The organism is Methylobacterium sp. CCH7-A2, assembly GCF_001557075.1.
Lineage (GTDB): Bacteria > Pseudomonadota > Alphaproteobacteria > Rhizobiales > Beijerinckiaceae > Allobosea > Allobosea massiliensis.
Window position 1 is genome coordinate 1 of the sequence record NZ_LSKN01000069.1, and the last position, 55,422, is coordinate 55,422.

Genomic DNA, 55,422 nt, shown 5'->3' on the forward strand with positions numbered 1-55,422 from the left:
ATCGATATTTCAAATACATAAGTGTTCGCAGTTTTATCCTGAATGGCGCGCCATTATCTCCCAGTCTGTTGACCGTGATATGATCCGGTCCGGCCTGGCTCTCCGGTCAGCCGGACGCACAAACTTCCCAGTCCATGTCTTCCGCTGTGCTGTCTGTCGTCTCAGGCGGCTGGCGGCTCGTCGCCGATGCGGCCGTGCCGGACATGGACATGGGAGCCCGTGCCGCCGCCCCAGAGCTGGCCGAGTTGGGCGACGATATGCCCGCCGAAGGCCTCGTACGGAATACGGATCGATGTGAGCCAGGGCGCCAGCCAGGCATTGATCGCGTTGCCGTCGACCCCCACCATCCGGCAGTCGCCGGGCACCGCGACACCGGCCTCCCTCGCGAGGCGATAGGCGCCGTAGGCGATCAGGTCGCTGACGCAGAACAGGCCCTGCGGCCAGCCGCCCTCCGCGACCAGCGCCCGCGCGGCGGCATAGCCGATTTCGATATGGTTCAGCCCCTGGGCACTGGCGCGGCGGATCTCCTGCGGCGCGAGCCCGCGCTGCTCGAGCCGGGCGATGAAACCGGCCGCGCGCTCGCCGGTGCTGGAGGCGTTCTGCGCCGCCATCAGCACGGCCGGGCGCGCGACGCCACGATCGAGCAGATGGTCGGCGGCCTCCGCCCCCGCGGCGCGGTCGTCGATGCCGACGAAGGCGCCGCCGCCGAGCGGGCTGCGACGGGCGACGAAGACCATGGGGTCGCCGCGCCGCAGCGTGGCCTCGAGGCCCCGGCTCGCGACGGCGCTGACCATGACATAGCCCGCGACGAACTGGCTGCGCATGGCGGCGAGATATTCGTCCTGCAGCTCCGCCCGGTCATGGGTGTCGCAGAGGATGGTGACGTAGCCGGCGTCGCGCAGCGCGGCCTCGGTCGAGACCGCGATCGCCGCCATGGCCGGGTTGTCGAGATTGGGCGCGAGCAGGGCGACGACGCGGCTCGCCCGCTGCTTCAGCGCGCGGCCTACGGGGTTGGGGCGATAGCCGAGCCTCGCCACCGCCTGTTCGACGCGGGCCACCGTCTCGGCCGAGGCGCGGCCGCGCTTGCCGTTGACGATGCGTGAGACCGTCGCGACCGAGACGCCCGCCGCGCGGGCGACGGTGGCGAGCGAGGCGAGGGGCGTTTCGGCGCGGGCGGGTCTGGTCGTCATGGGTCCGTGGCAGGGACGCCGGTTCGGGCGGCGTCTTGAATCCATCATGCAGATTTCTCGCGTTGACAAGCAAGGCAAACGTTTGCCTTAATTTGGGCAGAGCGCCCGAGAGGCGCCGCCAACGATCAGGGATGGACGCACATGCAGAGCAAACACTGGTTGTCCGCGCTCGCGCTCGGCGCGAGCCTCATCGCCGGCGCCGCCCAGGCGCAGACCACGGTGCGCATCGCCTGGTATTCCGACGGCAATGAGGGCGAGGTCGTTTCCGACCTGCTGAAGCGCTTCGAGGCGCAGAACAAGGACATCAAGGTCGTCCTCGACCAGGTGCCCTACAAGGCGATCACCGAGAACCTGCCCGTCCAGCTCGCCTCCGGCCAGGGTCCCGACATCGCCCGCGTTGTCGATCTCGGCGGCATCGCCCGTTATGCGCTGGATCTGCGGCCCTATCTCAAGGACGCCGCCTACTGGGACAAGAATTTCGGGCCGTTCCTGCCCTGGATGCGGCCGGCCGGCGACGACAAGGCCATCACCGGCTTCATGACGCAGCTCACCGTCACCGGGCCGCTCGTCAACAAGACGCTGTTCGAGCAGGCCGGCATCGCCATGCCCGGCGCCAAGGCGAGCTGGGACGACTGGGCCAAGGCCGCCAAGGCGGTCGCGACCAAGGTGCAGGCGCCGTTCCCGATCGCGATGGATCGCTCCGGCCACCGCTTCTTCGGTCTCGCCATCTCCGAGGGCGCGCAGGTCTTCGACGCCAAGGGCGAGCCGGCGGTGATCGACGACGGCTTCAAGCGCGCGGCGCAGCGCGTGCTCGACTGGCACAAGGACGGCGTCATGGCCAAGGAGCTCTGGGGCTCGGTCTCCGGCGCGGCCTATCGCGGCGCCAATGACGAATTCAAGAACGCCCAGGTCGTGATGTATGTCTCGGGCTCCTGGCAGATCGCGCAGTTCGACAAGACCGTCGGCAACGCCTTCGACTGGGTGGCGGCGCCCTCGCCCTGCGGCGCGGCCGCCTGCACCGGCATGCCGGGCGGCGCCGGCCTCGTCGCGATCAAGGCGACGAAGAGCCCCGAGGCCGTCGCCAAGGTGATGGAGTATCTCGCCAGCGAGCCCGTCCTGAGCGAGTTCTATGCCCGCTCGCTGTTCGTGCCGGGCCATCTCGGCATTGCCGCCAAGGGCCTCGACTACAAGGACGCCAGCGCCCAGGCCAAGGCCGCGCTGAAGGTCTTCTCCGACCAGGTCGCGAACCTCTCGCCCGTCGCCTACAAGCTGCAGGGCTACGTCAACAACCGCATCATCTTCAATGCGGCGATCAGCCGGGTGGGCCAGGCGATCTCGGGCGAGACCAGCCTCGACGAGGCCTATAAGCGCATCGCCTCGGACGTCGAGCAGCAGATCGCCGAGCGCAACAAGAAGTAAGCCCGCATGGCCTCCGCCGATACGGCGGCGCCTCGCGGCGCCGCACGCCTCTTCGCCGTGCCGCTGTCCCTGCTGATGCGGCTCGTCGACTGGCCGATGAGCGCGCTGCAGCGTCTCATCGGCGAGCGGCGGATGGCCTATGTCTTCCTCCTGCCGAATATCGGCTTCTTCGGCCTGTTCGTCTTCCTGCCGCTGATCATCAACGTCGTTTTCTCGGTGACCGGCGGCACGGAGCTGTTTCCCTCGCAGCGGCCCTATGTCGGGGCGCAGCAATACGCCTATCTGTTCGACTGCGGCTCCTTCCTCGATCCCGGTTCCTGCCGCGAGGACCATTTCTGGCGCGGCGTCGCCAACACGGCCCGTTTCACCGTCTTCCAGGTGACGGCGATGGTGCTGTTCTCGCTGGTGACGGCGGTGGTGCTGAACATGAAGATCAAGGCGCGCGGCTTCTTTCGCGCCGTCTATTTCTTCCCGGTTCTGCTCTCGCCCGTCGTCGTGGCGCTGACCTGGAAATGGATCCTGCAGCGCGACGGCCTCCTGAATGCGGGCATCACCTCGCTCGGCGGCGAGCGCATCCTGTTCCTGGTCGATCCGAGCTGGGCGATGTTCTGGGTCGTCTTCGTCTCGGTCTGGGCCCATATGGGCTTCTACACGCTGATCCTGCTCGCCGGTCTCCAGGCCATCCCCGCCGATCTCTACGAGGCGGCCGAGATGGACGCGACGCCGCGCTGGCGCGTGTTCTGGCGCATCACGCTGCCGCTGCTCTGGCCCAACATGATCGTCGTGATCGTGCTGGCGCTGATCAAAGGCGTGCAGACCTTCGACGAGGTCTTCGTCCTCACCGGCGGCGGGCCCGGCACCGCGACGTTGATGGTGGTCCACTACATCTACGAGACGGCCTTCTCCAACCAGGTCCAGAATTTCGGGCTGGCCGCGGCGGCCTCCGTCGTGCTCGGGGTCGTTCTCTTCGCGCTGACGTTGGCCCAGCTCGCCGCGAGCCGCCGCAGAGGTGAGGCATGAGCCTCGTGACCCGCCTCGCCACGGCGCGCCGCAAGCCCGGCCGCTGGCACTGGACCGATGTCGCGGCCTACGCCTATCTCGCGCTCGGCGTGGTGCTGATGTTCGGGCCCGTGGTCTGGCTCGCCCTGTCCTCGTTCAAGACGCAGGCCGGGCTGCTCGAATTCCCGCCCTCGCTGCTGCCGATGTCGCAGAAGGAGGTCGCGGTCCCCGGCCACCCCCAGCCGCTGCCGCTGTTCGAGGTGACGATGCCGGACGGCACGACGCGGGTGCTGGCGCAGGTGCGGCGCATCGGCATCCAGGCGCAGATGGTCGACCCCGCCAACCCGGCGGAGGTGATCCGCGTGCCGATCGACAGGCGCACGCCGGTGCGGGCGTTCAAGCTCGCGACCGAGAACTACACCGAGCCGCTCGATCGCTTCGCCTTCACGCGATTCCTGTGGAACTCCGTCTTCGTCACGGTGGTGGCGACGATCATCACGCTGATCATCAACTCGATGGCGGCCTATGCGCTGTCGATCTACGAATTCCGCGGCAAGAATACCGTGATGCTGATGGTGATCGGCACGCTGATGATTCCGATCACGATCATCCTCGTCCCGGTCTATCTGGTCATCACCGAACTCGGGCTGGTGAACTCGCTCTGGGCGGTGATCCTGCCGGGCGCGGCGACGCCGACCGGCGTCTTCCTGCTGCGGCAATACATGCTGACGCTCCCGCGCGACCTGATCGAGGCCGCGCGCATGGACAAGGCCTCCGAGTGGCAGATCTACTGGCGCATCGTCATGCCGCTGGCGATGCCGGCACTCGCCGTGCTGGCGATCTTCTCGGTGATGTGGCGCTGGAACGAGTTCCTCTGGCCGCTCGCGGTTCTGACCAAGACCGAATCCTACACGCTGCAGATCGGCCTCAACGCCTTCCAGGGCGAGCTGCAGACGCAGTGGCACTACCTGCTCGCGATGACCGTGGTGACGCTGCTGCCTGTCGCGCTGGTATTCGTCTTCCTGCAGCGGTTCATCACCACCGGCATCGCCAATACGGGAATGAAGTAGTCATGGCCGGCCTGACCCTTTCCGGCGTGCGCAAATCCTTCGGCGCCACGCATGTGCTGCACGGCATCGACCTCACCGTCAGCGACGGCGAATTCGTCGTCTTCGTCGGGCCTTCGGGCTGCGGCAAATCCACCCTGCTGCGCGTCATCGCGGGGCTGGAGGAGGTCACGGCCGGCTCCGTCATGATCGACGGCGTCGACGTCACCGGCCTGCCGGCCTCCGAGCGCGGGCTCGCCATGGTGTTCCAGTCCTATGCGCTCTACCCGCATATGAGCGTCTACAAGAACATGGCCTTCGCGCTGGAGAATATGGGCCTGCCGCGCGGCGAGATCGACCAGCGCGTGCGGCGCGCGGCGGCGATGCTGCGGCTGACCGACTATCTCGAGCGCAAGCCGCGTGCGCTCTCGGGCGGGCAGCGCCAGCGCGTCGCGATCGGCCGTGCGATCGTGCGCGACCCCAAGATCTTCCTGTTCGACGAGCCGCTCTCCAATCTCGATGCCGAGCTGCTCGTCGCGACCCGCAAGGAGCTCGCGGCGCTGCATGCCGAGATCGGCGGGACGATGATCTACGTCACCCACGACCAGGTCGAGGCGATGACGCTGGCCGACCGCATCGTCGTGCTGCAGGGCGGCCGGATCGAGCAGGTCGGCACGCCGCTCGAGCTCTACAACCGGCCGGACAACCTCTTCGTCGCGGGCTTCATCGGCTCGCCGCGGATGAACCTCCTGCCCGGTGTCGTGGCGCGGGTGGGCGTCGTTCGTCTCGGCGAACATGGCCACGAGATCGCCTGCGAAACGGGGGCGGTCCCTCCGGGCGCGGCCGCGACGCTGGGCATCCGGCCCGAGCATGTGCGGCTCGCGTCGGGCGAGGGTCTGCCGCTGTCGATCGAACTGGTCGAGCGTCTCGGCGGCGAAAGCTATCTCTATGGCGCCTCGCCCGGCCTGCCGCAGATCACCCTCAAGCTGGAGGGCCAGAGCGCCCATCAGCGCGGCGAGACCGTCCAGCTCGCGCTGCCCGCGGCCCAGATCCACCTCTTCGACGAGGCGGGCCGGGCGGTTCGCCGTTGAATCGACTGTCTTGGAAACACACCGTCACCCCGGACAAGCCGCACAGCGGCGCCGATCCGGGATCCATTCCGGAGCGCGTGCAGGTGAGGTTCCGGAATGGGTCCCGGGTCTCCCTCCGGTCGCCCGGGACGACGGCGCGGATTTAATTTCTGATTCGGAGACCATCCCATGAAAGCCCTCACGCAAGGCCGTTATCTCGGCCGCGACGGCGAAGCTGCCCTGTTCGATGTTGGCCTCGGGGCGACGCTGGCCGTCCGCATCCTGGAGGGCGATATCGGCCGCGTGACGCTGAAGCCGCGCGATGGCTACCGGCTGGACCGGGGCTGGTCGATCGCGCCCGGCGGGCTGGAGCCGCCCTATGAGGGGCGCCCGCGCGACAGCCTCGAAGGCTTCGCTTGCCCGCAGGCGAGTCTCGTCAAAACCGATGGAAAGGTCGTGCTGTCGACGGCGGGGCTGTCGGCCGAGGTGACGCTCTCGCCCTTCGGCATCGCCTGGTTCCGCGCCGGGGAAGACAAGCCTTTCCTGCAGGACCGCACGACCCAGGCCTATCTGATGTCGCCGCGCACCGGCGCGCTCGCGCATTACATGGCGCGCGACTACACCGAGCGGCATTACGGGCTGGGCGACAAGGCCGGCCCGCTCGACCGGACGGGGCGGCGTTTCGCGATCGACGCGGTCGATCCCTGCGGCTTCGATGCCGAGCTATCCGACCCGCTCTACAAGATGCTGCCCTTCTTCATCGTCGACGGGCCTGTGGGCGCGCATGGCGTCTTCTACGACAACCTCTCGACCGGCAGCGTCGATTTCGGCTGTACGCTCGACAATTACCACGGCCTGTTCCGCTCCTGGAAAGGCGATGACGGCGATCTCGACTACTATGTGATGGCCGGGCCGATGGTGCCGGACGTGGTCAAGCGCTTCTCCTGGCTGACCGGCGGGCAGGCCTTCGCGCCGCTCTGGTCCTATGGCTTCGGCGTGACCTCGATGGCGATCGCGGATGCACCCGATGCCGATGCCCGCATCAGCGACTTCATCGGCAAGCTCGAGACGCATCGCATCCCCTGCGACTCGTTCCATTTCGGCTCGGGCTACACGCAGATCGGCCATCGCCGCTACGCCTTCAACTGGAATCGCGACAAGTTCCCGGATCCCAAGGCGACGATGACCCGGCTGAACGAGGCGGGCATCTTCACCGTCGCCAATCTCAAGCCCTGCCTGCTCGACGACCATCCGCGCCTGCAGGAGGCGCTCGCCGGCGACTTCCTCGTGCGGGACGGCGACAGTGGCGAGCCGGCCGTGGCGCAGTTCTGGGACGGGTTGGGCTTCCATCTCGACTACACCAACCCCAGGGGCCGGGCCTGGTGGCGCAACGGGATCGAGACGGCGCTGCTCGACTACGGTTTCTCCGTCGTCTGGAACGACAACAACGAATACGAGATCTGGGACGAGGACGCGCTCTGCGACGGCGACGGGCGTCCCTTCCGGCAGGCGCTGGCGCGCCCCGCCCAGGCGCTGCTGATGACCAAGCTCTCGCATGAGACCCAGGCTGCGCGGGCGCCCGGCAAGCGGCAATATGCGATCACCCGCGGCGGCTGCGCCGGCATCTCGCGCTATGCCCAGACCTGGTCCGGCGACAACGAGACCGCCTGGAAGACGCTGCGCTACAACCTGACGCAAGGCCTCAACATGAGCCTGTCGGGCATGTTCTCGATCGGCCACGACGTCGGCGGCTTCCATGGGCCCACGCCGGGGCCGGAGCTCTTCGTGCGCTTCAACGAATTCTGCGCGCTGTGGCCGCGCATGGTGATGAACTCCTGGAACGACGACGGCGTGGTCAACCTGCCCTGGATGTATCCGGAGATGGTGCCGCAGGTGCGTCAGGCGCTCGCGCTGCGTTACCGGCTGATGCCTTATCTCTACACCCAGATGTGGCGCGCCAGCCGTGACGGCATCCCGGCCGTGCGGCCGCTGCTTTGGGATTTCCCGCAGGATGCGACCGCCGTGCGGACCGACGACGCTTTCATGCTCGGGCCGGACGTGCTGGTCGCGCCGGTGCTGGAAGAAGGCGCGACGCAGCGCATCGTCTATCTGCCGGCTCATCCGGGCGGCTGGTATGATGGGCATGATGGCCGGCATTTCGCAGGCGGCAAGCTGGCGACCGTCGCGGCGCCGCTCGGACGGCTGCCGGTCTTCCTGCGGGCGGGCGCGCTGATCCCGCTGGGCGATGCCACGGGGATCAGCGCAGAGCGCGAGGTCCTGACCTGCGGGCTGGTCGAGGGCGCGACCGGCGAGCTCTACGAGGACGACGGGGAGACGGCCGACTGGCGCGGCGACGGCACGCCGACGATCCGCTTACGCGTCCGCAACGGCGAACTTGCCATCGAGACGGGATCGTCGGGCGGCGGCGCGGTTGATCGCATCGGCATCCGCTCGGTCGAGGAGGGCGGCCTGCTCTGAGCGCAGCGCCGTCCATCGCTTCAGCCAAGGTCGAGAAAGGACCAGCGCGTCTCACGCGCCGCCATGTCGATGAAGGCGCGCACCTTGGCCGAGAGCAGCCGCGCCGAGGGATAGACGATCTGGATCGGCGAGGGCGGACGCTCATGGTCCGGCAGGAGCACGCGCAGCCGCCCCTCCCGGATCGCCGGTGCCGCCTGATAGGCCAGAACCAGCGTCAGCCCGCCGCCGTCGATGGCATGCTGAACCGCCGTTTCGGCGGCGTTTGTCACGAAACGCGGTGAGAAGGCGATGCGCTGCCGCTGGCCCTGCCGCTCGAACACCCATTCGGGCACTGCGTTGAAGCCGGCGAAATGGATGCAGCGATGGGCCGAGATCTCGTCCGGCCGGATCGGCTCGCCATGCGCCGCCAGATAGGACGGTGCGGCCACCAGCACGCGCCGCGTCGCTCCGACACGCCTGGCCTTGAGGCTGGAATCGCCGAGATCGCCAATGCGGACGGCCAGATCGATCCCGTCCTCCACGAGATTGACGATGCGGTCGCCGAGCCGCAACTCCCCCTGCACCGCGGGATGGCGCGAGAGGTAGGCCGAGAGCAGCGGGCCGACATGGGCGCGCCCGAAGGCGAGCGGCGCGGCGACGACGAGGCGGCCCGACGGCTCGGCCCGCGTCGCGAGCAATGACGCATCCGCCTCGTCGAGATCAGCCAAGACGCGCCGCGCCAGCGGCAGATAGCGCTCGCCCTCGTCGGTGAGGGTGACGGCGCGGGTGTTGCGCTGGAGGAGGCGGCTGCCGAGCCGGTCCTCGAGCGCAGCGACGAGCCGCGTGACGGCGGACGGAGACAGGCCCAGACCTCGGGCAGCCGGGGCAAAGCCTTTGGCCTCGGCGACCTTGACGAAAGCCTGCAATGTCGCGAAGCGGTCCATCAATTGCTCCGCCTGGCGCAATAATGAAGTGCAGATTGACCATATTATCCGCTCAGCGCGCAATTGTCATTTTCTCGCCGTGGCCGCCGATCGCGTGGGGGCCAGGGAGGGTGTCATGGATCAAGACAGGATTTCGAGCGACGTCGCCTTTACTCCTGCCGTCAAGGCGGTGCAGCAGCGCAAGGGCTCGCGCGGCGGTTATCGTCGAATGGAAGAGCGCGGCGGCTTCAAGACGACGGTCACGCCGGAGCTGGCCGCCTTCATCGCCGGGCGCGACAGCTTCTTCCTGGCGACAGCCAGCGCCGATGGCCAGCCTTATATCCAGCATCGCGGTGGGGCGGCCGGGTTTCTGCGCGTTCTCGACGAGCGGACGCTCGGCTTCGCGGATTTCCGCGGCAACCGGCAATATGTCAGCCAGGGCAATCTCTCCGAGAACCCCAAGGCCCATATCTTCCTGATCGATCATGCGCGCCGGCAGCGGATCAAGATCTGGGGCACGGCGCGGGTGGTCGAGGACGATCCCGCCCTGCTCGAAAGGCTGCGGCCCGAAGGCTATGCGGGCACGCCGGAGCAGGCGGTGCTGTTCACGATCGCGGCCTGGGACGCCAATTGTCCGCAACACATTCCGCAGCTGATTCCCGCCAAAGACGTCGCGGCGGCGCTGGCGGAACGCGACAGGCGAATCCTGCTGCTGGAGGCGGAGCTGGCGAAGGCGCGGACCTTGGCCTGATCGTCGCTGCGGCTGCGCGGGGAACGATGCCGCGGCCGCCGCGTTGAACCGCTCATGGCCGAGATGGGCAAGACAGGACCATTGCACGCCCTCGTCACGTCGTTGTCCCTGCGCGACGAGATCGATCTCGAAGAGGCGGCGCTGCTCGACGGGCTGAGTTTCCGGCGCCGCCAGCTGCGCAAGGGCGAGGAACTCGTCGCGCAGCACTCGCGACCGACCGAGAGCTGCGTGGTTCTGAGCGGCGTCACAGCGCGCGAGGTGCTGCTCGATGACGGCAAGCGCCAGATCACCGCGCTCCACATCCCCGGCGACTTCGTCGATCTCCATGCCTTTCTGCTGAAGGTGATGGACCACAGCGTCGTCGCTCTCACCGATTGCGAGGCGGCTTATGTGCCGCATCGCGATCTGCTGCGGGTGATGGAGCGATCGCCTCATCTCGGCCGGCTGCTCTGGCTGTCCACCGTCGTCGACGGGGCCATTCAGCGCGCCTGGATCACCTCTGCGGGGCGGCGCTCGGCGACGGCCCATTTCGGCCATCTGATCTGCGAGCTTTATCTGCGGCTGGAGGCCGTCGGGCTCGCCAGCGAAGGCCGCTTCGAGTTTCCGGTTCCGCAGAACGAACTGGCCGACGCGCTCGGCTTCTCGCTCGTCCACGTCAACCGCACGCTGCAGGATCTGCGGGCGACCGGCCTTGTGTCTTGGAAGGGCAGCGCCGTCAGCATCCTCGATTTCGACGGGCTGGCGCGGATGTCCCAGTTCGACCCGACCTATCTCAACCTGATCAGGATGCCGCGCTGACGGAACCGATGCCCCTGCCCGGAGATTGCTGCCAGATGCCCCGCTACTATATCGACAGCTCCGATGGCAGCTTCTCCCATATCGACCAGGACGGCGTCGAGCTGACGGGGGACGAAGCGGCGCGTTATCTCGCCCTCGATGCCCTGCCCGACATGGTCCGCGAGGTTCTGCCCGACGGCGATCAGCGCGAATTCGCTGTCCGCGTGCGCGACGCGGGCGGGCGGGTCATCTACAGCGCGAGCCTTACCCTGACGGGCGCCTGGCGTGATGGTGGCGACGAGGAAGACGGGCGGACGTCCGAGCTGTGAGACGGCTGATGGGGGAGAGCCGGCAGCGGCAGATCTGGCGTCCCGGAAGGGATTCGAACCCCTGACCTACGGTTTAGGAAACCGTTGCTCTATCCTGCTGAGCTACCGGGACGCGCGTCGATCCGTGTAGCATAATCGGCATGACGGTGAAGCCTCTTCTTGCCGCTTTCCTGCTCCTGCCCGCGCTCGCGGCCGCCGCCGAGCCGGCGGATGGCTGTGCGGAGCTGTCGCCCGACAGCCCGGTGGTGCGGCTCGCCGGTGTGGACGAGGCCGGCGATCCGGTGCTGGCGGATGGGCGCCGGCTGCGGCTCGTCGGCCTGGCGCCGCGGCAGGACGATGCGGAGGCGCAGCGCTTCGCCGCGGGCGTGCTGCGTCGGCGCGGAGCCGATTTCGCTCTCGTGCTGTTGGGCGAAGCGGATCGCTGGGGGCGCCTGCCCGCACGGCTCTTTGAAAGCGGCGCGGAGCCGGCGCGCGGACTGGCCGAGGCGCTCGTCGCGGAGGGCGCCGCGATGGCGTTGCCGGAGGCGCGCCCGGCCCGCTGTACGCCGCCGCCGGCGCTCGCCGCGGGAGCGCGTCGCCGTCAGGCCGCCGCCAACGCGAAACCCCCGCCGGCTGTGCCTGCTGCGTCCTCGGCCGAAATCGCGCTGGACAGCCATGATCTCGCCGCGCTCCGGGCGCATGAGGGGCGTCTGGTCCTGCTGACCGGGCGCGTCGCCTCCGTGGCGGAGCGTGGTCAGCGAACCTATGTCAATTTCTCGCGCCGGCGTGGGGAGGCCGCCTCGATCGTGCTGTCGAAGTCGCTTTGGCGCGAGCTGAAGGACGCAGGCTGGACCGCGAGCGGGCTCGGCGGTAAACGCTTGCGCGCGCGCGGCGTCCTCTCGGGGCGGGACGGCCTGCTGCTCGACGTGGCGTCCCCGCTCGCTCTGGACCTGATCGACTGACGCATGCGGGCCTTCTGGCGACAGGATCGGTGGCCGAGGGCCAGGATGGCCGCGCTGGCGTTGCCGGCGTTGCTGCTGCTCGGCTGCGCGGGCGACCAGAGCGTGCTGCTGCCGCCGCAGCAGGCCTCCGACGGCGAGATCGCGCCGCGGGTCAGCACGATCCAGCGCGCCTCGGAAAGCGAGCATCAGCGTCTTCTGGCGGCCTTCGGCGGCGAATATCGCGCGCCGCGCGCCCGCGCCCTGCTCGACGAGGTGGTGCAGCGTCTGTCCAAGGCCGGCGAGGGCCGGATCGGCACCTATGAGATCACCATTCTGAATTCGCCGGCGGTGAATGCCTTCGCACTGCCGAACGGCCGGCTCTACGTCACCCGCGGCCTGCTGGCGCTGGCCAACGACACCTCCGAGATCGCCTCCGTGCTCGCCCATGAGATCGGCCACGTCACCGCCCAGCATGCGGTCGAGCGGGCGGAGCGCGAGCTGGAATCGGCGCTGGTCAGCCAGGTCGTGTCTCAGGTGCTGAACGATCCGCAGCAGGGCGCTGCGGTCAAGGCCGTGTCGAAACTCTCGCTCGCCAAGTTCTCGCGCCAGCAGGAGCTCGACGCCGACCAGATCAGCGTCCGGACCATCGCGCGAGCCGGCTACGACCCCTATGGCGCCGGTCGCTTCCTGGCGGCGCTGGGGCGCAACACCGCGTTTCGCAACAGCGGCCAGAACCAGACCGCCGACGACAAGCGGCTCGACATGCTCTCCAGCCACCCGCAGACGCCTGAGCGGATCGCTGCCGTCACAGCCTCGGCCCGGCAGATCGGCGCGCCGGGCCTCGGCGAGCGTGATGCCGGACGCTGGCTCGCCGCGATCGACGGCATCGCCTATGGCGACGAATCGCGGGACGGCGTCGTGCGGGGCCGGCGCTACGTCAACAGTGCGCTGCGGATCGGCTTCACCGCGCCGGAGGGCTTCAGCCTCGAGGCGGCGCGCGACATGGTGATCGGGCTGAGCGCCAACGGGGCGCAGGCGCTGCGCTTCGACTCGGTGACGCTCAAGCCCGATCAGACACTGGAATCCTATGTCGCCGCCGGCTGGATCGAGGGTGTCGAGACGAGCGCGATCGAGCCGCTTGAGATCGCCGGCCAGCCGGGTGTCATCGCGGTCGGCAAGGGCACGGACTGGATTTTCCGCCTCGCCGCCGTGCAGGCGGGCAATCGCGTCTATCGATTTATCCTCGCGGCAAAAGGCGGCGCCGATCCGGAGCGGCCGATGCGGGCGCTGTTGTCGGGCTTCCGGGTGCTGAGTCCGGAGGAGGCGCAGGCGGTGCGGCCGGTGACGGTGCGGATCGTGACGGCTGCCGCCGGCGATACACCGGCGACCATGGCAGCGCGCATGCCGGAGCAGGAGCGGGCGCAGGAGCTCTTCATGGTGCTGAACGGTATCGAGCGGGGCGGCGCCCTCGTCCCGGGCCAGCGCTACAAGATCGTCGCTGAGTAGCGGGGCGACGCTCTTTCACGAAGGCGCGATGCGCGGTGTCGGGCCGTGACCTGCGGGCGCGAGCGGCTAAGCTGGCGCGATCGGCGGCGGGGCGGGTGGCCCTCGTCGCAGCGGGAGATGGCCATGGCGCTCGATCGTCGCATCGTCGAACTCTATGACGAATACACCCACAAGCCGCTCGACCGTCGGGTCTTCTTCAACCGGCTGATGGTGCTGGCCGGGTCCGCTACGGCGGCCGAGGCGGCGCTCGCTGTGCTCGAGCCGAATTACGCCCAGGCCCAGCAGATCGCGCCCGACGATGGCCGCCTGACGAGCGAGCGGCTGGAGACGAGCGTCGATGGTGTCGCCCTCAGGGGCTATCTCGTCGCGCCCAAGGCGGCCGGCCGCCGCGGTGGCGTGCTGGTCATCCACGAGAATCGCGGCCTCAACCCGCATATAGAGGATGTGACGCGGCGGATGGCGCTGGCGGGTTTCACGGCGCTCGGCCTCGATTTCCTGACGCCGCTGGGCGGGACGCCGAAGGATCCCGACGAAGCGCGTGCGCTGTTTCCCAAGCTCGCTGCCGACGACGTGCTGCGCCAGGGCCGGGCGGCGCTGAAGCTCCTCGCCGCCCGGCCGGATGCGACGGGCAAGACCGGGGCGGTCGGCTTCTGCTGGGGCGGCGGGGTGGTGAACGACCTCGCCGTCTCGGTGCCGGAGCTGGCGGCGGGCGTCGTGTTCTATGGCCGCTCGCCCGACCTCGCGAAGGTGCCGCAGATCAAGGCGCGGCTTTTGATCCAGCATGCGGCGCGCGACACGCGCCTCGTCCAGCAACTGCCGGACTATGAGGCGGCGCTCAAGGCCGCCGGCATCCGCCATGAGGTGATCGTCTATCCCGACGTCGACCACGCCTTTCACAACGATACCAGCGCCGAGCGCTACAATGCCGCGGCGGCGAAACAGGCCTGGGACAAGGCGGTCGCCTTCCTGGCGGCGGAGACGGGGGCGGCGTAACGGCTCCGGACCGCTCCGGAACGTTGTAGCGAAGGGTTCCTGACATGAAAAAACCCGGCGGTCGCCCGCCGGGTTCGTCTGGTCTCGCGAAGGAGAGGGCCCGATCAGGCGGCCTCTTCCTGCAGGTCGTCGTTGTCACCCTCGACATCGCCCTCGGCGGCTTCCACCACCTCGCCCTTGGCCGGGCGGCGGGGCGACTTGGCGAGCTGCGCCTCGATCTTCTTCAGCGCCTCGGTCTCGGTGACGTCATCGACCACCGCGATCTCGCGGGTCATGCGGTCGACGGCGGCCTCGTAGAGCTGGCGCTCCGAGTAGGACTGCTCCGGCTGCGCCTCGGAGCGATAGAGGTCGCGCACGACCTCGGCGATGGCGACGAGATCGCCCGAGTTGATCTTCGCCTCATATTCCTGGGCGCGGCGCGACCACATGGTGCGCTTGACGCGGGCGCGGCCGGTCAGCGTGGTGAGCGCCTTGGTGACGCTCTCGGCATCGGCGAGCTTGCGCAGGCCGACGCTGGCGGCCTTGGCGGTGGGGACGCGCAGCGTCATCTTGTCCTTGGCGAAGCTGACGACGAACAATTCCAGCTTGAAGCCCGCGACTTCCTGCTCCTCGATCGCCGTGATCTGGCCGACGCCATGAGACGGATAGACGACGAACTCGCCCGTCTTGAAACCCTGGCGCACGACAGCTTTCTTCACCGTGGACATGCCGTTAAGACTCCTGACCGGACCGCTGGACGCGGGCTCGCGATGCTCAATCTCCGGCCGACCGACCGGAAACACTCTGCCTGGGACGCAGGCTTTCGCCCTCGCCCCACGCTCCCTCAGCCGGTCGTTTCTGATATGCCGCCGAGACAAAGACAGGGGAAGCTCCGGCAACGACGCCGGCGGCTCTCATCATCTCTGGCTGGGGGCGCCCCGTTTGTGAAAAACCTCGCAGGGGCATGCGGAACGAATGCGACTGGTGCTATGATGTAGCATAAAAAACACGCCGAATCAAAGGTAAACGCAAGCTCGGCGCAAGCCCCGCCCGAACAGCGGCTCTGTGGTTAACGCCGCGGTCGAGGTCCGGAGCGCGGTCCGCGTCAGTCGCCCTCGCCGGGATTCGGCGAGAACTGCTCGAGCTTGCCGGCGACGCCGTCGAAGGCCTTGGCGTCGGGCGGGGCGTCTTTCTTCTGGGTGATGTTGGGCCAGCTCGCCGCGTATTTCGCGTTCAGTTGCAGCCAGCTCTCGAGGCCGGGCTCGGTGTCCGGCTTGATCGCCTCGGCCGGGCATTCCGGCTCGCAGACGCCGCAATCGATGCACTCGTCGGGATGGATGACGAGCATGTTCTCGCCTTCATAGAAGCAGTCGACCGGGCAAACCTCGACGCAGTCCATGTACTTGCACTTGATGCAATTCTCGGTGACCACATAGGTCATGTCGCAGGTCCTTCCCGTCTCCCAGCGCCGCCCATAAAGCGCTCAAACCCGTCCGGTTCAAGACCGTTTGGGTCGTCCCGAGAGCAGGACCCTCTCTTTTGTCCCGTCCCGCCACGGCGCACCCCGCCGAGCTTCCGCGGGGATCGTTTGTGTACAAATGAATTTCGTTTTAGCTGCCGCCCTCGTCCTCGGCAAGAGGCGGATCGCCGCGCCCGCCCTCGTCGAGGCGTTCATAAAGCAGTTTTGCCCTTTCATACGCCTCGCGCCGCTCGCCAAGGCCGATAACCCGCACCACGGCGGTAGCGTGCGGCAAGGCCAGGGTGAGGACGTCGCCGAGCTTCAGCCCCTGGGCCGGGTTGAGGATCCGGCGACCGTCGAGGCGGACATGGCCCTCCTCGACGAGACGCACCGCGGCGGGGCGCGTCCGGGCGAAGCGCGCGAACCAGAGCCATTTGTCGAGCCTTTGGCGGTCCTCGCGCATCGCGTCTCAGGGGCGGCCCGGCATTGCGTCAGCCCTTGCGGCCTTCCATCTGGGCCTTGAGAGCCGCCAGCTTGGCGAAGGGCGAATCCGGATCGGGCTCGCGATCGGCCGGCCGCGGGCGCGGCGGCTGCTGGAAGCGCTCGCCGCCGCGGTCGTCGCGGCGCTGGCCGCCGCCACCGGGGCGTCCGTCGCGCTTGAAATCGGGCCGAGGGCCACGGCCTTGCTCCGGCCGGCCGCCACCCTCCGGGCGCGGGCCGTCAGGCCGCTGTCCGCGCCGGTCGTCGCGCCGATCCTGCCGCCGGTCGTCGCGACGCGGCTCACGCTCCGGACGGGGCGTCGCGGCTGCGGCATCGCCGGAGGCGGCCTGGGCGGGGACGGGTGCCTCGCCCTCGCGGCGCGGACCGCCGGGGCGCGGGCCGCGGTTGGGCCGGTCGCCGCGGCGTCCGCCGGGCTGGCGCTCGCCGGGGGCGCCCTCGCGGGCACCGCGCGCGGGCTCGGGGCGCCGGCCGCCCTGGTGGCGGTGCGGGCGCCAGACCTCGATCATCTCGGGTTCGGCCGGAGCCGCCGGGGCGGCGGCGGGCGCCTCTGCGGCAGGCTCGGCGACCGGTTCCGCCGCCGTCGCGGGCAGGGCCGAGAGCAGATCGGCCGGCACGGGCTCTGGGGCCGGCTCCAGCTCCTGCGCCGTCAGGATCGGGGCGTCGGGCGTCTCGGCAGCCGGCGCGTCCGAGGCGACGACGTCCGCCGCCGCCTGGTCCAGGTCGGTGGCTGTCGCAGGGGCCTGCGCCTCGACCGTCTCGCCGGAGGCGACAGCCTCACCGGCTTCGACGGGCGCTTCGGCCACGGTCTCGGCAGCCGCGGGCTTCACGGGGGCCGCGGCGAGCGGCACGGTGATGGCGGGACCCGGCCGCTTGACCGAGACATAGCCGAGCGAGCGCAGGATCGAGGCGAAATCCTCGCCCGCGCAGCCGACGAGGGAGGTCATCGCGCCGGTGACGACGAAGCCGTCCTGATCGGCCGAGCCCGCAGGCGGGGTGCCCTGCGTGACGCCGGGGCGGTAGGCGATGGCAGGACGGATCAGGTCCGCCAGGCGCTCCAGAATGTCGACGCGCACGGCCCGCTCACCGCAGACGCGGTAGCCGGCGGCGCGGTAGAGCCCCTTCGGCACCGCCTTGTCGACCGGGAAGGAGGTCCGGCCCGAGGCGGCGAGATGGGCGATGTCGTCCAGCCCCGACAATTCGGGGCCGCCATGCTTGAGCGCCCAGAGCTGGGCGGCCAGCGCGCGGGGCGCAGGCTTGAGCAGGGCCGGGAGATAGAGGTGGAAGGCGCCGAAGCGGATGCCGAGCTGGCGCAGCGCGGCGCGCCCCTCCTGGTCGAGCGCCTTCATCTCCTCGCCGACCTTGGCGCGCTCGAGCACGCCGAGCGCCTCGGCCGCCTGATAGGCGATGCCGCGGGCGATGCCGGTGAGGGTCGAGGCCTCCTCCAGCAGCGGCAGCGCGCCGAGCAGGCGGGTGATGTGGTTCTTCAGCCAGAGCTGCAGCCGCGCCTCGACCTGCTCGCGGGCCGGACCCGTGAGATGTTCCTCGACGAGCAGGCGCAGCCGCGGCTCGATCGCCTTCTCGCCGGCGACGAGACGGGCGACCGGCTCGCCGACCCAGCGCAGCAGCCCGTCATGCGAGAGCACAAAGGCGTCGTCCGCGGCGAGGACGACGCGCGCGGCGCGTGCCTCGATCTCGCTCGCCAGCGCCTTCAGGGCGGCCAGGTTCAAGGCCTTCGCCTCCGGCCCGCCGGCCTTCGGGTCCGCCGTAAAGCGGAAGCCCTGCAGCATTCCGACGTGCTGGCCCTCGACGAGCACGTCGCCCGTCGTGGTGACCTCAGCCTCCAACATCGCATTCTCCCGCAAACGGCGCAGCAGCACGCTGGTGCGCCGGTCGACAAATCGGCTGGCCAGACGCTCGTGCAGAGCGTCCGAGAGCTTGTCCTCTACAAGACGCGCCACCCCCTGCCAATGCTCAGGATCGGGCAACCAGTCGGGGCGGTTCGCGACGAAGGTCCAGGTGCGGACCTGGGCGATGCGTGCGGAGAGCGTGTCGATCTCGCCATCGGTGCGGTCGAGAGCCGCCAGCTGGGTGCGATACCAGTCGATATCGAGTCGGCCATGGCGCATCAGGCGCAGATAGAGGGTGGTCGCGAGGTCGGCATGCTGCTGCGGTGCGATCTTGCGATAATCGGGCAGCCCGCAGACTTCCCAGAGCCTCTCGACCGCCGGCCTGCCTTGCGCCAGCGCCTTGATGTCGGGATCGCGCGCGAGGATCTCCAGCGTGTTCATGTCCTCGGCGATCAGAGCGCGCGTCAGCCCGGCCTCGCCCGGCTGAAGGTTCAGGCTGTCGAGAAGCTGGGCGACCGAGCGGAAGTCGAGATCCGTGTTGCGCCATTGCAGCTGCCGCATCGGCTCGAAGCGATGATTCTCGATCGCCTCGACGAGATCGGCCTCGAAAGCCGGGCAGCGACCCGAGGTGCCGAAGGTGCCGTCCCGCAGATGGCGCCCGGCCCGGCCGGCGATCTGGCCGAACTCGGCGGGGTGCAGCTTCCGAAAGTGGTGGCCGTCATATTTCTTGTCGGCGGCGAAGGCGATGTGGTCGACATCGAGGTTGAGCCCCATGCCGATCGCGTCGGTGGCGACGAGATAGTCGACGTCGCCCGACTGGTAGATCTCGACCTGCGCGTTGCGGGTGCGCGGGCTGAGCGCGCCGAGCACCACCGCCGCGCCGCCCTTCTGCCGGCGGATCAGCTCGGCGATGGCATAGACCTCCTCGACCGAGAAGGCGACGATGGCCGAGCGCGGCGGCAGCCTTGTGATCTTGCGGTCGCCGGCGAACATCAGCTGCGAGAGCCGCGGACGCGTCACCACGTTGACGCCGGGGATGAGCTGCTCGATCACCGGCTTCATCGTCCCGGCGCCGATCAGCATGGTCTCGGCGCGGCCGCGGCGGTTCAAGAGCCGGTCGGTGAAGACATGGCCGCGGTCGAGATCGGCGGCGAGCTGAATCTCGTCGATGGCGACGAAATCGACCGCGAGATCGCGCGGCATCGCCTCGACGGTGCAGACCCAGAAGCGCGGGCGCGCAGGCTTGATCTTCTCCTCGCCTGTGACGAGCGCCACCGCCTCGACACCGGCCTTCTCGACGACGCGCTGATAGACTTCGCGGGCCAGCAGGCGCAGCGGCAGGCCGATCATGCCCGTCGGATGGGCGACCATCCGCTCGATGGCGAGATGGGTCTTGCCGGTATTGGTCGGCCCGAGGACGGCGGTGACGCCGTTGGAGCGGGCCGAAGGCGGCAGGGAGCGTGGAGGGAGCAAGGCCGACGCCGATCGTGGTGAGTGCCGGGCCGGGCGTCCCTCAAGCGGGCCGCTGCGGCATGGTGCCAGCAGGAACTAGGAGGCGGAACGAGTCCCGAACGAAGCGGGCCCGAATCGCTGACGCGGTGGGAATCGGGGTTTGTTCTCGCAGCCTGCAAGTCGGGCCGCGTTGCGCCTTCCGGGTCGGGATCGCTGTCTCGGCATCGCCTGTCCTCCGATGGTCGCGCACCGGACGCCCGTCATCCGCCGCAGAGCCTATCTAGGCATGGTTCGTCGGGAAACGAGGGTCTGAAGAGCAGGCGGCGCTCAGCCGAAGAGATCGGCAAAGATCTCTGCCGCCTCGTCGGGCGCCTCGACATGGACGAAATGACCGGCGCTCTCGCAGAAGGTGATCTCTGCGTCGTCGAAATGTTCGGGCACATAGGCGGCCCATTCCGACTTCAGCACGGGGTCATGGCGGCCCCAATGCACCCGCGTCGGCTGGTGGATGCGCACCGAGGGCGTCGGATGTCCGTCGATCGCCGCCAGCCGCGCGGCATTCTGGCTGCGATACCAGTCGAAGCCGCCGCGCAGATTGCCAGGCTTCATGAAATTATCGATCCAGAGTTCCAGCGCCGGATCGAAGGCATCCTTGCGATGGCACCAATGCGTCAGGAAATGGGAGAAGTAGAGCGCGCAGGACTGCCGGCTGAGCCCGATCAGCGCCTCCGCCAGCGGCAGTTGCTGAAAGGACTGGTACCAGACCTCGTTGACATGGCCGTCATGGACCCAGCGCCCGGCGATGCTCTGGGTCGGGCAGTTGAAGAAGAGCAGCCGCTCGACGAGCTGAGGATGGCGCCGGGCCATCGCCTGGGCCGCATAGGCGCCGACGTCGTGACCGACCACGCCCACCGAGTCGAGGCCGAGCGCGACGACGAGCGACGCCATGTCGTCGGCATGACTGTTGGCGCCGACATCGCTGCGGGGGGCGGCCGCCTTGGCGCTGTCGCCGAATCCGCGCAGATCCGGCGCGATCAGCCGGAAGCCGCCATGGAGCCGGTTCATCAGGGGCAGCCAGGTCGCCCAGAACTCCGGCCAGCCATGCAGCAGCAGCACCGGCGGCCCGGAACCGACCTCGGCAACATGCAGCGTCGTGTCACGGACCGCGATCTGGCGATGCCTCAGGCCGGGCGGCGTGGCGAAGTCGCTGGACATAGTGGCTCCCGACAGAATTGAGGCGAGGCTAGCGTTCGACGGGCTTTGGCCGCAATGCCCGCGCGGGTTGTTGCAGCCCGGGATTGCGCTTCTCCACAGGCGACGTTGGGAGCTCTTGCCCGGTGAGGGCGAGAGCCGCAGCGTCAATGCGCGGCGTGGCTGCAGCGGCCATGGTCGGCCAGTGCCTCGATGACGGCACAGTCGCAGGCAGCGACGCCGCCGGAGCAGGTCGCGGCGATGCGCTCCAGCTCGGCCTCAAGCGAGCGCAGCCGCGCGATCTTGCGGCGGACCTCGTCGCGATGGGCCACCGCGATGGCATGGGCCTCGTCGCAGGCCATGGCTGGATTGTCGGAGAGCCTGAGCAAAGCGCGGATCGCCTCGACCGCGAAGCCGAGGTCGCGGGCATGCTTGATGAAGGCGAGGCGCTCGACATGGCGCCGGCCATAGCGCCGCTGGTTGCCCCCCGAGCGTTCGGGCGGCGGCAGCAGGCCGACCTGCTCGTAATAGCGGATGGTCTCGACCTTGACCCCGGTGCGCTCGGCCAGCGCCCCGATCGGCATCACGCGCTCGACAGTTGCGGTCGGCATCGGCTCACTCCAAAGCTCTAGTCACTGAAGCTCAAGGTGGGCGCGTGACGGGTGGTGGTCAAGAACCTCGATCAGAACGAGGGCGGCGTGCAGGCGCTGACGACCTCGCAGGCGACCGGGCCGACACAGCGGAAGCGGTGCGGCCGGCGGCTCTCGAAGTAATAGGCGTCGCCGGGGCCGAGGATGCGCCGCTCGTCGTCGACTGAGACCTCTAGCCGGCCGGAGAGCACGATGCCGCCCTCCTCGCCATCATGCGAGAGCGGCACGCGGCCGGTGTCGGTGCCGGGCTCGTAGCGCTCCTTCAGGATCTGCAGGGCGCGGCCGAAGAGGTTCTCGCCGATCTGGCGGTAGGAGATGCCGCCTTTGCCGATCTCGACCAGTTCGTCGGCGCGGTAGAAGGCCTGTCGCGGGCGGTCCGGCTCCAGCGCGAAGAATTCGGAGAGGCCGATCGGGATGCCGTCGAGGATGCGCTTCAGCGCGCCGACGGAGGGGTTCACACCGTTGGATTCGATCAGCGAGACGGTGGAATGGGTCACGCCGGCACGCTTCGCCAGCGCCCGCTGCGATAGCCCGTGGCGGGTGCGCAGATAGCGCAGCCGCGCGCCGATGTCGGTGTCGCTCACGGGGGCGTGGTCTCCCTGGTCGATATCCGCACCATTCTCACTTTGTTTTCAGCAAAAACAAGCGCTTGCTGGAAATCCGAAACAGACTTGTTCGGATTGGTCAAACGGTGCTCCCTGCCGGAAGAGGAGATCACCCATGACCATCGCCACGCCACCGCAGGCCCTGCAGAACGCCCGTTCGCTCGACAGCTACTGGATGCCCTTCACCGCCAACCGGCAGTTCAAGGCGGCGCCGCGCCTGCTCGCCTCGGCGCAGGGGATGCACTACGCCACCGAGGACGGGCGCAAGGTCATCGACGGCACGGCCGGCCTCTGGTGCGTCAATGCCGGCCATGGCCGCCAGCCGATCACGCAAGCCGTCGAGCGCCAGCTCGCGACGCTCGACTATGCGCCGTCCTTCCAGATGGGCCATCCGATCGCCTTCGATTTCGCCGAGCGGCTGGCGGCGATCGCGCCGGGCGAGGGCGCCGGCAAGCTCGACCGGATCTTCTTCACCGGCTCGGGCTCGGAATCGGTCGACACCGCGCTGAAGATCGCGATCGCCTATCAGCGCGCCATCGGCCAGGGCACGCGGACGCGGCTGATCGGTCGCGAGCGCGGCTATCACGGCGTCGGCTTCGGCGGCATCACGGTGGGCGGGCTGGTCAACAACCGCCGCGTCTTCCCGCTGCTGCCGGGCGCCGACCATCTGCGTCATACGCATGATCTGGAGCGCAACGCCTTCAGCAAGGGCCAGCCCGACCATGGCGCCGAACTCGCCGACGATCTCGAGCGGCTGGTCGCGCTGCACGGGGCGGAGACGATCGCGGCGGTGATCGTCGAGCCGATGGCGGGTTCGACCGGCGTTCTGGTGCCGCCCAAGGGCTATCTCGAGCGGCTGCGCGAGATCGCGACGCGCCACGGCATCCTGCTGATCTTCGACGAGGTCATCACCGGCTTCGGCCGACTCGGCACCCCCTTCGCCAGTGAATATTTCGGCGTGATGCCGGACCTGATGACGACCGCGAAGGGCATCACCAACGGCACGATCCCGATGGGCGCCGTCTTCGCCGCGCGCAAGGTCCATGACGCGCTGATGAACGGGCCCGAAGCCACGATCGAGCTGTTCCACGGCTACACCTATTCCGGGCATCCGGTGGCCTGCGCGGCGGGCCTCGCCACGCTCGACATCTATGCCGGCGAGGGGCTGCTGACGCGGGTGCAGGCTCTTGCGCCGCTCTGGGAGGAGGCGCTGCATGCGCTGCGCGGCGTGCCGCATGTCATCGACATCCGAACCATCGGCCTCGTCGCGGGCATCGAACTGGCCTCGCGGCCCGGCGCCGTCGGCGCGCGCGCCTATGAGGCCTTCGTGGACTGCTTCGAGAAGGGGCTGCTGATCCGCGTCACCGGAGACGTTATCGCGCTGTCGCCGCCGCTGATCTGCGAGCCCTCCCAGATCGAGGAGATGGTCTCGCTGCTGCGCGGTGCGCTGGAGCGGCTGGCCTGAGCCGGTTCAGGCGGCGCCGAGGAGCGCGCAGGCCTCCTCGGCGATGATCTGCTCCTCGTCGGTGGCGATGACGAAGGCTTCGACGCGGCTGCCCGGCGCCGAGATCGTCGCGGCGTTGCCGGCGTTGGCGCTCTCGTCCAGCGTGAGCCCCAGCCAGGCGAGGCGGCGGGCGATCGCGGCGCGGATGCGCGGCTGGTGCTCGCCGATGCCGGCGGTGAAGACCAGCGCATCGAGCCCGCCGAGCGTCGTCGCCAGCCGTGCGACCTCGCCGGCGATCCGGAAGGTGAAGAGATCGAGCGCTTCCGCGGCTTCCGGCGCTTCGCTGTCGAGCAGTTCGCGGCTGTCGGCGCTGATCCCGGAGACCCCGAGCAGGCCGGAGCGGCGATAGAGCAGGTCCTCGACCTCAGCGACGCTCTGGCCCCTCGGCCCGAGCAGATGCAGCAGCACGCCCGCGTCGATCGCTCCGCAGCGTGTCGCCATCGGGATGCCGTCCAGCGCCGAGAAGCCCATGCTGGTGTCGCGGCTGAGGCCGCCTTCCAGCGCGCAGAGGCTGGCGCCGCTGCCGAGATGGGCGACGACGACCTTTGCCTCGGCGAGATCGGGGCGCCGGCGGGCGAGTTCGGCGGCGACGAAGGCGTAGGACAGGCCGTGGAAGCCGTAGCGCTTGATGCCCTGGTCGTGCAGCGCACGGGGAATCGCGAAACGGCGGACGAGGTCGGCCTGGCTGCGGTGGAAGGCGGTGTCGAAGGAGGCGGTCTGCGGCAGGCCGGGCCGCAGGCGTGCGACGGCCCGGACCAGCCGCAGGCCCTGCGGCTGATGCAGCGGCGCCAGCGGCGTCAGGGCTTCGAGCGCGGTCACGACCGCTTCGTCGATGCGGACGGGACCGGCGAAACCGTCGCCACCATGGACGATGCGGTGGCCGATGCCCGCGACGGCGTCGAGATCGACATGCCAGGAGAGCCGGCGCAGCGCTTCGCTCAGCACGTCGTCCAGTTCCTCTCCTGGCCCGGATTCCAGGGCGATGTCGAAACGGTCGGGTCCCTCCGTCAGCTCGAAGCGCAGCGGCGCGCGGCGGAAGTCGATCATGCCCTTGCCGATGCGCCGCGGGCCCTGCGGCCCGAGCGCGAACAGGCCGAGCTTCACCGTGGAGGAGCCGGCATTGAAGGTCAGCAGGATGCGGCCGTCGTCACTCCCCATCACGCACCGGCTCCCTTGGCGGGAATGCCGGGCCCGCGCCGCGAGGCGACGAGCTTGGCGAGCGCGGCCGAGGCGATGCGGGTCTTGAGCGAATCCGAGCGGCTGGTCAGGACGATCGGCACGCGCGCGCCGAGCACCAGGCCGGCCGCGTCGGCGCCGGCGAAATAGATCAGCTGCTTGGCCAGCATGTTGCCGGCCTCGAGATCGGGCACCAGCAGGATGTCGGCCTGGCCGGCGACGGGCGAGATGATGCCCTTGGTGCGGGCGGCCTCGGGGCTGATCGCATTGTCGAAGGCGAGCGGCCCGTCGACGCGGGCGCCGGTGATCTGGCCGCGGGCGGCCATCACCGTCAGCGCCGCGGCGTCGAGCGTCGCGGGCATCCGCGCATTCACGGTCTCGACCGCGGCGAGGACCGCCACCAGCGGCTCCGCGATCCCGAGCGTGTGCAGCAGGTCGATGGCGTTCTGGCAGATGTCGCGCTTCTGCTCGAGCGTCGGCAGGATGTTGATCGCGGCGTCCGTGACGATCAGCGGCTTGGGATAGGCCGGCACGCTCATCGCATAGACATGGCTGACGCGGCGCTCGGTGCGCAGGCCCGAACCGGCCGCGACGACCGCGCCGAGCAGTTCGTCGGTGTGCAGGCTGCCCTTCATCAGGATCGAGACTTTGCCGGCCATGGCGAGTTCGACACCGCGCGCGGCGGCGGCATGGCTGTGCTCGACGGCCTCGATCGGCATGCCGTCGAGCGAGACGCGGGCGGCCTCGGCGGCGGCCCGGATCTTCGCCTCCGGCCCGACCAGGATCGGCGCCAGCAGGCCCTCGTCGCGGATCTCGACGGCGGCGATGATCGCCTCCGGCGAGCAGGGATGGATCACCGCGACGCGCAGCCAGGGCAGGGCACGGGCGTCGCGCACGAAGGCGTCATAGCGGTCGTGCCGACGCAGCGCGACCTCGGGCAGATGCGGGCTCGGCCAGGCGACGCTGGCCTGCGGCGCGATCACGGTGGCGGTGCCGGCCAGCACCTGTGCCCCGTCCTGGTTGGTGCAGGTGGTATCGAGGACGACGATGCGCTTGTCGGCGCGCTTCTCGCGGACCCGGACGGTGGCGGTGATGGTGTCGCCCGGCGCCACCGGATGGCGGAACTGCAGGTCCTGACCGAGATAGATGGTGCCCGGGCCGGGCAGGCGGGTGCCGAGCAGGGCCGAGATCAGGCCCCCGGTCCATAGTCCGTGGGCGACGATATGGCCGAAGCGTTCGCCCGCGGCGAAGCCGGCATCGAGATGCGCCGGGTTGAGGTCGCCCGAGACGGCGGCAAAGAGGTCGATGTCGTCGCGTCCGACACTGCGCTGGAGCGAGGCGCTCTCACCGACGGCCAGTTCGTCGAAGGTGCGGTTCCTGAGGATGATCTGGTCCATGGCGTCCTCAGCGTTGCAGCACATAGGTTCCGGGCGCGTCCGCGACGGGCGCGAGGCCCGCCTCTGTGGCACCCATCGCAGGCGGCGCGACGCGACCGGTCGAGCGCTCGCCGAGCCAGGCGACCCAGCTTTCCCACCAGGAGCCCTCGCAGGACCTCGCCTGCTCGAGCCATTCATCGGGGCTGATCCGGACATCATCGTGACGGCGCGTCGCGATGCGATAGTGCCGGTGCGGGTGGCCGGGCTCGCTGACGATGCCGGCATTGTGGCCGCCGCTGGTCAGGACGAAGGTGACGTCGGTGTCGGCGAGGGCGTGGATCTTGTAGACCGAGCGCCAGGGCGCGACATGGTCGCGCTCGGTGCCGACGGCGAAGAGCGGCAGGCGCAGGTTCTGCAGGGCGACGGGGTGGCCGTCGACGAGCAGGCGGCCGGTCGCGAGCTCGTTGTCGAGATAGAGCCGGCGCAGATATTCGGCATGCATCCGGTAGGGCATGCGGGTGGCGTCGGCGTTCCAGGCCATCAGGTCGTTCATCGGCGTGCGCTCGCCCATGAGATAGTCGTGGACCAGCCGTGACCAGACGAGGTCGTTCGAGCGCAGCATCTGGAAGGCGCCGGCCATCTGGTCCGAGGCGAGATAGCCGCGGTTCCACATCATGCTTTCGAGCAGGCGGACCTGGCTGTGGTCGATGAAGAGGGCGAGCTCGCCGGGCTCGGTGAAGTCCGTCTGCGCGGCCAGCAGGGTCAGCGAGGCGAGGCGCCGGTCGCCGGCCCGCGCCATGGCGGCGGCGGCGATGGTCAGGAGCGTGCCGCCGAGGCAGTAGCCCGCGGCATGGATCGCCCGGCCCGGCAGGATCGTGGCGATCCCGTCCAGCGCGGCCATCACGCCCAGGCAGCGGTAGTCGTCGAGGCCGAGATCGCGGTCGGCCGCCGTCGGATTGCGCCAGGAGATGCAGAAGACCGTGTGCCCCTGCGCGACGAGATGGCGGATCAGCGAGTTCCGCGGCGAGAGATCGAGGATGTAGTATTTCATGATCCAGGCCGGCACGATCAGGACCGGTTCGGCCTGCACCGTCTCCGTCGCGGGCGCATACTGGATCAGCTCGATCAGATGGTTGCGGAAGACGACCTTGCCTGGCGTCGCCGCGACGTCGCGCCCGACGACGAAGGCCTCGCTGCCGACCGGCCCCTGGCCCGAGGCCTCGCGGCCTGCGTCCTCGAGCGCGTTGCGGAAGCCGGCGAGGAGATTGGCGCCCCCGGTTTCGAGCGTGCGGGCCGCCACCTGCGGATTGGTGAAGGGCGTGTTGGCGGGCGACATCATGTCGAGCAGCTGGCGCGCGACGAAGGCGACGACCTCCTCGTGATGCGGGGTCACCCCCGGCACCTCGCGGGTGGCGTTGTGCCACCATTGCTGCGTCAGCAGGAAGGACTGTGCCCACAGATTGTAGGGCCAGTGCCGCCAGGCTTCACCGGCGAAGCGCTCGTCCCCCGGCAGGGGCTCGATGCAGGCGCCATCCCCGGCTCCGAGGCCGCAGGCGGCGAGATGGCCGGCCAGCTTCGTCGCCTTGCGGGCCGCCTTCCAGACCAGTTCCGCGCGCTTTCCCGGCGCGGCCGCGAGATGGGTCGACCAGTCGAGGCAAGCCAGCGCCAGTGCCGCCGGGGAAAGGCCGCCGCTGAACTGGGCGCTGAGCGCCTCGCGCATCCGGTCGATCGCGGCGAAGGCCTCCAGCCCGAGCGCATCGGCCTGCGTCCCGGTGGGCGAGGGCAGGAGCGCATCAGGGACGGTCATCGGCAATCCTTCAACCTCGACCATCTGAGTGCACCGGACCGACCGGCCGATCGGCTTCACCGCCACAGGCATCGTCGCAGGTTGTCGCCACGCTAGCTGCGCCGCCAGCCGCGCGTGTTGACCTCGATCAATGCTGACGGGCGGCGCCCGTCGGACCCTGCAGTCGCGGGGACGAGACGGGCGAAGCCGTCCCCGCGCAAGTCTTTCTCCGACCCTCCGTGGTGCCGCTGCGCCGCGGATGCGGTTTGCCCGTCGTCCCGTCCGCGGAAGGCCGATCCGATGAAACTCCCGAAAGCCGGCTGGCTGCTGCCGGTCGTCGCCCTCCTCGCAGCCGGAATCGGCTATCTCGCCTGGCAGCGTCTGCGTGCCGGGGACCTGCCGGAGGGGCTTGCCAGCGGCAATGGCCGTATCGAGGCGGTGGAGATCGACGTCGCCGCGCGCGTCTCCGGCCGGATCAAGGAGATGCTGGCCAATGAGGGCGACTTCGTCACGGCCGGCCAGATCGTCGCGCGGATGGACACCGAGACGCTGGAGGCCCAACGCGCCGAGGCGCAGGCGCAGTATGAGCGGGCGGTGATCGCGGTCGATACGGCCAAGAGCCTTGTCGTGCAGCGGCAGGCCGAGAAAACTGCGGCGACCGCCGTCGTCGCCCAGCGCGAGGCCGAGCTCGATGCCGCCCGCCGCAAGCTCGGCCGGTCGGAACAGCTCTCCGAGCGCGGCAATGTCTCCGACCAGGTGCTCGACGACGACCGGGCCCGGGCCCAGGGCGCCACGGCCGCCGTCGGCGCCGCCAAGGCGCAGCTCGCTGCCAGTGACGCTGCCATCAGCTCGGCGGTATCGCAGGTCGTCGGGGCGCAGGCCGCGGTGGCGGCCGCGCAGGCGACGGTGCGGCGCTTCGATGCCGATATCGACGACAGCGCGCTGAAGGCCCCGCGCGACGGGCGCGTCCAGTATCGCGTCGCCCAGCCGGGTGAGGTGGTGGCGGCAGGCGGGCGCGTGCTCAATCTCGTCGATCTGCAGGACGTGTTCATGACTTTCTTCCTGCCGACCGGGCAGGCGGGCCGCGTCGCGATCGGCGCCCCGGCGCGGATCGTGCTCGACGCGGCGCCGAGGCTCGTCATCCCGGCCTCGATCTCCTTCGTCGCCGATGTCGCCCAGTTCACGCCGAAGACGGTGGAGACGACGCAGGAGCGCGAGAAGCTGATGTTCCGCATCAAGGCGCGGATCCCGCCCGAGCTGCTGCGCAAGCATATCCAGCAGGTGAAGACCGGGCTGCCGGGCGTGGCCTATGTCCAGCTCGATCCGCAAGCGGCCTGGCCGCAGCGCCTCCAGACCGGCCTGGTTCAATGAGCGCGCTTCCGGCCGCGGCCGGGGCGCCGGTCGTCAGCCTCGCCGGCGTCGGCCTGAGCTACGGCCAGACCCGGGCGCTCGAGAGCGTGACCGTCGATCTTCCATCGGGCTGCATGGTCGGGCTGATCGGTCCCGACGGCGTCGGCAAATCGAGCCTGCTGTCCCTGGTGGCCGGCGCGCGCATGATCCAGACGGGTTCGGTCACGGTCCTCGGCGGCGACATGGCGAATGCGGCGCATCGGCGCGCGGCCTGCCCGCGCATCGCCTATATGCCGCAGGGCCTCGGCAAGAACCTGTATCCGACGCTGTCGGTGTTCGAGAACGTCGAGTTTTTCGGGCGATTGTTCGGGCAGGGCCGGGCCGAGCGCGAACGGCGCATCGCCGAGCTGCTGGCGAGCACGGGGCTCGCGCCCTTCGCCGGCCGGCCGGCGGGCAAGCTTTCGGGCGGGATGAAGCAGAAGCTCGGCCTGTGCTGCGCGCTGATTCACGATCCCGATCTGCTGATCCTGGACGAGCCGACCACCGGCGTCGATCCGCTGTCGCGGCGCCAGTTCTGGGAGCTGATCGACACGATCCGCGCCGGGCGACCCGGCATGAGTGTCGTCGTCGCCACCGCCTATATGGAAGAGGCGGCACGGTTCGACTGGCTGGTGGCGATGGATGCAGGACGCGTCCTCGCCACGGGTGCGCCGGCAGACCTCCTGGCGCAGACCGGCGCTGTTACGCTCGACGAGGCCTTCATCGCGCTGCTGCCGGAGGAGAAGCGCAAGCTCCACCATGCCGTCGTCATTGCGCCGCGCGACGCGGAGACCCATGCCGAGATCGCGATCGAGGCCGAGGATCTGACGATGCGCTTCGACGATTTCGTCGCGGTCGACCGGGTCAGCTTCCGGATCCCGCGCGGCGAGATCTTCGGCTTCCTCGGCTCGAACGGCTGCGGCAAGTCGACGACGATGAAGATGCTGACCGGGCTGCTGGCCGCGAGCGAGGGCCGGGCCCGGCTGTTCGGTGCGGAGGTCGACCCGCGCGACATGCGCGTGCGCCAGCGCGTCGGCTACATGTCGCAGGCCTTCTCGCTCTATTCCGAGCTGACGGTGGCGCAGAATCTCGACCTGCACGCCTGCCTGTTCCGGCTGCCGCCGGAGAGCATTCCGGCCCGCGTGGCCGAGATGGTGGAGCGGTTCGACCTCGCTTCCGTGATGGATGCGCTGCCGGACGCGCTGCCGCTCGGCCTGCGCCAGCGCCTGTCGCTGGCGGTGGCGCTGATCCATGCGCCGGAAATCCTGATCCTCGACGAACCGACCTCTGGCGTCGATCCGGTCGCCCGCGACGGGCTCTGGCAGATCCTGGCCGATCTGTCGCGGCGCGACGGCGTCACCATCTTCATCTCGACCCATTTCATGAACGAGGCGCAGCGCTGCGACCGCATCTCGCTGATGCATGCCGGCAAGGTGCTGGTCAGCGACACGCCGGCGGCGATCGTCGCGCAGCGCGGCAGCGCCACGCTGGAGGACGCCTTCATCGGCTATCTGGAGGAGGCGATCGGGGAGGCAGGGGCGCCGCCGCAACCCGCGCCGGTGGCTCCGCAGCCTACCGCCGTGGCGGTGGCCGCTCCCCATGCGGAGCGCCGCCTGTTCGATCCGCGCCGGATGCTCAGCTACTCGCGGCGCGAGGCGCTGGAGCTCAGGCGTGACCCGATCCGCGCCACGCTGGCGCTGGTCGGCAGCCTGCTTTTGATGTTCGTCATCGGCTACGGCATCAATTTCGACGTCGAGAAGCTGTCCTTCGCCGTGCTCGATCACGACCGGACGCTCGCCAGCGGCGATTACGCGCTGGGGATGGCCGGATCGCGCTACTTCGTCGAGACCGCGCCGATCAGCGATTATGCCGATCTCGACCGGCGGATGCGCCGCGGCGAACTGGCGCTCGCCATCGAGATTCCGCCCGGCTTCGGGCGAGATCTCGCGCGCGGACGTCCCGTCGCGGTCGCGGCCTGGATCGACGGGGCGATGCCGCAGCGGGCCGAGACCGTGCAGGGCTATGTCCAGGGCCTGCACAGTGCCTGGCTGACGCAGAAGATGCGCCTGCTTCTCGGCGAGGACGCGGCCAGCGCCTCGTTCCGCATCGAGACGCGCTATCGCTACAACCCCAATATCGAGAGCCTCGTCGCGATGGTGCCGGCGGTGATCCCACTGCTTCTGCTGATGATCCCGGCGATGCTTTCGGCGCTCAGCGTCGTCAGGGAGAAGGAGCTGGGCTCGATCATCAACCTCTATGTCACCCCGGTGACGCGGTTCGAATTCCTGCTCGGCAAGCAGCTGCCCTATATCGCGCTCGCGCTCGCCAATGCGCTGCTGCTGACGCTCTTCGCCGTCTTCGTCTTCCGCGTGCCCTTCACGGGCGATCTCCTCGCCTTCGCCACTGCTGCCTTCGTCTATGTGGTGGCGGCTACGGCGATGGGGCTGCTGATCTCCAGCTTCATGACCAGCCAGATCGCGGCGATCTTCGGCACGACGATCCTGACCCTGCTGCCGGCGACGCAGTTTTCCGGCATGACCGACCCGGTCTCCTCGCTGCAGGGGGTGGGCGCGCTGGTCGGACGGATCTATCCGACCGCGCATTTCATGACGATCTCGCGCGGCACTTTCTCCAAGGGGCTGGGCTTCGGCGATCTCGGGGGCAGCTTCGTTCCCCTGCTGATCGCCGTGCCGGTGCTGCTCGGGCTGGCCACGTTCCTCCTCAAGAAACAGGCGCGGTGAGCGATGCGGCCGGCGAACATCCTGCATCTCGGGATCAAGGAAATCCGCGGTCTGCTGCGCGACACGACCCTGCTGGTGCTGATCGTCTACAGCTTCACGCTGGCGATCTACAGCCAGACCAAGGCGGTGCCGGAGACGCTCAACCGCGCCGCCATCGCGATCGTCGACGAGGACCGCTCGCCGCTCTCCTCGCGCATCGTCACGGCGTTCTATCCGCCCTATTTCACGCCGCCGCGGGTGATCACCGCCACCGAGATGGACCGGCGCATGGATGCCGGGCTCGACACCTTCGCGCTCGACATTCCCCCCAATTTCCAGCGCGACCTGCTCGCCGGACGCAAGCCTGCGATCCAGCTCAATGTCGACGCGACGCGGATGACCCAGGCCTTCAGCGGCAATGTCTACATCCAGAGCATCGTCGGGGCGGAGATCACCGAGTTCAGTCAGCGGGCCCGCGGGACGGCGGCCTCGCCGGTCGAGCTCGTCCAGCGCCTGCGCTTCAATCCGGAGCTCAACAAGGGCTGGTTCGGCGCGGTGATGAACGTGGTTTTGAGCATCACCATGCTGTCCATCGTGCTGACCGGCGCGGCGCTGATCCGCGAGCGCGAGCACGGCACGATCGAACACCTGCTGGCGATGCCGGTGACGCCCTTCGAGATCATGACGAGCAAGGTCTGGTCGATGGGGCTGGTCGTGCTCGCCGCCTCGGCGCTGTCGCTGATCGTCGTGGTCCAGGGGATGCTGGGCGTGCCGATCGAGGGCAGCATCCCGCTCTTCCTGCTGGGCGCGGCGCTGCTGCTCTTCGCCACCACCTCGCTCGGCATCTTCCTGGCGAGCATCGCCGGCTCGATGCCGCAGTTCGGGCTGTTGCTGATGATGGTGCTCTTGCCGCTGCAGATGCTCTCGGGCGGCATGACCCCGCGCGAGAGCATGCCCGAGATCGTGCAGACGATCATGCTGGCGGCGCCCAACACCCATTTCGTCATCCTCGCCCAGGCGGTGCTGTTCCGCGGGGCGGGGCTCGACGTGGTCTGGCCGCAGCTGCTCGCCCTGATCGGCATCGGCGCGGCGCTCTTTGCCGTGTCGCTGCGGCGCTTCCGGCGTTTCCTGCGCTGAGGGCGGCGCCTCAGGAGCGGGCGTATTTGGCCCCGCAGAAGGAGCGCGCATTGTCGGTCCACTGGCCGAAGCCGGTGGCGACCATGTTGCGGATGACGGTGCAGACATAGCGATGCTGGGCCGGGTTGTTGTGCGGCCCGGCGTGATAGCGCGCCACCGCCATGGTCCAGCTCGTATGGCGGGCCTTCAGCCGCTTCAGGAACTTGGCCGAGTATTCGACGTTCAGCGCCGGGTCGAACATCGCGTCGAGGCTGGGGAACTGGTCGCGATGGTAATGATGGTTGATCTGCATGCAGCCGATGTCGATCAGCTTCTTGCCGCGGGCCCGCGAGGCCTGGAATTCGGCCAGCGCCTCCTCCTTGCTCGCGCCGAAGAAGGCGCGGCCATGGATGTTGAGCGCATAGGGCTGCAGCGAATTGCGCCTGCCGCTTTCGGTCAGGCCGACCGAATAGAGCACGCCGACGGGGATGTCATAGGCCTTCGAGACGCGGATCATATGCTCCTCGCAGACCGTCTGGGCGGCGGCCGGCGTGAACAGGCTAGAGATAGCGAAGAGGGTCGCGGCCAGGGCGATGGCTTTCGCGGCGATCATGGGTGTCCTCCGTGCTGATGAGGGCCTCGTTGCGGGCGTCCTGTCGTTGCGGTGATGGCCGGTCATTTTGCCGGTCGTTCTGCCTGTCCTGCTGGCGCGAGGGGTCGAAGCCGCGGCCGTTGCGGCCGGCCCCCTCCTCGCGCGTGCCGTCGCGGGGCGCGTCCTGGCCCGGGCGTGGATCGGCGCCGGCCGATTCGACATGGACGGTCTCGACCGAGACCTGATCGAGCGCATGGCCGCTCGCCCGCACGATCTCGCGCAGGGCCTCGCGGTCATTCGCGAGCAATTGCGCGGTCTCGGCGCGGCTGGCCTCCAGTCGTACCTCCATGCCGCCCTGCGAGATGCGCAGCTTGACGACGATGCTGCCGAGTTCGACCGGGCTGAGCTGGATGTGCAGGATCTTCGTCGGCTCGGCGATGCCGCCGGGCTTCGCCGTCCCGAGATCTGGAACCTCCTCCGCGCGCGACGCCGAAAGCTCGGAGGCCGCCTGCCGGATCGGCTCGGCGACCTGCTGCAGCGGCGAGAGGCGCATGACCGGCGGCAGATGCGTCTCCTGCCGGATAACGGCGATGGTGAAGGGCTTGTCCGGGCCTGCGTCCTTCGCTGTGACCTCGGCGGCGGCCGGCTTCGGATCGAGCAAGCCCGTCGCGTCCGGCAGATCGGGCAGGGCGACTTCCTCCGTCGGCAGCGCGATACCTGCCTCTGCCGTCGCGGGCCGCGGGGCCGGTTCCAGGGCATCGGCCGCGCCGGTGGCGGCCCGGGCGAGAACGCCGTTCAGCGCGGCGAATCCGTCGCGGCGCGGGCCGGTTTCGCGACGTGGTTCGGGCCGCGTCTCCGGGGCGGGGGGCTGGGCTGCGCCGAGCAGGAGCCGCGCCGCATCGGCCGCGCCGTCGGTGGGGATGGTCGGTTCCGTCGGGGCGGTGGCCAGGAGATCGGCGAGGCGCTCGGCGGGGAAGGCCTCGGCCTTGTCCCCGGGCTCCGCGCGGCCCGGCTCCGTGGGCTTCTCGGCAACGCCCTTGCCGGCGCCCTTGTCGAGCGTCTGCAGCAGGGAGCGGAAGGCCTGGCCACGCTCCTCGCGCCCGCCGGCCGTCAGGCGTGTCTTGGGGTTCTTCGCAGCCTCGGCGCCGCGGGGGGATGGCAGAACGGGTGTCTCGACCTGGCTCATGGCCGGGCTTCTCCGGAGCGGACGGGGGTGAAGACGGGGTCGGCGAGCAGCTTCTGCGCCTCGGCGAGGCTGCGCTCGGCCCCCGACAGCAGGCGCTTCATCCGTGGGTCGAGACCGGCGGGTTCGGCGGTGACGGCCGGGGCGGGAGTCTGGGCGCCGCCGGGGGGCGCATCGACGATCTCGGCGGCGACGCGCAGGGCGGTGCGCAGGATGTCCTGCTCGTCCGGCGGCAGCCGTTTGGCGTCGATGGATTTCAGCGTGTCGAGACTGCCGCCGCTCCGGTCGAGGCCGATGCGCGAGGCGGCGCGGTAGAAGGAGGCGCGCGTGACGGTGGCCTGATCGGCGCCGGGAATCCGCGCCACCTCCTCGGCGGCGAGGCGCGCCTGCTCGAAGCGCCCGCGCACCAGTGCGTCGCGGGCGATGATCAGGAGCACGGCGCGCTGCTGCTCGCGGTCGAAGGCGCGCAACGTCGCCACCAGCTTGGGAAACTTGGCCGGGTCGCGGCCGATGTCGAAGCGCACCAGCCCGGTGGCGAAGCTCTGGCGGAAATGCTCGGCATAGACCGAGCGGTCGAAGCGCCGCATGTACTGGGCGGTGCCCTTCTCCAGCCGGTCGAGATCGTTGATCTCGGCGGCGATGAAGACGGCCCGGCGCAGCGCGCCCTCCTCGACCAGCGAGCCGGGCGAGGCCAGCCTCGCCTGGTCGAGCAGCTGCAGCGCCCGCTTCTGGTCGTCGCGCAGGATCAGCGTGGCCTGGACGAGGGCGAGATGGCCGGCCAGCGATTCATGCAGGCCGGCGGGGTCGAGCGGCATCAGCAGCGCCTTCGCCCGGGCGCCATCGCCCATGACATAGGCGAGCGCGCCCTCGGCCAGGCCCTTGGGCAGCCCAACCGGCTCGCCGCGCCTGACCAGCTCGGCCAGGGGACCGGGCTGGCCGCCGCTCAGCACATATTGCACGGCGGCGCGGGTGTTGCGGGGATCGTCCCAGACCGCGGCAGGCTGCGCCGCCATCGCCTGTTCGAGATCGCGCAGCAGCTTGGTCTGGGCGGCGTGGGCGGCCCGGTTGCCGGCGGCCGCCTCGTTCTGCAGCGACTGCAGGGTGCGCACGAGCTGATAGGGCGGGGCCGGCGCCGGCGCGGACTCCTGAGCCGCCAGGGCCGGTGTCGCCAGCGCGAGCGCGACGGCCAGCAGGAACAGGCGCCTCATGCGCGCTTCTCCCGGATCAGGATCTCGATGCGGCGGTTCTCGGCGGCGTTGGGGTCACTGGCGCGCGGCCGGCGGCTGGCATGGCCCTCGATATGCTCGATCCGGGACTGGCTGATGCCGCCCTGAACCAGCAGGTCCTGGGCCGTATGGGCGCGCGAGGTCGAGAGCCGCCAGTTGTCGCTGCGGCCATCGCGGAAGGGCCGCGCATCGGTATGGCCGCGGATGACGATGGCGCCCTCGCGCTCCTTCAGCACGGCGGCGACGCGCTGCATCGCGGCCACAGTCTGCGGATGCGGCTCGGCCGAGCCGATGCCGAACATGCCGAAATTGGCGTTGTCGGTCAGGCTGATCAGCACGCCCTCGTCGGTCTTGCGGACATCGACCTGCGGCTGGTCGGCCCGCTGGGGCCCGCCCCTGGCGATGGCCGAGGCAATGGCCGAGGCCATCGCCTCGTCGGCGCGCGACGCCATGGCGGTGGTGGTCGTGGCAGTGGCCGCGAGCCCCGGGCGCGGCGACATCGCGGGAGACACGGCCGGGGTTGCCACCGCCACCCCCGAAGGTGGGTCGGCGACGGGCGGGTTCGCGGCGACAGTTGTCATGGCTTCGCCCGAGGGCTGCGGCTTCGGGGCGGACTCGCTCGCGGCCGCTGGCGCCGGGGCGGCGTCTCCCGCGAAGGCCTGCTGTCGCTCGGGCCTGTCGGTCTGGGGCGTCTGGCGCCAGAAGTTCGGGTCGAAGGGGTCGCGCATTGCCTCGCCGCCATTCATCCCCGGCTTGCCGGTAGCCCCGAGCGTCAGCGTCGAGGCCCGGTCGGAACCGGGTTCGGGCTTGGCGGCGGCGACCTCGGCGAGAACGGCATAGGGATCCTCGAAGGCGGCCTTGCCCTGGCGTGGATCCTTCAGCGTCGCGCTCGGCCGCCGGTCGGAGCCGGTCTTGGCGGCGCCGACCTCGTCGCCGTCATGGCGGCTGGTGCTGTCGACCTCGCCGGGCTCGGCGTCCTGCGGGTTGCGCACGCCCTTGCGGTCCGAGGTCGTGTCGGAAAGCTTGATCGGGTTGAAATACTGGGCGACCGTCTGGCGCGTCTCGCGATTGGTCGAGTTGACCAGCCAGAGCACGAGGAAGAGCGCCATCATCGCCGTCATGAAGTCGGCATGGGCGATCTTCCAGACGCCGGTCTTGATCTGATCCGTCGGGCGGCCGGCGCTGCGGCGGAGGATGATGAAATCCTGGCGGTCGGTGTCCATGGAGCGGCCTCCGATGCGGACGTGCGGGTTCAGGCGGCGGGCCGGCGGCGGCGATCCGGGCCCTGGCCGCGGAGCCGCGCGACCCAGGCCGCGATGCGGGTTTCGATGACGGTCTCGCCGAGGACGATCGACACATCGACCGCCTCGGTCTCGGCGAACTCGACCGCCGTCCCGGCGGGAAAGACGCCGCGCAGGGTCGCCAGCAGGTCGGCCGGGCCGCTGACGCGGATCACGGCCCCGTCCCCGCCGCTGAGCAGCGGGCGGATCTGGTCGATCAGCGCGCGGCTCGCGGCGTCGCTGAGTTCACGCTCGAGGAAGGGCCGCAGCAGCCGCCCGGTCGTCTCGGCGAGGCTCTCGCCCAGAGCTGCGAGCGCCCGGGGCAGCTCGGCGGCCAGCGGCGTCGCCACCGCCTCGGCCCAGGCGAGCCGCGCCTGTTCGAGGGCCGCCTCGGCGGCCTGCGTCTGGCGGGCGGCTGCGGCCTGCGCTTCGGCGCGGGCCTCGGCGAGACCCGCCTGGCGGCCGTTCTCGAAGATGGCGTCGAGATCCGGTGGCGGTTCGCGCGGGGTGCGTGGCAGGAAGGCGGGCAGCTCGATCTCGGGCTCGGGCGCGGCCGTGCCGGCCTCCGGCAGGAGGGCGAGCTCGCTTTCGTCGATCTCGAAGCTCGGGATGAAGTCGGCGGCGGACCGGTGCTTCACGCGCGCTCTCCCTCATGGATCCACCGCTTCAGGATCGCGGCGGCCTGGGCCTCGTTGAAGTCGATCAGCTGCTCCAGCTTGCGCAGCGGCGAGCGCTGTGAGGCGTTGGTGAGGTCGCCGATCAGGTTGAGGCCGATCTCGCCGCCGGCGATCTGCAGCTGGGGATCGACGGCCGAGACGGTCGCGTCCTCGGTGATCGCGGCGACGGCGGCCGGCGCCGGGCGCTTGAGGATGGCGTTGATCGAGGGCCGCAGGCCGAACCAGATGATCAGCGCGGCGAGGCCGAGGATGGTGACCGCGTTGATCAGCGTGCCCGACTGGCGCAGCAGCGCCTCGGCGACGCCGACGGGCGGCGTCGGCTCCAGCGTGCGGCTGCCCTGGAGGAAGTCGACCGCCAGCACCTTGACCGCGTCGCCGCGCTGGTTGTTGACGCCGGCGGCGGAGGCCACGACCTGGCGGACATCCTCCAGCCTGGCCTCGATCGCCTCGGGGCTGGGTGAGGCGCCGAGCGATTCGACGAGGCGCGGCCGGTTGATCAGCACGGCGATCGACATCTTGGCGACCGAGTAGCCGTCGCTGACGGTCTGGATGCGCTTGGAGGAGATCTCGTAATTGGTCAGCTCCTCGCGGCGCTGCTTCTCCTCGCTGGAGCGCTGGCCGCCATCGGCGCGCACGGCGCGCTCCGGCACGTTCTGCTCGACCGTGGTCGGCTCCTGCGTCGCGGCGTTCTGGGAGGTGTCGTTCTCGCGCACGACCCGGACCGAGCGCTCGACCTTGGAATCGGGGTTGAAGACCGTTTCGCTGGTTTCCTTCCGGTCGGTGTTCAGCTCGGTGGCGACGCTGATCTCGAAATTCTCGAGGCCGAGATAGGGCGTCAGCGCCTTGCGGACATTGTCCTGGATCTCGCGGCTGACGCTCTGCTGCAGGCCCGCGAGCTTGGAGGAGGCCATCTGGCCGGGCTCGCCGCCGGTCGCGAGCAGGGTGCCGTCGGTATTGAGCACAGTCACCTTCTCGGCCGAGAGGCCCGGCACGGCCGAGGCGACGAGATGGCGGATCGCCTGCGCGACATGGCCGGCGCCCGAGGTCTCGGTCCGCACGACGACGCTGGCGGAGGCCGGCTGCTGGTCGCGCCGGAACGAGCCCTTGTCGGCGAGGACGAGATGCACGCTCGCCGCCTTGACCCCGCGCATGAGCTGGATGGTGCGGGCGAGCTCGCCCTCCATGGCGCGCACGCGGGTGACCTCCTGCATGAAGGAGGTCAGGCCGAGCGAGCCGAGCTTGTCGAAGAGCTCGTAGCCGCCGCTGGTGCTGCGCGGCAGGCCCTTTTCGGCCAGCAGCATGCGGGCCTGGGCGGCCTGGGACGGCTTGACCAGGATCTGCGTGCCCTCGGAATTGACGTCGAAGACGACGGCGGATTCCTGCAGCGCCGCGCCGATGCGGTTGACGTCCTCGCGCTGCAGCCCGCTGTAAAGCACGGTCAGCTCGGGCCGGCTCAGCTGATAGGCGCTGATGCCGATCGCGGCAAAGACGAAGAGGCCGATCGCGGCCAGAGCGGCCAGTCGCTTCGGACCCAGTTGCTGGAGGTTGAGCCAGATCTCTTCCGCGTATTGCCGGCCCGGCATCGTCGTTCCTTCATGCGTGGCAGGTGATGACGCCACTGTGCTGGGCGAGCCTTGCGCGAGCATTGCGCGGGTTCAGGCGGCGTCCCGCCGGGCGACGACGGAAAAGGCCGCGCTCCCGGGGGAGAGCGCGGCCCTGTCTGTCGTTTGGAGGTGCCTTTCGCGTCAGCCGCGGAACAGCGACAGGATGCTCTGGCTGCCGGAGTTGGCGATCGACAGCGCCTGGATGCCGAGCTGCTGCTGCGTCTGCAGCGCCTGGAGGCGGGTCGATTCGGCGTTCATGTCCGCATCGACGAGCTGGCCGATACCGCGATCGAGCGAGTCCTTCAGGGCCTTCACGAAGTCCTGCTGCAGGCCGATGCGGTTCTTGATGGCGCCGAGGTTGGTGGCGGCATCGGTGATCGTGCCCAGGGCATCGTCGACGGCCGAGATGTAGGTCTCGAGCTTGGCGAGGTCCGTGGCATTGTCGGTCAGCTTGGAGATGTCGATGTCGGCGACGGAGAAGGTCTCCCAGGCGGTGCCGGTATAGGCATCGTAGGTCTTGTCCAGGATGCCCTTGTTGCTGTCGACCGGGGCAGCCAGCGCCGTCAGCGTCACCGCCGCGCCGAGACCGGCGACGCTGGCGTCGATCACGACGTTCGCATCGTTGCGGCTCTTGAACGCCAGGGCGTCACCGGCGGCGTTGATGCCGACCGACAGACCCTCGACGCCGAGCTTGTTGATCTCCTTCGCGATGTCCTTCAGCGAGGTGCCGGCGGCCACCGCGATGTTGAGAGCCGGAGCCGCGCCGACGGTGACGGTGATGTTGCCGCCGACGTCGAGCAGGGGATCGCGGGCCGCGGTGGTGGCGGTCGGGAAGGTCTGCGCCGCATAGGCCGTGTCGAGGTTCGCGTCGTAGAGCTTGATCGCGTTCAGATCGACGGTGACGGTGTCGACCTGGACCTGGCCGCCGGCGCGGGAGAAGGACGAGACGACCGACTTCGTGGCGTTGTAGCTCGACGCCGTCGAGTCGACCGAGATCCAGTTCTCGCCGTTGAACACCGCGGAGTCCGCCGTGTTCTTGAGCTGGCTCTGGAGCTCCTTGATCTCGCTCTGGATCTTGTCGCGGTCGACGCCGGGGGTACGGGCCGCGACGAGCTTGGCCTTGATCTCCGAGACGACTTCGACCGTGCCGTTCAGGCCGGTATACATCGTGTCGATGGTCGCGGCGCCGAGGCCGAGAGCGTCCTGCACCGCGCCGAGCGCCTTGTTGTCCGAGCGCATCGTCGTGGCGATCGACCAGTAGGCGGCGTTGTCGGAGGCGGTCGAGACGCGCTGGCCGGTGGCGATGCGGTTCTGCGACTGGGCGAGGTTCTTGTTCGTCTGCGTCAGCGTCTGCAGCGCAGTCATCGCGGAGGTGTTGGTGAGCAGGCTGGTCATGATGATGTTCCTCAATCTGGAAGGGATTGGTGGGAACATTCCGGGTTTGCACCGGGATGGCAGGGCGGCTTCATGCCTTTGACGCCGGGGACGCACCCATCGGGTCAACCTGCCATGGGTCTGGTGTAGCGGGCGAAGCTTGCGCGGGGCTGGTGGGCCGCTGCGCGCCGTCACGCCACCTTCTTCGCATAGACGAGGCAGAGCAGCTCGGCGACGACCTTGTAGAATTCCGGCGGGATCATCTGGTCGAGCTGGACGGCGGCGTGGAGCGAGCGGGCGAGCGCGCGATCCTCGACCACGGGGATGTCGTTGGCTTCCGCGATCTCGCGGATCTTGAGCGCGATCAGGTCCGTGCCCTTGGCGAGAACGAGGGGAGCGCCGCCCTCCTCCTGCACATAGCGCAGCGCCACGGCGTAATGGGTCGGGTTGGCGATGATGACGGTGGCGCGGGGCACGGCCGCCATCATGCGGTTGCGGGCGCGGTCGCGGGCGAGCGAGAGCCGGCGCGACTTCAGGATCGGGTCGCCTTCGGCCTGCTTGTGCTCGTCCTTGACCTCCTGCTTGGTCATGCGCAGCGAGCGGCGCCAGAATTTCTGCGTCCAGACCAGGTCGATCGCGACGATCACGATCGTGGCCACGCAAGCCGCCGAGAGCAGGCGGATCGCGATGGTCAGGATCAGTTCCGGAAGGGCGCTGGGGTCCCTCAGCATGGCCGTCACCACCGTGTTCTTGTCCGATTTGAGGATCAGCCAGACGGTCACCGTGATGGCGGCGAACTTGGCCAACGACTTGCCGAATTCAACGAGGCCCTGGCTGCCGAAGATCCGCGTGAAGCCCTTGGACGGCGAGAGCCGCGACCATTGCGGCGTGATCCGTTCGAGGGCGAGCTGGGGCGGATGCTGCAGGAAGGCCGCACTCAGGCCGAAGACGAGGAAGAGCGCGAAGACGGGCCACAGGAAGAGGCCGGCCTGCATCGCGGCGTGGAGCAGAAGCGCGGTCGTGTTGCCGCTGGTCGAGATGTCGAAACCGGCGGGGTCGGCCAGGAAGTCGGAGAGATGGCGCGCCATGGCGGCCGCGCCGTCGCGCATCAGGAAGACGCCGGCGATCAGCGTCGCCGCGATGGCGGCGAAGATCGGAGCTTCCTTGGAGGAGGGCGTGTTGCCGCGCTCGACGGCATCGCGCACCTTCTTTTCGGAGGCTTCCTCGGTCTTGCTCTCCTGGTCCTGTTCGGACACGTATCGTCACCTCCCCGTCGGCATCCTGCCGATTATTGGAAATAGGCGCCCTCCTCGCGGTCCGGGTTGAGTTCGATCTCGCCGCGGCTCGCCATCTCCAGCGCGATGTCGGTGATGGCGCGGCGGGCGTCGACGACGTCGCGCTGCAGCGCCGGCTCGCCGTTCTCGAGGTCCTGCTGCACGATGCGGCGCGCGCGGGCCGCGAGCGAGGACAGGATCTGGTCGCGGAAGGCGGCCTCCGTGCCCTTGAGCGCGAGCACGAGCCGGTCGGTCGGGACCTGGTCGAAGATCGCCATGCGGGCGCGGGCGGAGAGCTTGACGATATCGTCGAAGGTGAAGAGCAGGCCCTTCAGCATCTCCGCCGATTCCGGCCGGATCCGCTGCAGGCTGCCCAGCGCCTCCTCCATGTCCTGGCTGTCCATCTTGTTGAGGATGTCGGCCATGCGGGCATGGGTGTCGGCGCCCTTGTTGCGCGAGAGGTTCAGCGTGAAGCCTTCGTAGAGCGCCTTCTCGACGATGGCCGCCGGCTGCTCGGCCACCGGCTTGAGGTTCAGCATGCGGCGCATCAGCTCGTGGCGCTTGTCGGCCGGCCACTGCGTCATCACGCGCGAGGCGCAGGCCGGCTTGAGCTTGGACAGGACATAGGCCGCGGTCTGCGGGTGCTCCTTGGCGAGATAGCCGGCGAGCGCGCTCTCGGGCATCTGCGAGATGCGGTCCCAGATCGAGCGGTTGGCGGCCTCCGCGGTCTCGCCGATGATCTCGGTGATCTCCTCGGGCGGCAGCACGCCGGTCAGCAGCTTCTGCACCTCGCTGGGCGAGCCGACCAGGTTCATGCCGCGCGAGAACTGGTCGCTGAACTCGTCGACGAGATCGGCGATGTCGTCGGCGGCGACCGGGCCGAGCTCGGAGGCGCGCCGCATCAGCGCGCGGACCTCGGCGGTGTCGAGATGCTTCAGCATCCGTCCGGCCAGCGGCTTGCCCATGGCGAGCACGAGCACGGCCGCCTTGCCGGCGCCGCCGAGCGCCGCCGTCTTGCCCGCCGGGGCGGGCATGGCGGGGCTTGCGGCCCGGTTGTCCTTCGCGATCGCCGTCATCGTGCGTCTCGCCTCATTCTTCGAACTTGGCCTGGACGCCGACGATCTCGGTCAGCGAGACGCCGAAGCGGCTGTTGTCGTCCTCGACGATGACGACCTCGCCGCGCGCCACGATGCGCCCGTTGACGACGACGTCGACCGGCTCGCCGACGCGGTGGTCGAGCGGCACCACGGCGCCACGGCGCAGCTTCATCAGATTGGCGACCTGCATTGAGGCGCTGCCGAGCACGACCTGGATCGTGACGGGAATGCGCATCACCGCTTCGAGATTGAGCGGGTCGTCGGCGGGCGGCGGAGCTTCCGCAGCCTCGGGCTCGGCCGTGGCCTGCGGCTCCATCAGGGCGACATCGGCCTGCTCCTCGGAGAGGGCGAGGTCGGAGAGCTTCATCGGTTTGGTCGGCTTCTTCATGGTGGTCTCCCGGCGGGAAGCGATCGGAAACGGCCGTCAGGCGGCGTTGGCCTTGCGGCCGGCGGCATGGGGCGCGTCGAGGCCGGCGCCGATCCGCTTGAGCTCGCCGGCGAGGCGGCGGCCGGCATCGATGCGCTGGCCGAGTTCCTCGACGACGTCGCGGCCGCTGGCATGCAGCTCGCGGATGGTGGCCTGGATGGCGGAGAGCGCGGTCTCGGTCTTGCCAAAGACCTGCTGAAACTCGGCATGGTAGGCGCGCATGCGCTGCAGCTCGCGGCGCATGCGCAAGACCTGGAGGCTGGTCAGCAGCAGGGCCACGAAGAGGACGGCTTCACCGAGATAGAAGATCATCGAAAAACTCCTGTTCCTGGTTGGCGCTGTCCTGCACGCGCAGGACATAGGACCCGTCGCGCTGGCCGAGCTGGCACCAGAAGACGGTCTCGTCGTTGCACTGGAGGCGGACGGGGGAGCGCGGCGAGGCCTGCAGCTCGATGACCTGGCCGATCTTGAGGGCGCTGATCTCGCCCAGCGTCATCGGGCGCTCCTCGAGGATCGCCTGCAGCCTGACCTCGGTCTTGTGGACCTCGGTCTGGATCTGCCGCGTCCAGCGCTGGTCCTTGACGGTGGTGTGGCCGGAGACGACGCGGGTCAGGCTCTGGCGGATCGGGTTCAGCGCCGTCTGCGGGATGATGACGAACATCTGCCCGCAATTGTCGAGACCCTGGACCAGAAGCTGCGACTTCACCGCCAGGTTGCTGCGGCTGCCGATGGCGGCGAAATACATCCGCGTCTCGATCTGCTCGAAGATGAAGCTGACATCGGCGACCGGGCTGAAGGCGGCCTTGAGGTTCTGCGCCGCCAGTTCGCAGAGCGCCTGCGCGACCTGGATCTCGATCGGCGTGTAGGGCCGCTCGTCGTCCGGGAAGTCGGGCTCGTATTTGTAGGGGCGCTCGCTGCCGTCGGCGCCGAAGAGCACCTCGATCAGGGTGAAGACGAAGTCGCGGTCGAAGCCGATCAGGATGCGCGAATCCCATTCCGGCGAGTGGAAGATGCCGGCGATGGTGTTGTGGGCGTGGGCGTTGAGCGCGTCGCCGATGCGCTGGCTCTGGACGTTGGCGACGGAGAAATAGGTCGGCGAGGTCGACATCTGGCGCACGGCGTCGGCACAGCCGGTGGCGAGCCGGTCGAAGACCATGCGCAGCATGGGCAGCCGGTCGATCGAGATGCCGGTCGATTCGAGGAGCTTGTCCTCGCGGATGGCCTGGGCGGCGGTGCTCATCAGGCGGCTTCCTTCTGGGCGCGGTCATTGGCGGGCGCCGCGCGCTGGCCAGCGCCGCTGATGGTCTTGTCCTCGACCTCGTCGATGGAGGGCCGCTCGGCGGCGGAGATGACCTTGCGGCCATATTCGAGCGCGACCTGGGGCGCGGCGCCGTTGATGAAGGCGAGCAGGGTCTGCTTGACGACGATGTAGACGCGCAGCTGCTTTTCGCGCACTGCCTTGATCTTGAGCGAGATCGGCCCGATCACCCCGTAGGAGAAGAAGATGCCGGCGAAGGTGCCGACCAGGGCCGCGCCGATGAAGCCGCCGAGCAGGGCGGGCGACTGGTCGATCGCGCCCATCGCCTTGATGACGCCGAGCACGGCGGCGACGATGCCGAGCGCGGGCAGGGCCTCGGAGACGGTGCCGAGCGCATAATAGGGCTTCAGCCGGTCCTGGACCTGGCTGCCGATCTCCTCGTCCAGCAACGCCTCGACCTCATGGGCCTGCGCCTTGCCGACGATGATCAGGCGGAAATAGTCGCAGATGAACGTCGTGAGCTGCGCATCGGCGAGGACGCTGGGATAGGCCGCGAAGAGCGCCGATTCATAAGGCGTCTCGATGTGCTGCTCGATCTCGGCGCGGCCCTTGTTGCGCAGCTCGCGCATCAGCGCATAGAGCACGCCGAGCACCTCGAAGTAATGCGCCTGGCTCGGCGTGGTGTTGCGCATCGCCTCCATCACCGCCGCGCCGGTGTCGGTGACCGTCTTCATCGGGTTGGCGACGAAATAGGTGCCGATGGCGGTGCCGAGGATGATCACCAGTTCCCAGGGCTGCCAGAGCACGGCGACATGCCCGCCCATCGCGGCAAACCCGCCGATGAGCGAGCCGATCGCAATCAACAGTCCGACCAATACGCTCAAGACGCCGCTCCTTCTCGCAATCTGCAAGTGAAGCGCTAGAGGAGCTGGCTTGCGCGAGGCTGAAACGACTGTCGCGGGACAAAGGTCAGGTCCGCGCAAGCCTTGCGCGGGAGCGTGACGTCTCACGAAGGTCCGGGCGCAGGCCCGGATCACTGCCGGGATTGCGACGATGACCACGACGACGATGGCGTTCCAGGCCGTGGCGCGGAACCTGCCCAAATCGCTGGAGCGGGCGGCCGCGGTGCCGCAGACGGCCAATGAGAGCGCCTACTATCTCGCCAATATCGGCAAGATCAAATCGATCGACGACTTCCTCGGCAACGACCGGATCTATCGTTACGCGATGAAAGCCTTCGGGCTGGAGGAGATGACCTACGCCAAGGGGCTGATCCGCAAGGTCCTGACCGAGGGCGTCGACTCGTCCTCCAGCTTCGCCAACAAGCTGACCGACCCGCGCTACAAGGAGCTGGCGACGACCTTCAATTTCGCCCGTTACGGCACGGCGACGACGAGCTTCGACCGCACGCAGAAGCCGATGACCGAGCGCTATGTCCGCCAGGTCTTCGAGGAGCAGCAGGGCAGCCAGAACGAGAATGTCCGGCTCGCCCTCTATTTCGAACGCAAGGCGCCTGGCCTCAAGAACGCCTATGAGGTGCTGGCCGATCCGGCGCTGCTGAAGGTGGTGCAGACGGCGCTGGGCATCCCCGCCTCGACCTCGATGATGCCGATCGACAAGCAGGCGGAGATGATCTCGAAGAAACTCGATTTCGACCAGCTGAAGGACGCCGAGGGCGTCCAGCGCTTCCTGCTGCGCTTCACCTCGCTCGCCGATATCGGCGCCAGCCAGAGCGCGGCCAACAACGCTTTGACCATCCTCGTCGGCCCGCCGGTCGCGGCGGGCGTCAGCACCGATGTCCTGTTCAGCATCCAGAATCTCCGCCTCGGAGGCGTGTGACCATGCAGTCCTCGATCTATGTCGGCCTGTCCTCCCAGCTCGTGCTGGAGAAGCGCATGGAGACGCTGGCGCGCAACGTCGCCAACATGAACACGGCCGGCTTCCGCGCCGAGGAGGTCAAGTTCAGCACCTTCCTGTCGAAGAAGGGGCCGGATGCGGTCTCCTTCGCCTCGGCGGGGGAGACCTATATCAGCCGCCTCCAGGGCGGGCTCGACAAGACCGGCAACCCGCTCGACGTCGCCGTCGAGGGCGAGGGCTGGCTCGCCATCAATACGCCCGCGGGCACGGTCTACACCCGCGACGGGCGGATGAAGATGACGCCGCAGGGCGAACTGCGCACGCTCTCGGACCATCCGGTGCTCGATGCCGGCGGCGCGCCGATGCAGCTCGACCCCGAAGGCGGGCCTCTGGTGATCGCGCGCGACGGCATGATCTGGCAGGGCAACCAGCAGGTCGGCGCGATCGGCCTCTTTTCCATCGACCCCGCTGCCAAGCTGCAGCGCCACGACAATTCCGGCGTGATCCCCGATCGCCCGGCGACGCCGATCCTCGATTTCGTCCGCAACGGCGTGCGCCAGGGCTTCGTCGAGGGCTCGAACGTCAACCCGATCCGCGAGATGACCAAGCTGATCGCGGTGACGCGCGCCTTCGAGAGCGCCGCCAATGCGATCGACAAGGGCGAGAAGGCGGTCGATGGCGCCATCCGCTCGCTCGGCGAGAGCTGAGCGGTCGGACGGCATCCCCATGAACGCCCTGACACGTCTCGAACAGGCCCTGGCCGGCGGGCCGCAGCCGCATGATCTGGTCCAGGTCAGCGGCAGCGTCAGCGAGGTCACGCCGGCGGCGCTGCGCGTCGGCGGCCTCTCGCGCTTCGTGCGGCTGGGTGAGCGCATCGCGCTCTCGACCCAAGGCCGCGCCGAGCTGGGCGAGGCGATCCGGATCGACCGCGACGGCGTGCTGGTGAAGCCCTTCGCGACGACGGTCGGCGTCGGGCTCGGTGCCCGCGCCAGCCTCGCCGGGCCGCTCGTGCTGCGCCCTTCCCAGGGCTGGAAGGGCCGCGTCGTCAACGCTTTCGGCGAGCCCATCGACGAGGGCGGGCCGCTGCCGGCCGGCGACGTCGCGATGCCGGCCGAGGGGCCGCCGCCCGAGGCGATGAAGCGGGCGCGGGTGACGCGGCCGATCCGCACCGGCGTCAAGGTCGTCGACCTGTTCACGCCGCTCTGCGCCGGCCAGCGCATCGGCATCTTCGCCGGCTCCGGCGTCGGCAAGTCGAGCCTGCTCTCGATGCTGGCGCGGGCGCCGGGCTTCACCACCATCGTCATCGGCCTCGTCGGCGAGCGCGGCCGCGAGGTGCGCGAGTTCCTCGACGACACGCTGGGCCCGATGCGCGCCCAGGCGGTTGCCGTCGTCTCGACCAGCGACGAGAGCGCGATGATGCGCCGTCTCGCGCCCAACACCGCCATGGCGGTCGCCGAATACTTCCGCGACCAGGGCGAGGACGTGCTGCTGATCCTCGATTCCGTGACACGCCTCGCCCATGCCGCGCGCGACGTCGCGCTGGCGGCCGGCGAGCCCGCGGTCGCCCGCGGCTATACGCCGAGCGTCTTCAGCACGCTGCCGAAACTGCTTGAGAGGGCGGGGCCCGGCGTCGAAGGCACCGGCACGATCACCGGGATCTTCTCCGTGCTGATCGACGGCGACGACCACAACGACCCGGTCGCGGATTCGATCCGCGGCACGCTCGACGGCCATCTCGTGCTCGACCGCGCCATCGCGGACCAGGGCCGCTATCCGGCGGTGAACGTGCTCGGCTCGGTCTCGCGCCTCGCCCACCATGTCTGGACGCCGGAGCAGCGCGGGCTCGCCTCGCGGATGAAGGCGCTGATCTCGCGCTTCGAGGACACGCGCGACCTGCGGCTGATGGGCGGCTACCAGGCCGGTGCCGATGCCGAGCTCGACAAGGCGATCGTGCTGGTGCCGAAGATCTACGAGGCCCTGCACCAGGAAATGAGCGCAGCGCTCAGCACGGATGCCTTCAAGGATCTGGCGAGCACGCTGCAAGGGTGAGGGCAGGGGTTTCCTTCCTGCGCCATCAGGGCCATCCGCGCCGTCATCCCGGTCAAGCCGCGCCAGCGGCGCCGCTCCGGGATCCATCGAAGGGCGCCTGGCCCTCCGATGGATCCCGGCGCTCCAGCCGGGATGACGGCGCGCGTAGCGGATGCGTGGGGTGGCGCCGATGCGCCTCGCAGCCGCTCTCAGCCGCGCAGCTGGTCCTTGCGGACGTAGTTGAATTCCTTGACCAGCATGTCCTTGACCAGCTCGCCACCGAGACGGGCGTTGACCCCGGTCTTGACCGTCTTCAGCAGCGCGTCGATGTCGACGCGCTCCAGCCGGGAGAAATCGACCTTGCCGTTGGAGTAGATCGCCCGCAGCGCCTCGTCGCGGACGTAAGCGTGCGGTTTCACGGTCATCTGGCGGAGCGTGCGGGCATCGGCGGTGAAGACGAACTGCGCCGCGACATAGCCCTGCACATCGCCATTCGCGATGATCGGCACATGGATCAGCGCGGTTTCCTCGTATTCGAGGCCTTCGAAGAACGGCGTCTCGGCGGCCGGCGGCGTCTCGGCGCGCCAGGTCAGGGCCATGTGGCCCGAGACCAGCGTGACCCCGCAGACCCAGGCGCCGAGAACGAGCAGCTGCGCCGTGGTCATGAAGCGCGGGCCCGCGGGACCGAGGTGGCCGCGAGGCGCGAGGTGGCGGAATAGGTTCCGTCCGACTCGGCGTCGATCAGCGTGCTCGTCATGGCGGAGGCGATCTCGCGCACCGCCTCGAGATGCATGCCGATCGCCATGCGGTTGTGCTCCAGCTTCAGCCGCAGCGTCGACAGGCGCGCGATCAGCGGGCCGTCGCCGGCCTCGTCGCGCATGGCGCGCAGCGCCCGGCTGGCGTCGAGCAGCAGCCGGCTCTTGATCTCGTTGAGGCGGTTGAAGTCGGCGCTGCGCAGCGCCATCAGCTCGCCGGTCTCGTGGTCGATCGCCTGTTCGAGGCGGTCGAGCACGGCCCACATGGCGCGCGAGGCGGCGCTGGGGGCCGCGGGCTCCTCCTGCATCGCCACGGGCGGCGGGACAAGTGCGGGGAGCAGGGCCGCGACCTCGGCGGAAAGGGGCGTATCGGACAGCTCGGTCATGGGGTCAGGCCTGTCGGAAGTTGGAGCGGGCGACGCCACCGGAGCTGGCCGGCTTGGTCAGGTTGAGGAAGCGCTGTTCGACCGAGAGCGGAATGGCGAGGTCGCGCGCATTGGCGCCGGCGATGCGGCCGTCGAGCAGCTTGTGCGCGGCGGCGACGGCGCCGTCGGCGGATCCCGTGTTGTTGCGGGCGGCGATGGCGGCCTCGACCTTTGCGCGCAGGCCCAGCCCGCCCGCCTTGGCGATCTGGTTGGCGATCTGCTCGGAGAGCATCGAGCGCCAGACGCCGCCGGCGGTGCCGCTGCCGAAGTTGTTCGCCGTCGCCTCGGGCATCATCTGCTCGATGAAGGTCTGGATCACCTGTGCCTCGAACTGCTGCATCGTCTTGGCGGTCTTCGAGGGCACGGCCGGCGCGGCGCTCTCTAATTTAGCCGGCGCAAGAGCGGCGAATTTCTCACGCGCCCCGGCGAGCCCGGGCGGCGCCGCCTCGTCCACCGCGGCGGCGAACTGCGTGCCGGCGATGCCGTTGCCGAGCTTCTGGAGCCGGTCGACGGCGAGCTGCAGGCGCGCCGGATCGGCGGCGCGGGCCACGTCGAGCACGATGTCCGACGGAGGAGTAATCGCCATTGTCACCTGCCAGGGTCGTTGAACGATCTGGTGTCGATGATGGCGGATCAGGCTTGTTTCAGGCTTGCGGGCGGCGGAGGCGGAACCGGTATCAGAAGGTCGCTGCCCGCCGGCCTTCACGCGCATCCATGATCTCAACGAGCGCGCCGTCCTGATCGGCCCGCAGCTTCACCTTGCGGAGATGGTCGGCGAGGCGGGCGGTGCGCTTCTCGCGGCCCGTCTCGGCGAGGACCTGCCTCGCCTGGACGATCGCCGCCGCCTCTAGCTGCGCGGCCGAGACCTCGGTCCGGTGCAGACGCCTGGCGGTCATGTCGGCGAAGAGCCCGGCGGTCGGCCCCTCGCCGTTGAGCGCTGCGACCAGCGCGCGGGATTCGGCGCGCGCCGCGGCGGCCTGCAGCTCGATGGCCTTCTGGCGCCATTCCGCGAGCTTGCGGATGCGCGACTGGATCGACAGCATCCGCTCGATCGCCTTCAGACGCTGGCCCTGCATGGCCGCTCAGCCCCGCGCCAGCCAGGTGGAGAAGGCGGAGATGAACAGGCTCAGCGCCTCCGGCCCGGAGAAGTAGAGCAGGAACAGCCCGCCGGCGATGACGAAGGGCAGCGAGATGAAGTAGACCGGGATCTGCGGCGTCAGCTTGTTCATCAGGCCGATCGCGAGATTGACGATCACGGCATAGATGATGAAGGGGCTGCCGACGCGCAGCGCGAGGTAGAAGGTCTCCGAAGCCCGGTCGGCGATCTGGATCAGCCCGGCCTGGGCGTCGAGCGGCGTGCCCGGCGCGATGCGGCTGTAGGAGCCCGCCAGCGCCCGGATGACCTCGGCATGCTGGTTGGTGACGAACATCAGCGTCGCCGCCGTCAGGGTGATCAGCGTCACGAAGGGGGCGGAGGCCTCGGCCTCGTCGACCGGCAGGCCGGGCAGCTGGCCGAGGCCGGCGGTCGTCGCCATCGCGGTCGCGATGGTCTGGAGCGCCAGGAAGAAGAAGCGCGCCATCAGCCCGATCAGCGCCCCGGTCATCGTCTCGGCGAGGACGACGCGCAGCAGCGTCGCGGGGCCGGGCGAGACGAGATGGGCGAAGGCCGGCAGCACATAGGGCGCGAGCGCCAGCGTGACGCCGACCGCGATCATCAGCCGGAAGCGGACCGGCACGCGGGGGCTGGAGAAGCCCGGCATCAGCATCAGGCAGGCGCCGATGCGGCAGAAGATCAGGAAGGCATGCAGCACCGTGTCGGGCGTGAACGGCGTCACGAGATGGTGCCCAGCAGGTTGACCTCCAGCCCGCGCGCGATCTCGACATGGGAGAGGACGGGCAGCGCCGGGAAGATGCGCTCGACGATCATGCGGACGTAAGGGCGCGCATCCGGGCTGGTGACGAGCACGAAGCTCTGGCCCTGGTCCATGCGGGCGCGGATCGCCGTCGTCGCTTCGGCCGCGAACTCCTCGATCAGGCGCGGATCGATGTCGAACTCCACGACCTCGCCCTTGGCGTCGCGGCGCAGGCTCTCATGGAAGGCGAGGTCCCAGCGGTTGCCGAGCCTGAGCATGTTGAGCACGCCGCCCTGGGTGAGGTCGCCGCAGATCTGCTGGGCCATGCGCATGCGCACATGCTCGGCGATCTGCTCGGCGCGGCGGACATGGGGCGCGATCTCGGCGACGACCTCGAGGATGAGGTGGAGGTTGCGGATCGAGACGCGCTCGGCCAGCAGCAGGCGCAGCACCGCCTGCAGGCTCGAGAGCGACATATGGGCCGGGCAGATCTCGTCAAGCAGCTTCTTGTATTCGGGTCCCAGCCGGTCGAGCAGCGCGCGCATGTCCTTGTAGGACAGAAGCTGGCCGAGATTCTTGCGGATCGTCTCGCTGAGATGGGTGAGCAGCACCGAGAGCCGGTCGACCGGCTGCATGCCCTCGCGCCGGACCTCGTTGGCATAGCTTTCCGAGACCCACATCGCCTTGACGCCGAAGGCGGGTTCGCGGACCTCCTCGCCCGGCAGATCGGGCAGGCGGCCGTCGCCGACGACGACCAGCATGCTGCCGGGGCGCATCTCGCCCGTGGCGGCGACGGTGCCGTGGATGCGGAACTCGTAATGCTTCGGCGGCAGCGTCAGGCTGTCGGAGAGTTTGATCTCGGGCACGACGAAGCCGTATTGCTGCGCGAATTTCTTGCGCATCTTGCCGACGCGATGCGCCAGCTCGCTGTGCGAGGTCAGCATCTCGGCGGCGAGCTGCTTGCCGAGGCTGAGTTCGATCTCGGCGGTGCGCAGCGATTCCTTGATCGTGTCCTGGCTCTCGCGCGCGGCCTCCTCGGCCTCCATGGCGCGGATTTCCTCGGCGGCCGCGGCACGCTCGGCGTTGCGCTTGGGGATGGTGTAGCCGACGAAGGCCATCACCCCGCCGAGCAGCGCGAAGGGCAAAAGCGGCAGGCCGGGAACCAGCGCCAGGATCACCATCAAGAAGGAGGCGACGAAGAGGGCGCGGGGATAATGCCCGAGCTGGCCGAGGATCGCCTGTTCGGCCGTCCCGCGGGTCCCGCCCTTCGAGACGAGCAGGCCGGCGGCGAGCGAGACGATCAGCGCCGGGATCTGGGTGACGAGACCGTCGCCGACCGCGAGCTTGACGAAGACGTCGGCCGACTGGGACAGCGACATGCCGTGGCGGGTGACGCCGATGATGATGCCACCGAGGATGTTGACGGCGGTGATGATCAGCCCGGCGATGGCGTCACCGCGGACGAATTTCGAGGCGCCGTCCATGGCGCCGAAGAAGGAGCTCTCCTCCTCCAGCTCGTGGCGGCGGCGCTGCGCCTCGGGGGCGTCGATCAGCCCCGCCGAGAGATCGGCGTCGATCGCCATCTGCTTGCCGGGGATGGCGTCGAGGGTGAAGCGGGCGCCGACCTCGGCGATGCGGGTCGCGCCCTTGGTGATCACGATGAAGTTCACCGTGACGAGGATGACGAAGACGATCAGCCCGATGACGAAATCGCCGCCGATGACGAAGCGGGCGAAGCCGTCGATGATGTAGCCCGCCGCATGCGAGCCCTCGTTGCCATGGGCGAGGATGACGCGGGTCGTGGCGATGTTGAGGGCGAGCCGCAGCATCGTCGCGACCAGCAGGATGGTCGGGAAGGAGGAGAACTCCAGCGGCTTCTTGATCCAGAGCGCCACCATCAGGATCAGCACCGAGAGGGCGATCGAGAGCGCCAGGCCGAGATCGATCAGGAAGGCCGGGATCGGCAGGAACAGGATCGAGAGGATCGCGACGATGCCGACGGCGAAGCCGATGTCGCGGCGGCTGGCCGGCGGTTCGCCGGACGTCGCCTTGGGCGCGACCTTGCCGGTGATGAGCTGGGGCGTGGCCATTTGGGCACCCTGTCCTGTCGTCGGAGATTCGCGCCCGGCGCCGCGCGCTCAGAAGCCGCGCTCGATGCGCCCGTAGACGCGCTCGGTGAAGGCGAAGATGTGCGCGCCGGTGAAGGCCCCGGTCGTCGCCATCACGATCAGGATGACGACGATCTTCGGCACGAAGGTCAGCGTCGCCTCCTGCACCTGCGTCAGGGCCTGCATCAGCGCGATGATCAGGCCGATCGCCATCGCGGCGACGACCGCCGGGCCGGCCCCGACGATGATCGCCCAGACGGCGTCGCGCATCATGTCGAGGGCGTCGGCCTCGTTCACGCGGCGTGCCTCAGGCTTCTGTGGTGGCGGGCTTCAACGCCGCGATGCCGGCGATGATCTGGTCGAGCTTGGCGTTGGCGGTGACCGACTGCTCAACCTGCGAGAGCGCCGCGAACTGCTGGACGTACTGCGCCGGATCGGTCGGGTTGGTCGGATCCTGATTCTTGGCCTGCGCGATCAGGAGCTGCAGGAAGGTGTTGTAGTCGCCCATCGCGTTCTTGGTGCTCGTCGACGTCGAACTCGAGCTCGAGCTCGTCGTCGTGCTCGGAATGCTGCTCACGTCCATGATCGGCTCCATCGGGTCCGGTGTGGTGGCCCGCCGGCGGCGGCGGACCCGGTTTCGTCAGGCGAGCGCGGCCTCGCACGGCCTCGGCGCGACGGCCGCAGCTCTCACTGTCGCCGGCAGGCTAGGCTCCCTGGCCTGCCCGGAGCTTGCGAGGATCGCGGCTTCCGCCGGATAGAGGGCCCGCAGCTGCTTCAGCGCCTCGAAATGGCGCTCTTCCGCGATCAGCCGGTCCACCGCCTGGAGGCCGAGGAGCACGTCGGCATCCTCGAAGATGCAGGCGGTGGTCATCAGCATGCGGTCGAAGAGCAGCCGGGCGGCGCCGGCGTTCTTCGGGTCGATCAGCATGGTCTGGACGACGAAATAGAGCTGCCGCAGCGGCGTCGTCGTCTCGTCGGGCTGGATGACATGGGTTTCGAGCAGGAAGGTCGCGTCGTTCATCAGCTCGAGACTGACCTTGCGGTCGAAGCGCAGGATCGCCCCGTTGATGTAGATCTTCTCGTTGGCGCGCAAAGAGAGGTTCATCGGCTTGCCCATCCTCCGGTTCAGGCGAGGCTGTCGCGGATCATCTTGTTGACGTCGATGACCGACTCGAAGTCGTCGGACTGTCCCAGCCGCAGCGCCTCGCCCTGGCGCAGGGCGAAGAGGCCGATCGAGATCAGCGAGGCGCGCAGGCTCTCCGGCAGTCCGTTC

53 protein-coding genes and 1 tRNA gene (1 of these 54 only partly in view) are annotated in these 55,422 nt (G+C 69.2%); 18 read left to right on the plus strand and 36 right to left on the minus strand.

Translation table 11 applies throughout. The features are described from left to right. Positions 1-161 precede the first annotated feature (161 nt). Positions 162-1,190 (minus strand): LacI family DNA-binding transcriptional regulator, encoded by a 1,029-nt coding sequence (locus tag AX750_RS04750; protein ID WP_066716182.1) that lies wholly within the window; start codon positions 1,188-1,190, stop codon positions 162-164. Between the two features lie 141 nt (positions 1,191-1,331). On the opposite strand from AX750_RS04750, the gene AX750_RS04755 reads away from it, so the two are divergent. The 5 genes from AX750_RS04755 to AX750_RS04775 all read left to right on the plus strand — a co-directional run bounded on the left by AX750_RS04755 (position 1,332) and on the right by AX750_RS04775 (position 8,202). Beyond that, complete coding sequence (locus AX750_RS04755) at positions 1,332-2,609, plus strand: ABC transporter substrate-binding protein (RefSeq protein ID WP_066716184.1); 1,278 nt, start codon at positions 1,332-1,334, stop codon at positions 2,607-2,609. Between the two features lie 6 nt (positions 2,610-2,615). Then, on the plus strand, positions 2,616-3,629 hold the full coding sequence (locus AX750_RS04760) for a sugar ABC transporter permease (RefSeq protein ID WP_066716186.1): 1,014 nt from the start codon (positions 2,616-2,618) through the stop codon (positions 3,627-3,629). Continuing rightward, complete coding sequence (locus AX750_RS04765) at positions 3,626-4,678, plus strand: carbohydrate ABC transporter permease (protein WP_066716188.1); 1,053 nt, start codon at positions 3,626-3,628, stop codon at positions 4,676-4,678. Before AX750_RS04760 ends, AX750_RS04765 begins: the two co-directional genes overlap by 4 nt. 2 nt (positions 4,679-4,680) lie before the next feature. Then, positions 4,681-5,745, plus strand: a complete 1,065-nt coding sequence (ugpC, locus tag AX750_RS04770; protein WP_066716190.1) for a sn-glycerol-3-phosphate ABC transporter ATP-binding protein UgpC — start codon at positions 4,681-4,683, stop codon at positions 5,743-5,745. Between the two features lie 168 nt (positions 5,746-5,913). Then, positions 5,914-8,202, plus strand: a complete 2,289-nt coding sequence (locus AX750_RS04775; protein WP_082735385.1) for a glycoside hydrolase family 31 protein — start codon at positions 5,914-5,916, stop codon at positions 8,200-8,202. Positions 8,203-8,222: 20 nt separating this feature from the next. On the opposite strand, the gene AX750_RS04780 is transcribed toward AX750_RS04775, so the two are convergent. After that, a complete protein-coding gene (locus AX750_RS04780; RefSeq protein WP_066716195.1) occupies positions 8,223-9,125 on the minus strand; it encodes a LysR family transcriptional regulator in 903 nt (300 codons plus the stop codon). A gap of 115 nt (positions 9,126-9,240) precedes the next feature. Here AX750_RS04780 and AX750_RS04785 point away from each other — a divergent pair, with 115 nt between their 5' ends. From AX750_RS04785 to AX750_RS04795, 3 genes are all read left to right on the plus strand, one after another. Next, a complete protein-coding gene (locus tag AX750_RS04785; protein WP_066716196.1) occupies positions 9,241-9,855 on the plus strand; it encodes a pyridoxamine 5'-phosphate oxidase family protein in 615 nt (204 codons plus the stop codon). Positions 9,856-9,936: 81 nt separating this feature from the next. Further along, positions 9,937-10,653 (plus strand): Crp/Fnr family transcriptional regulator, encoded by a 717-nt coding sequence (locus tag AX750_RS04790; protein ID WP_245282307.1) that lies wholly within the window; start codon positions 9,937-9,939, stop codon positions 10,651-10,653. Between the two features lie 35 nt (positions 10,654-10,688). Further along, the gene (locus AX750_RS04795) at positions 10,689-10,961 is read left to right on the plus strand and encodes a hypothetical protein (protein ID WP_066716198.1); all 273 of its coding nucleotides are present in this window, start codon (positions 10,689-10,691) and stop codon (positions 10,959-10,961) included. Positions 10,962-10,996: 35 nt separating this feature from the next. Here the strand turns inward: AX750_RS04795 and AX750_RS04800 are convergent. Then, positions 10,997-11,073: transfer RNA gene (locus tag AX750_RS04800), tRNA-Arg, on the minus strand. A gap of 28 nt (positions 11,074-11,101) precedes the next feature. Between AX750_RS04800 and AX750_RS04805 the strand changes: the two genes are divergently transcribed. The 3 genes from AX750_RS04805 (at position 11,102) to AX750_RS04815 (ending at position 14,380) form a co-directional block, all read left to right on the plus strand. Then, positions 11,102-11,902 (plus strand): hypothetical protein, encoded by an 801-nt coding sequence (locus AX750_RS04805; protein ID WP_066716201.1) that lies wholly within the window; start codon positions 11,102-11,104, stop codon positions 11,900-11,902. A 45-nt stretch (positions 11,903-11,947) separates the two neighbouring features. Further along, positions 11,948-13,387 (plus strand): M48 family metalloprotease, encoded by a 1,440-nt coding sequence (locus tag AX750_RS04810; protein WP_066716202.1) that lies wholly within the window; start codon positions 11,948-11,950, stop codon positions 13,385-13,387. A 123-nt stretch (positions 13,388-13,510) separates the two neighbouring features. Then, a complete protein-coding gene (locus AX750_RS04815; protein WP_067253714.1) occupies positions 13,511-14,380 on the plus strand; it encodes a dienelactone hydrolase family protein in 870 nt (289 codons plus the stop codon). A gap of 104 nt (positions 14,381-14,484) precedes the next feature. Here the strand turns inward: AX750_RS04815 and AX750_RS04820 are convergent, their stop codons facing one another. From AX750_RS04820 to AX750_RS04850, 7 genes are all read right to left on the minus strand, one after another. Continuing rightward, positions 14,485-15,087 (minus strand): CarD family transcriptional regulator, encoded by a 603-nt coding sequence (locus AX750_RS04820; RefSeq protein WP_066724096.1) that lies wholly within the window; start codon positions 15,085-15,087, stop codon positions 14,485-14,487. Positions 15,088-15,464: 377 nt separating this feature from the next. After that, entirely contained in the window at positions 15,465-15,800 is a 336-nt protein-coding gene (gene fdxA, locus AX750_RS04825; protein WP_066724093.1) for a ferredoxin FdxA, read from the minus strand. A 169-nt stretch (positions 15,801-15,969) separates the two neighbouring features. Then, the gene (locus AX750_RS04830; protein WP_066724090.1) at positions 15,970-16,281 is read right to left on the minus strand and encodes an RNA-binding S4 domain-containing protein; all 312 of its coding nucleotides are present in this window, start codon (positions 16,279-16,281) and stop codon (positions 15,970-15,972) included. 28 nt (positions 16,282-16,309) lie between these two features. Then, on the minus strand, positions 16,310-19,639 hold the full coding sequence (locus AX750_RS04835) for a helicase-related protein (protein ID WP_066724088.1): 3,330 nt from the start codon (positions 19,637-19,639) through the stop codon (positions 16,310-16,312). A gap of 306 nt (positions 19,640-19,945) precedes the next feature. Next, on the minus strand, positions 19,946-20,833 hold the full coding sequence (locus AX750_RS04840; RefSeq protein ID WP_082735388.1) for an alpha/beta hydrolase: 888 nt from the start codon (positions 20,831-20,833) through the stop codon (positions 19,946-19,948). Positions 20,834-20,976: 143 nt separating this feature from the next. Next, positions 20,977-21,396 (minus strand): helix-turn-helix domain-containing protein, encoded by a 420-nt coding sequence (locus AX750_RS04845; protein ID WP_066724119.1) that lies wholly within the window; start codon positions 21,394-21,396, stop codon positions 20,977-20,979. 95 nt (positions 21,397-21,491) lie between these two features. Beyond that, positions 21,492-22,043 (minus strand): cupin domain-containing protein, encoded by a 552-nt coding sequence (locus AX750_RS04850; protein ID WP_066724085.1) that lies wholly within the window; start codon positions 22,041-22,043, stop codon positions 21,492-21,494. A gap of 136 nt (positions 22,044-22,179) precedes the next feature. Here AX750_RS04850 and AX750_RS04855 point away from each other — a divergent pair, with 136 nt between their 5' ends. Next, positions 22,180-23,529 carry an aspartate aminotransferase family protein gene (locus tag AX750_RS04855; protein WP_066724082.1) on the plus strand — a complete coding sequence of 450 codons (1,350 nt, stop codon included), beginning with the start codon at positions 22,180-22,182 and terminating at the stop codon, positions 23,527-23,529. A 6-nt stretch (positions 23,530-23,535) separates the two neighbouring features. Here the strand turns inward: AX750_RS04855 and AX750_RS04860 are convergent, their stop codons facing one another. The 3 genes from AX750_RS04860 to AX750_RS04870 are packed head-to-tail and all read right to left on the minus strand — an operon-like array spanning position 23,536 to position 27,927. Then, positions 23,536-24,726 carry an acetate/propionate family kinase gene (locus AX750_RS04860; protein ID WP_066724080.1) on the minus strand — a complete coding sequence of 397 codons (1,191 nt, stop codon included), beginning with the start codon at positions 24,724-24,726 and terminating at the stop codon, positions 23,536-23,538. Beyond that, on the minus strand, positions 24,726-26,141 hold the full coding sequence (locus tag AX750_RS04865) for a bifunctional enoyl-CoA hydratase/phosphate acetyltransferase (protein WP_156446628.1): 1,416 nt from the start codon (positions 26,139-26,141) through the stop codon (positions 24,726-24,728). Before AX750_RS04865 ends, AX750_RS04860 begins: the two co-directional genes overlap by 1 nt. Positions 26,142-26,148: 7 nt before the next feature. Continuing rightward, positions 26,149-27,927 carry an alpha/beta fold hydrolase gene (locus AX750_RS04870; protein WP_066724074.1) on the minus strand — a complete coding sequence of 593 codons (1,779 nt, stop codon included), beginning with the start codon at positions 27,925-27,927 and terminating at the stop codon, positions 26,149-26,151. Between the two features lie 279 nt (positions 27,928-28,206). Here AX750_RS04870 and AX750_RS04875 point away from each other — a divergent pair, with 279 nt between their 5' ends. From AX750_RS04875 to AX750_RS04885, 3 genes are read left to right on the plus strand one after another with little or no spacing between them, the layout of a single operon-like run. Next, the gene (locus AX750_RS04875) at positions 28,207-29,277 is read left to right on the plus strand and encodes an HlyD family efflux transporter periplasmic adaptor subunit (RefSeq protein WP_066724072.1); all 1,071 of its coding nucleotides are present in this window, start codon (positions 28,207-28,209) and stop codon (positions 29,275-29,277) included. Further along, positions 29,274-32,036: a ribosome-associated ATPase/putative transporter RbbA gene (rbbA, locus tag AX750_RS04880; RefSeq protein WP_066724069.1), complete on the plus strand. Its 2,763-nt coding sequence runs from the start codon at positions 29,274-29,276 to the stop codon at positions 32,034-32,036. The genes AX750_RS04875 and rbbA overlap by 4 nt, the downstream gene beginning before the upstream one ends. Positions 32,037-32,039: 3 nt before the next feature. Next, a complete protein-coding gene (locus AX750_RS04885) occupies positions 32,040-33,152 on the plus strand; it encodes an ABC transporter permease (protein WP_066724066.1) in 1,113 nt (370 codons plus the stop codon). Positions 33,153-33,162: 10 nt separating this feature from the next. Here AX750_RS04885 and AX750_RS04890 read toward each other — a convergent pair whose 3' ends face one another. The 13 genes from AX750_RS04890 to motA all read right to left on the minus strand — a co-directional run bounded on the left by AX750_RS04890 (position 33,163) and on the right by motA (position 46,007). Next, positions 33,163-33,744, minus strand: coding sequence for a transglycosylase SLT domain-containing protein (locus AX750_RS04890; RefSeq protein ID WP_066724063.1), 582 nt, complete (start codon positions 33,742-33,744; stop codon positions 33,163-33,165). Beyond that, complete coding sequence (locus AX750_RS04895) at positions 33,692-34,909, minus strand: flagellar hook-length control protein FliK (protein ID WP_066724060.1); 1,218 nt, start codon at positions 34,907-34,909, stop codon at positions 33,692-33,694. The genes AX750_RS04890 and AX750_RS04895 overlap by 53 nt, the downstream gene beginning before the upstream one ends. Next, positions 34,906-36,114, minus strand: a complete 1,209-nt coding sequence (locus AX750_RS04900) for a hypothetical protein (protein WP_066724058.1) — start codon at positions 36,112-36,114, stop codon at positions 34,906-34,908. The genes AX750_RS04895 and AX750_RS04900 overlap by 4 nt, the downstream gene beginning before the upstream one ends. After that, on the minus strand, positions 36,111-37,355 hold the full coding sequence (locus AX750_RS04905) for a MotB family protein (RefSeq protein WP_066724057.1): 1,245 nt from the start codon (positions 37,353-37,355) through the stop codon (positions 36,111-36,113). The genes AX750_RS04900 and AX750_RS04905 overlap by 4 nt, the downstream gene beginning before the upstream one ends. A gap of 29 nt (positions 37,356-37,384) precedes the next feature. Continuing rightward, positions 37,385-38,050, minus strand: a complete 666-nt coding sequence (locus AX750_RS04910) for a hypothetical protein (RefSeq protein WP_066724054.1) — start codon at positions 38,048-38,050, stop codon at positions 37,385-37,387. Then, positions 38,047-39,672 carry a flagellar basal-body MS-ring/collar protein FliF gene (fliF, locus tag AX750_RS04915; RefSeq protein ID WP_066724051.1) on the minus strand — a complete coding sequence of 542 codons (1,626 nt, stop codon included), beginning with the start codon at positions 39,670-39,672 and terminating at the stop codon, positions 38,047-38,049. The genes AX750_RS04910 and fliF overlap by 4 nt, the downstream gene beginning before the upstream one ends. A 162-nt stretch (positions 39,673-39,834) precedes the next feature. After that, on the minus strand, positions 39,835-41,088 hold the full coding sequence (locus tag AX750_RS04920) for a flagellin (protein WP_066724048.1): 1,254 nt from the start codon (positions 41,086-41,088) through the stop codon (positions 39,835-39,837). Positions 41,089-41,258: 170 nt separating this feature from the next. After that, positions 41,259-42,323, minus strand: coding sequence for a flagellar biosynthesis protein FlhB (gene flhB / locus AX750_RS04925; protein WP_066724045.1), 1,065 nt, complete (start codon positions 42,321-42,323; stop codon positions 41,259-41,261). Positions 42,324-42,355: 32 nt separating this feature from the next. Then, positions 42,356-43,417 (minus strand): flagellar motor switch protein FliG, encoded by a 1,062-nt coding sequence (locus tag AX750_RS04930; RefSeq protein WP_082735390.1) that lies wholly within the window; start codon positions 43,415-43,417, stop codon positions 42,356-42,358. Positions 43,418-43,430: 13 nt separating this feature from the next. Then, positions 43,431-43,826 carry a flagellar motor switch protein FliN gene (fliN, locus tag AX750_RS04935; protein ID WP_245282308.1) on the minus strand — a complete coding sequence of 132 codons (396 nt, stop codon included), beginning with the start codon at positions 43,824-43,826 and terminating at the stop codon, positions 43,431-43,433. A gap of 36 nt (positions 43,827-43,862) precedes the next feature. Then, complete coding sequence (locus AX750_RS04940; RefSeq protein WP_066724041.1) at positions 43,863-44,177, minus strand: hypothetical protein; 315 nt, start codon at positions 44,175-44,177, stop codon at positions 43,863-43,865. Continuing rightward, on the minus strand, positions 44,158-45,105 hold the full coding sequence (locus AX750_RS04945) for a FliM/FliN family flagellar motor switch protein (RefSeq protein WP_066724038.1): 948 nt from the start codon (positions 45,103-45,105) through the stop codon (positions 44,158-44,160). Before AX750_RS04945 ends, AX750_RS04940 begins: the two co-directional genes overlap by 20 nt. Next, positions 45,105-46,007, minus strand: coding sequence for a flagellar motor stator protein MotA (gene motA / locus AX750_RS04950; RefSeq protein ID WP_066724035.1), 903 nt, complete (start codon positions 46,005-46,007; stop codon positions 45,105-45,107). Before motA ends, AX750_RS04945 begins: the two co-directional genes overlap by 1 nt. A 169-nt stretch (positions 46,008-46,176) precedes the next feature. Between motA and AX750_RS04955 the strand changes: the two genes are divergently transcribed. Genes AX750_RS04955 through fliI form a run of 3 tightly spaced genes read left to right on the plus strand, consistent with a single transcriptional unit; the run spans position 46,177 to position 49,029 of the window. After that, positions 46,177-46,962 (plus strand): DUF1217 domain-containing protein, encoded by a 786-nt coding sequence (locus AX750_RS04955; protein WP_066724033.1) that lies wholly within the window; start codon positions 46,177-46,179, stop codon positions 46,960-46,962. 2 nt (positions 46,963-46,964) lie between these two features. Beyond that, positions 46,965-47,687 carry a flagellar basal-body rod protein FlgF gene (gene flgF, locus AX750_RS04960; protein WP_066724030.1) on the plus strand — a complete coding sequence of 241 codons (723 nt, stop codon included), beginning with the start codon at positions 46,965-46,967 and terminating at the stop codon, positions 47,685-47,687. Between the two features lie 19 nt (positions 47,688-47,706). Continuing rightward, positions 47,707-49,029, plus strand: coding sequence for a flagellar protein export ATPase FliI (gene fliI / locus AX750_RS04965; protein WP_066724028.1), 1,323 nt, complete (start codon positions 47,707-47,709; stop codon positions 49,027-49,029). A gap of 188 nt (positions 49,030-49,217) precedes the next feature. On the opposite strand, the gene AX750_RS04970 is transcribed toward fliI, so the two are convergent. From AX750_RS04970 to flaF, 10 genes are all read right to left on the minus strand, one after another. Continuing rightward, positions 49,218-49,673: a hypothetical protein gene (locus tag AX750_RS04970; protein ID WP_066724023.1), complete on the minus strand. Its 456-nt coding sequence runs from the start codon at positions 49,671-49,673 to the stop codon at positions 49,218-49,220. Beyond that, a complete protein-coding gene (locus tag AX750_RS04975) occupies positions 49,670-50,149 on the minus strand; it encodes a hypothetical protein (protein ID WP_066724020.1) in 480 nt (159 codons plus the stop codon). Before AX750_RS04975 ends, AX750_RS04970 begins: the two co-directional genes overlap by 4 nt. 4 nt (positions 50,150-50,153) lie before the next feature. Beyond that, positions 50,154-50,774, minus strand: a complete 621-nt coding sequence (locus tag AX750_RS04980) for a rod-binding protein (RefSeq protein ID WP_066724017.1) — start codon at positions 50,772-50,774, stop codon at positions 50,154-50,156. A 91-nt stretch (positions 50,775-50,865) separates the two neighbouring features. Continuing rightward, the gene (locus tag AX750_RS04985; protein WP_066724015.1) at positions 50,866-51,264 is read right to left on the minus strand and encodes a hypothetical protein; all 399 of its coding nucleotides are present in this window, start codon (positions 51,262-51,264) and stop codon (positions 50,866-50,868) included. Between the two features lie 6 nt (positions 51,265-51,270). After that, positions 51,271-52,023, minus strand: a complete 753-nt coding sequence (gene fliR, locus AX750_RS04990; protein ID WP_066724013.1) for a flagellar biosynthesis protein FliR — start codon at positions 52,021-52,023, stop codon at positions 51,271-51,273. Continuing rightward, positions 52,020-54,131 (minus strand): flagellar biosynthesis protein FlhA, encoded by a 2,112-nt coding sequence (gene flhA / locus AX750_RS04995; RefSeq protein WP_066724006.1) that lies wholly within the window; start codon positions 54,129-54,131, stop codon positions 52,020-52,022. The genes fliR and flhA overlap by 4 nt, the downstream gene beginning before the upstream one ends. 48 nt (positions 54,132-54,179) lie before the next feature. Further along, a complete protein-coding gene (fliQ, locus tag AX750_RS05000) occupies positions 54,180-54,446 on the minus strand; it encodes a flagellar biosynthesis protein FliQ (RefSeq protein WP_066724003.1) in 267 nt (88 codons plus the stop codon). Positions 54,447-54,456: 10 nt separating this feature from the next. Then, positions 54,457-54,732: a flagellar hook capping FlgD N-terminal domain-containing protein gene (locus AX750_RS05005; RefSeq protein WP_082735399.1), complete on the minus strand. Its 276-nt coding sequence runs from the start codon at positions 54,730-54,732 to the stop codon at positions 54,457-54,459. Between the two features lie 57 nt (positions 54,733-54,789). Continuing rightward, positions 54,790-55,254, minus strand: a complete 465-nt coding sequence (gene flbT, locus AX750_RS05010) for a flagellar biosynthesis repressor FlbT (protein ID WP_245282309.1) — start codon at positions 55,252-55,254, stop codon at positions 54,790-54,792. A 20-nt stretch (positions 55,255-55,274) separates the two neighbouring features. After that, positions 55,275-55,422, minus strand: the 3' end of a protein-coding gene (flaF, locus tag AX750_RS05015) for a flagellar biosynthesis regulator FlaF (protein ID WP_066723994.1). 200 nt of this gene lie beyond the right edge of the window; the window shows 148 of its 348 coding nt (coding positions 201-348); its start codon lies off the right edge, out of view — the gene reads right to left on this strand; it ends in the stop codon at positions 55,275-55,277.

Excerpts from the sequence above, each read along its gene's own strand:
- AX750_RS04750 (WP_066716182.1), bottom strand. The coding sequence starts at position 1,190 with ATGACGACCAGACCCGCCCGCGCCGAAACGCCCCTCGCCTCGCTCGCC.
- AX750_RS04755 (WP_066716184.1), top strand. The coding sequence starts at position 1,332 with ATGCAGAGCAAACACTGGTTGTCCGCGCTCGCGCTCGGCGCGAGCCTC.
- AX750_RS04760 (WP_066716186.1), top strand. The coding sequence starts at position 2,616 with ATGGCCTCCGCCGATACGGCGGCGCCTCGCGGCGCCGCACGCCTCTTC.
- AX750_RS04765 (WP_066716188.1), top strand. The coding sequence starts at position 3,626 with ATGAGCCTCGTGACCCGCCTCGCCACGGCGCGCCGCAAGCCCGGCCGC.
- ugpC (WP_066716190.1), top strand. The coding sequence starts at position 4,681 with ATGGCCGGCCTGACCCTTTCCGGCGTGCGCAAATCCTTCGGCGCCACG.
- AX750_RS04775 (WP_082735385.1), top strand. The coding sequence starts at position 5,914 with ATGAAAGCCCTCACGCAAGGCCGTTATCTCGGCCGCGACGGCGAAGCT.
- AX750_RS04780 (WP_066716195.1), bottom strand. The coding sequence starts at position 9,125 with ATGGACCGCTTCGCGACATTGCAGGCTTTCGTCAAGGTCGCCGAGGCC.
- AX750_RS04785 (WP_066716196.1), top strand. The coding sequence starts at position 9,241 with ATGGATCAAGACAGGATTTCGAGCGACGTCGCCTTTACTCCTGCCGTC.
- AX750_RS04795 (WP_066716198.1), top strand. The coding sequence starts at position 10,689 with ATGCCCCGCTACTATATCGACAGCTCCGATGGCAGCTTCTCCCATATC.
- AX750_RS04805 (WP_066716201.1), top strand. The coding sequence starts at position 11,102 with ATGACGGTGAAGCCTCTTCTTGCCGCTTTCCTGCTCCTGCCCGCGCTC.
- AX750_RS04810 (WP_066716202.1), top strand. The coding sequence starts at position 11,948 with ATGGCCGCGCTGGCGTTGCCGGCGTTGCTGCTGCTCGGCTGCGCGGGC.
- AX750_RS04815 (WP_067253714.1), top strand. The coding sequence starts at position 13,511 with ATGGCGCTCGATCGTCGCATCGTCGAACTCTATGACGAATACACCCAC.
- AX750_RS04820 (WP_066724096.1), bottom strand. The coding sequence starts at position 15,087 with ATGTCCACGGTGAAGAAAGCTGTCGTGCGCCAGGGTTTCAAGACGGGC.
- fdxA (WP_066724093.1), bottom strand. The coding sequence starts at position 15,800 with ATGACCTATGTGGTCACCGAGAATTGCATCAAGTGCAAGTACATGGAC.
- AX750_RS04830 (WP_066724090.1), bottom strand. The coding sequence starts at position 16,281 with ATGCGCGAGGACCGCCAAAGGCTCGACAAATGGCTCTGGTTCGCGCGC.
- AX750_RS04840 (WP_082735388.1), bottom strand. The coding sequence starts at position 20,833 with ATGTCCAGCGACTTCGCCACGCCGCCCGGCCTGAGGCATCGCCAGATC.
- AX750_RS04855 (WP_066724082.1), top strand. The coding sequence starts at position 22,180 with ATGACCATCGCCACGCCACCGCAGGCCCTGCAGAACGCCCGTTCGCTC.
- AX750_RS04860 (WP_066724080.1), bottom strand. The coding sequence starts at position 24,726 with ATGGGGAGTGACGACGGCCGCATCCTGCTGACCTTCAATGCCGGCTCC.
- AX750_RS04865 (WP_156446628.1), bottom strand. The coding sequence starts at position 26,141 with ATGGACCAGATCATCCTCAGGAACCGCACCTTCGACGAACTGGCCGTC.
- AX750_RS04870 (WP_066724074.1), bottom strand. The coding sequence starts at position 27,927 with ATGACCGTCCCTGATGCGCTCCTGCCCTCGCCCACCGGGACGCAGGCC.
- AX750_RS04875 (WP_066724072.1), top strand. The coding sequence starts at position 28,207 with ATGAAACTCCCGAAAGCCGGCTGGCTGCTGCCGGTCGTCGCCCTCCTC.
- rbbA (WP_066724069.1), top strand. The coding sequence starts at position 29,274 with ATGAGCGCGCTTCCGGCCGCGGCCGGGGCGCCGGTCGTCAGCCTCGCC.
- AX750_RS04885 (WP_066724066.1), top strand. The coding sequence starts at position 32,040 with ATGCGGCCGGCGAACATCCTGCATCTCGGGATCAAGGAAATCCGCGGT.
- AX750_RS04890 (WP_066724063.1), bottom strand. The coding sequence starts at position 33,744 with ATGATCGCCGCGAAAGCCATCGCCCTGGCCGCGACCCTCTTCGCTATC.
- AX750_RS04895 (WP_066724060.1), bottom strand. The coding sequence starts at position 34,909 with ATGAGCCAGGTCGAGACACCCGTTCTGCCATCCCCCCGCGGCGCCGAG.
- AX750_RS04900 (WP_066724058.1), bottom strand. The coding sequence starts at position 36,114 with ATGAGGCGCCTGTTCCTGCTGGCCGTCGCGCTCGCGCTGGCGACACCG.
- AX750_RS04905 (WP_066724057.1), bottom strand. The coding sequence starts at position 37,355 with ATGGACACCGACCGCCAGGATTTCATCATCCTCCGCCGCAGCGCCGGC.
- fliF (WP_066724051.1), bottom strand. The coding sequence starts at position 39,672 with ATGCCGGGCCGGCAATACGCGGAAGAGATCTGGCTCAACCTCCAGCAA.
- AX750_RS04920 (WP_066724048.1), bottom strand. The coding sequence starts at position 41,088 with ATGACCAGCCTGCTCACCAACACCTCCGCGATGACTGCGCTGCAGACG.
- AX750_RS04930 (WP_082735390.1), bottom strand. The coding sequence starts at position 43,417 with ATGACGGCGATCGCGAAGGACAACCGGGCCGCAAGCCCCGCCATGCCC.
- fliN (WP_245282308.1), bottom strand. The coding sequence starts at position 43,826 with ATGAAGAAGCCGACCAAACCGATGAAGCTCTCCGACCTCGCCCTCTCC.
- AX750_RS04940 (WP_066724041.1), bottom strand. The coding sequence starts at position 44,177 with ATGATCTTCTATCTCGGTGAAGCCGTCCTCTTCGTGGCCCTGCTGCTG.
- AX750_RS04945 (WP_066724038.1), bottom strand. The coding sequence starts at position 45,105 with ATGAGCACCGCCGCCCAGGCCATCCGCGAGGACAAGCTCCTCGAATCG.
- AX750_RS04955 (WP_066724033.1), top strand. The coding sequence starts at position 46,177 with ATGACCACGACGACGATGGCGTTCCAGGCCGTGGCGCGGAACCTGCCC.
- flgF (WP_066724030.1), top strand. The coding sequence starts at position 46,965 with ATGCAGTCCTCGATCTATGTCGGCCTGTCCTCCCAGCTCGTGCTGGAG.
- fliI (WP_066724028.1), top strand. The coding sequence starts at position 47,707 with ATGAACGCCCTGACACGTCTCGAACAGGCCCTGGCCGGCGGGCCGCAG.
- AX750_RS04970 (WP_066724023.1), bottom strand. The coding sequence starts at position 49,673 with ATGACCACGGCGCAGCTGCTCGTTCTCGGCGCCTGGGTCTGCGGGGTC.
- AX750_RS04975 (WP_066724020.1), bottom strand. The coding sequence starts at position 50,149 with ATGACCGAGCTGTCCGATACGCCCCTTTCCGCCGAGGTCGCGGCCCTG.
- AX750_RS04980 (WP_066724017.1), bottom strand. The coding sequence starts at position 50,774 with ATGGCGATTACTCCTCCGTCGGACATCGTGCTCGACGTGGCCCGCGCC.
- AX750_RS04985 (WP_066724015.1), bottom strand. The coding sequence starts at position 51,264 with ATGCAGGGCCAGCGTCTGAAGGCGATCGAGCGGATGCTGTCGATCCAG.
- flhA (WP_066724006.1), bottom strand. The coding sequence starts at position 54,131 with ATGGCCACGCCCCAGCTCATCACCGGCAAGGTCGCGCCCAAGGCGACG.
- AX750_RS05005 (WP_082735399.1), bottom strand. The coding sequence starts at position 54,732 with ATGGACGTGAGCAGCATTCCGAGCACGACGACGAGCTCGAGCTCGAGT.
- flbT (WP_245282309.1), bottom strand. The coding sequence starts at position 55,254 with ATGAACCTCTCTTTGCGCGCCAACGAGAAGATCTACATCAACGGGGCG.